The organism is Thiomonas sp. TH-17, from assembly GCF_057473305.1.
Genome location: NZ_JBYCKI010000032.1, coordinates 1 through 54740, shown reverse-complemented (window position 1 = coordinate 54740; position 54740 = coordinate 1). Strand labels below are relative to the sequence as shown.

Genomic DNA, 54740 nt, shown 5'->3' with positions numbered 1-54740 from the left:
GTTCAGACGGTCGGCGTGGAAGTATTCGAGGGTTTTGCGCAGGCGCTGCTTGTGGTTGGTTGCGGCGACGATCTGCAGATATTCGCGCAGCGGCAGCCGCGCCTCTTGCATCTGTCCGTCGGGCGCCTGGGCGATGATCTTGAAATGGTTGATGCCGCCAGCCAACCCGCCAGAGATGGCGAGCTTGATCTTCCATTGCGCGGTGTAGCCAGGCAGCACCGCGCGCACGGCCTCGTCGCGCCAGCGATAGCAGCCGATGGACTCCAGCGCGGGGGCGATGTTTTCCACCGTGTATTCGATGCCGAGCTGCTGTGCGACCTGCCCGCCCAGACTAGCGCTGCTGTCCGACGAATCTCGCTCGGGCATGAGCAGGCCGAATACCCGCTGCGGCCCGAGGGCGCGCACCGCCAGAGCCGCGCACACCGAGCTGTCAACGCCGCCGGAAAGGCCCAGCACCACGCCGCGCTTGTTGAAGCCGCGCAAGGTGTGGAGGAAAAAGTCGGCAATGCGGACGGTTTCAGCCTCGCAGTCGATGGCAAGAACGTCGGTAGTCAGCGCAGGGCGGGTCATGCTTTCAGGCCGCCTGTTTGCGTTGCACATAGGCGGCGATGGCGGCCACGCTGTCGAGGTTGTCGGGCACCATTTCGATGTCGGCGACCTGAATGCCCCAGTTCTCTTCGAGGAAGAGGATGAGTTCGAGCACGCCGGTGGAGTCGAGAATGTGCAGATCGAGCAGCGAGTCGGTGTCGCTGTAGCTCGTGTCGCGCGCGCCGAGCAGAAAGTTGCTGTCGATGTAGTCGCGAATTTTTTTCTGAATGTCAGACATGGGAATGAAGCCTCGGTAAGAGCGAAGGTGGAAAGTCGGCGGGTTCAGCGCAAGCCGGTTTTTTTTATTTTTCCGGTGTCGGTGCGGGGCAGGGCATCGACAAATTCAACATATTTGGGAGCCATGAAATTTTCGATGTGCGCCAGGCAGTGCTTGATCACTTCGCGCTCGGTGAGTGTGTAGCCCGGCTTGCAGACCACAAAGGCCTTGACCGCCTGGCCGAGTAGCGCGTCGTCCACGCCGATGACGGCGGCCTCAAACACGCCACCCAGCGCATGCAGCACGTTTTCGACTTCGCGCGGGCTGACTTTTTCGCCGCGGCTTTTGATGATGTCGTCGCGTCGCGCCACAAAATACAGCCAGCCTTCTTCGTCGGTGCGAAACAGGTCGCCCGAATACAGCACCATTTCACCGGGAATCGGCCCCGGCCGCAGGCGCTGCGCGGTTTGCTCGGGTTTGCGCCAGTAGCCGCGCATCACATGGCTGCCGCGGATGACCAGCTCGCCGGTGCTGCCGTTGGGCAGGCGGCGGCCTTCGTCATCCGCCAGCCAGACTTCTTCATTGGGCATGCCGCGCCCGACGCTGCCGGGGCGCACATCGAGCTGTTCGGGCGGCAGATAGGTCACCCGCTTGCACTCGGTCAGCCCGTACATGGAAAACAGCGTGGCCTGCGGAAACAGGGTGCGAATCTGCGCAATCTGCGTTTGTGGCAAGGCTGCCGCGGTGTTGGTGATCAACCGCAGCGCCGAGAGGTCGAACTCATGCAGCGCCTTGAGGTTGGTCAGCAGGGTGAACATGGTGGGCACGCCGGGAAACACCGTCACCCGTTCCTGCGCCATATTGGCCAACACCTTGACCGGAAAGGTGAACGAGCGCTCCAGCAGCACGGTGGCGCCCAGGCTGAAGGCCATGAGCACCTGATACAGCCCATAGTCGAAGGCCAGAGGCAGGGCGCAGACGATGATGTCGTCCTGCCGCAGCCCGAGATAACCGCGTACCGAGCGCAGCGCGGTGAGCATGTTGAGGTGCGTGAGCATCACCCCTTTGGCATCGCCGGTGGAGCCCGAGGTGTAGATGATGGCGGCCAGATCCTGGTCGATCAGATCGGGTTGCGTGGGCGAGCAGGCCGCGCCGGGCAGGGCGGCAGGGAAGGCGCATTCGCGTGGATCGGGCGTGCCGACGCCCGGCTTGCCCTGCGCGTACGCCGTGAGCATGTAGCAATGACGCACGCTGGGATTCAGCGCCAGAGCCGCGCGGCTAGTTTCGGCCAGTTCCTGCTGGGTGAACAAGGCGCAGGCTTCGGAATCGTTGAGGATATAGGCCAGCTTGTCGGCCTTGGTGAGGGTGTTGACCGGCATGAACACCGCACCGATCTTGAGCACGGCATACATGGCCGCGATCATTTCCACGCAGTTGTCGAGAAACAGCGCCACCCGCTCGCCGCGCTGCACTCCATGGGCTCGCAGTGCGGCGGCGATGCCCTCCACCTGGTCGGCCAATTCGCCATAGCGGGTCGTCACGCCCTCGCGCACGATGGCGCGATGTTCGGCAAAGTCGGCGGCGGTGGTCTCGAAAGTGTGGTGAAGCAGCATGAGCGTCCATTAAAAACGAGGTAACCCAGCATAAGGGCGGAGTGTGCTGAAGCGTCACCCCGCAATCGCACGGAAAGCGCCAGAATGTGATTTTTTTGGGAGGGCGTGGTGGCGCGAAAGCGACGGCGTCCCGCTATGCTTCAACCCAGATTGTTCATTAGGACACGGGATGATGGCGGGGCGGGTTGGGGATGGATTGGCCCCTGCGCGACAAGCCCGTAGCCCAAGCTATGGGCGCGAAGCGCGGGGGCAAAGACGCCCCAAAACCGACCGCCAGCAACCGTGTAGGGGCGAAGTCCCCGCCTAATGGACAATCTGGGTTAAATTTTCAATTCAGAGCACAAGCATGGGACTGGGGCTTTACATCATTGGCGACGAAATCCTGTCGGGAAAGCGGCAGGACAAACATTTCCCTCAGATCCTGGCTCTCCTCAAAGCGCGAGAGATGCGGTTGGACTGGGTGAGCTATCTGGGCGACGATCCCGCCCAGCTGACCGAGGCATTTGCCGCCAGTTTTCGGCGCGGCGATGTGGCGCTGAGTTGCGGCGGCATCGGCGCCACGCCAGACGATCACACCCGGCAGAGCGCCGCAGCTGCGCTGGGCCTGCCGCTGGAGTTGCACCCCGAAGCGAAGGCGCTGATTCAGCAGCGGGTCATCGAAGCCGGGCTGGGCGATGTGGACAGCCCCGCCAACCAGCAGCGCTTGCAGATGGGACTGTTTCCGCAGGGCAGCACCATCATTCCCAATCCTTACAACCGCATTCCGGGTTTTTCCATCCGGCAGCATTACTTCGTGCCGGGCTTTCCGGTCATGGCGTGGCCGATGCTCGAATGGGCGCTGGATGGTCCGCTGGCGCATCTGCACGGCCAGGGTCATCAAGTTGAAAGGGCCGTGATCGTGCGCCACGCGATGGAGTCTGACCTCACGCCCTTGATGGAAGACATCGAGCAGCGGTTTCCGGGCATCAAGGTTTTCAGCCTCCCCAGCGTCGATCACCCGGTCTGGGGGCGGCACATTGAACTCGGCGTGAAGGGCGGCTCGGCGGGCGTGAACGAGGCATTCGTCTATCTGCAAGCCCATCTGCCGGAAGGGAGTTGGGAAGATGCACCAAAATGAGCTTGTACGCACTTAAACGGGGCATTCAATTCTTCGGCACTATTCTGGTGCATTTTTCGCAGTCTTTAAGCCCCTCTTTCCCCCTGGCGGATTCGTTTACACCCTCTCGGGTCTCAAACGATCTGGGCACGCTTTCTGCTAGATTCCCGGCACTGCGCGGAGCATTGCAGCAAACGATGTCGAGTGGCGTCTTCATAACGACAGATGCCCACCCCAACGCATTTCAACCTGACAGGAGATTTTCATGAGCAAAACAGTCGCCGACGTGATGGGCCTGGTGAAAGAGCACGATGTCAAATTCGTGGATTTCCGTTTCACCGACACCCGCGGCAAAGAGCAGCACGTTACGGTGCCTGTCTCGCATTTCGATGAAGGCAAGTTCTCCGACGGGCACGCCTTCGACGGCTCGTCCATCGCCGGCTGGAAGGGTATTGAAGCCTCGGACATGTTGCTCATGCCCGACCCGAACACCGCCAATATCGATCCGTTCTACGAAGAAACCACGCTGCTGCTGAGCTGCGACGTGCTCGAACCCGGTGACGGCAAGCCCTACGACCGCGACCCGCGTTCCATCGCCAAAAAAGCCGAGGCCTACCTCAAGGCTTCGGGCATCGGCGATACCGCCTTCTTCGGCCCGGAACCCGAATTCTTCATCTTCGACCAGGTTCGCTGGAATGTGGACATGTCGGGCAGCTTCGTCAAGATCGACTCCAACGAAGCCGCCTGGGCGACCGGCGACAAGTTGGAAGGCGGCAATATGGGCCACCGCCCCGCGGTGAAGGGCGGCTACTTCCCGGTGCCCCCAGTCGACAGCCTGCAAGACATCCGCTCTGAAATGTGCCTGCTGCTCGAACAGATGGGCGTGCCGGTCGAAGTGCACCACCACGAAGTGGCCAACGCCGGCCAGTGCGAAATCGGCACCAAGTTCTCCACGCTGGTCGAGCGCGCCGACTGGACGCAGATCATGAAATACGTGGTGCATAACGTGGCTCACGCCTATGGCAAGACCGCGACCTTCATGCCCAAGCCCATCGTCGGCGACAACGGCAGCGGCATGCATGTGCACCAGTCCATCTGGAAAGACGGCAAGAACCTGTTCGCGGGCAATGGCTATGCCGGCCTTTCCGAGTTCGCGCTGTACTACATCGGCGGCATCATCAAGCACGCTCGTGCGCTCAATGCCATCACCAACCCCGGCACCAACTCGTACAAGCGTCTGGTGCCCGGCTTTGAAGCTCCGGTGATGCTGGCTTATTCCGCGCGCAATCGTTCGGCCTCCATCCGCGTGCCGTTCGTGCAGAGCGACAAGGCCCGCCGCATCGAAGTGCGTTTCCCCGACCCCACCGCCAACCCCTATCTGGCGTTCTCCGCCATGATGATGGCCGGCCTGGACGGCGTGGAAAACAAGATCCACCCGGGCGAAGCCGCGAGCAAGAACCTGTACGACCTGCCGCCGGAAGAAGAAGCCAAGATCCCGACCGTCTGCTCCAGCCTCGATCAGGCGCTGGACTATCTGGACAAAGACCGCGCCTTCCTGACCAAGGGCGGCGTGTTCAGCGACGACTTCATCAGCGCCTACATCGAGCTGAAGATGGAAGAGGTCACCCGCTTCCGCATGACCACGCACCCGGTCGAGTTCGATATGTATTACTCGCTGTAAGGTGGGATAGTCTTCAAAAGCGGCCTTCGGGCCGCTTTTTTTTGGCAATTCCGCCACGCCCTGTCGGCCGGGTGTGCGTCCCGCGCGTTGCCAGACTTACACTGACCGCTGATTTTTTGAATGCGCGCCACCATGACCTTGTTTGCCCGATTGACTGTCCGATTGACTTCCCGATCAAGCGTTCGTTACGCCGCGTTTGCCTTGCTCGCGTCCCTGGCGGGCGCCTCTGCCGCTGTGGCGCAGACCGACCCGCAGCGCGTTTACCGCTGCCCGGACAACTCCTACACCAACGATCTTTCCGAGGTGAAGGCGAAGAACTGCAAGTTGATCGACAACGCCAATGTGAGCATCCTCTCCAGTCCGGGCATGACGCCCAAGGTCATCGGATCGGGCAGCAAACCCAGCGGGCAAAATGCAGCGCCGAGCGGCAATCAGGCCGCGCGCGTTGCGCCTTCCACGCAGAAAGAGCGCGATCTTGAGGCGCGGCGCATTTTGGAGCAGGAGTTGCAGCAACAGCAGGCGCGGCTCGACCAGCAACTCAAGGCCTACAACAACGGCCAGCCCGATTACCTGCCCAGTGAGCGGCTGGTGGGCGGCGGAGTCAAGGGCGGCGAATACGCCCAGCGCGTGGCGCAGATGAAAGACCAGATCGCCATGACACAGGCCAATATTGCCGCCTTGCAACGCGAGTTGCAAAAGTACCCGCAATGAACGCCGCACCGGCCGGTCAGCCGGGCGCGACCGAGTATCCCGGCCTAGAGTGGCTGGCCTCGATGGCCGCCCTGGTGGACGCCGATGGCGCGATTCAATACGCCAATCCGGCGCTGGAAAATGGGCTGGGTGTATCCCGCCGACTTTTGAATGGGCAGAACCTGAGCCACTGGATGGACTGTCCCGCGCTTTGGCAGGAGTCTTTGCTCCAGGTGCGCGGCAATGAGTTCAGCAGCAAGCGCTTCGACTGCATGATGCGGTTGCGCGATTTGCGAGAGGCGGTGCAAGTGCAGTTGATCGTGGCGCGCACCGATCATCCTCAGGGACTGCTGCTCGCCGAGGTGGTGGAGATCAGCCAGCAGTCGCGTCTTGAGCGCGAGGAGCAGTGGCACAACCAGGCGCAGGCCAACAAAGAGCTGATCCGCAATCTGGCGCACGAGATCAAAAACCCGCTGGGCGGCATACGCGGCGCGGCGCAGTTGCTGCATGCCGAGCTGCCCTCTGCCGAATTGCAGGAGTACACCCAGGTCATCATTGCCGAGGCCGACCGGCTGCAAACCCTGGTGGATCGCCTGCTGGCGCCGCATCGAAAGCCGCATGTGGTGGGCGATGTGAACATTCACGAAGTGTGTGAGCATGTGCGCACCCTGCTGCAAGCCGAGTTTCCGCAGGGGTTGGAAGTCGAGCAGGATTACGACGCCAGCCTGCCCGAGTTTCGCGGCGACAAGGAGCAGCTCATTCAGGCGGTGCTCAACATCGCCCACAACGCGGCGCAGGCGTTGCAGGCGCGCATCGTGCAGGGCGATGCGCGCATCATCTTCCGTACCCGGGTGGCGCGACAGATGACGGTGGCCCGTCAGCGCTACAAGCTGGCACTGGTCTTGCATATCGTGGACAACGGCCCCGGGGTGCCTGTGGAACTGAAAGATCGCATCTTTTTTCCGCTGATCTCGGGCCGAGAAGGAGGGAGTGGACTGGGGCTCACCCTGGCCCAGACCTTCGTCCAGCAACATCAGGGAACCATCGAATGCGACAGCCAGCCCGGCCACACCGAATTCCGCATCACTCTTCCGCTGCCTTGACGCTTTGCAGACAGTGCTGCACGAGGGGCGCGCGATGAAACCGATCTGGGTGGTTGACGACGACGCCTCGATCCGCTTCGTACTGGAAAAGGCGCTGCAGAAGTCGGGCATGGAAGTGCGCAGTTTTTCCAATCCGCGCGACGTGCTCAGCGCCTTTGCGGAAGGCTGCCCGCAAGTGCTTATCAGCGACATCCGCATGCCGGGCGGCAACGGCATCGACTTGCTGCAACAAATCCGCCAATCGCATCCCGGCCTGCCCGTCATCATCATGACGGCCTACTCCGATCTCGATAGCGCGGTGGCCTCGCTGCAAGGCGGCGCGTTCGACTATCTGAGCAAGCCCTTCGACGTGGACAAAGCGGTCGAACTGATTCAGCGGGCCGTCGATGAAAGCCTGCGCGAAGAGCAGGCCGATGAAGCGCACAACGAAGCCCCCGAGCTGCTCGGTCAGGCCCCGGCCATGCAGGATGTGTTCCGCGCCATCGGGCGGCTGGCGCATTCGCAGGTCACCGTGCTGATCACGGGAGAGTCGGGTTCGGGCAAGGAGCTCGTCGCCCGCGCCCTGCACAAGCACAGCCCGCGCTCGGGCGGGCCGTTTGTCGCCATCAACACCGCGGCAATTCCGAAGGATCTGCTGGAAAGCGAGCTGTTCGGCCACGAGCGCGGCGCCTTCACTGGCGCGCAGACCATGCGGCGCGGCCGCTTCGAGCAGGCTGAAGGCGGCACGTTGTTCCTCGACGAAATCGGCGACATGCCGCTTGAACTGCAGACCCGCCTGCTGCGCGTGCTGTCCGATGGACACTATTACCGCGTGGGCGGGCACAGCGCGATCAAGTCGCATGTGCGGGTCATTGCCGCCACGCACCAGAACCTCGAACAACGTGTGGCCCAGGGCCAGTTCCGCGAGGATCTGTTTCACCGCCTCAACGTCATCCGCCTGCGCCTTCCGGCCTTGCGCGAACGCAGCGAAGACATCGCGCCGCTCACCAAACATTTCCTGCAGCGCAGCGCGCAGGAACTCGGCGTTGAGGCCAAGCGCATTTCCGCCGAGGCCCTGCGCGTGCTGCAGCAGTTCCCCTTTCCCGGCAATGTGCGGCAACTGGAGAACCTGTGTCAGTGGCTGACCGTCATGGCGCCGGCTCAGACCATTCAGGTCAAAGACCTGCCCGACGATGTGAGAGAGGAAGTGCGCTCTGCGCAAGCGCAGGTGCCTGCTGTGACGGCAACAGTGTCGGCCGAGATTCCCTTCATTGCGGCCTCAAACCCCGATTCAACGCCGATTCAGCCGTCAAACGAGGATTGGGAGCGCCGCGTCGAACAGGTGGCCCAGGGCTTGATCCGCAGCGGCGAGCCCGATGTCATGCACCATCTGACCCAGCGATTCGAACGCGCGGTCATTGCCGCCGCGCTGGCGCAAACCCACGGCCGTCGTATCGAAGCGGCGCAAAAACTGGGCATCGGCCGCAACACCATCACCCGAAAAATTCAGGAACTGGGGATGGAAGAATGAGCTGGGTCACACAACGGCAATCACCGGCGCGTGATCGCTGGGGCGCTCGTTCTTGCGCGGCGCCTTGTCGATGACGCAGCTCTGCAGTGAATCGCGCAAACCCTCGCTCACCAGAATGTGGTCGATGCGCAGGCCCTGATTTTTGCGGAAGGCCAGATTGCGGTAGTCCCACCAGCTCCAGCTCTTGGGCGGCTGTTCAAAGGCGCGGAAGGCATCGATCAGGCCGAGCCCGAGCAGCGCCTCAAAGTGACCGCGCTCTTCGGGCGTGCAGTGAATCTGCCCGGCCCAGGCGACCGGATCAAACACATCACGATCTTCCGGGGCAATGTTGAAGTCGCCCATCAGCGCCACTTTCGCATATCGCTGCAGTTCCGCAGCGACCCACGCCCGCAGCGCGTCGAGCCAACGCATTTTGTAGGCGAACTTGTCGCTATCCGGCGCCTGCCCATTGGGAAAATACGCGCCGATCACCCGCAGTTCGCCGAAGGTCGCGGCAATGACGCGCGCCTGCGCATCCTCGAAACCGGGAATGCCGCGCTGCACCTCCGCCGCTTCGTGGCGGCTGAGCAGCGCCACGCCGTTGTAGGTCGGCTGCCCGAGGCACACGCTGTGATAACCCGCGTTCAGCAGCTCGGCATGTGGGAACCGATCGTCGGTCAGCTTGGTTTCCTGCAGCGCCAGCACGTCGGGCGTCTGAGCCTGCAGCCAGTCGAGCACCTGTGGCAGGCGCACGGAGAGGGAGTTCACATTCCAGGTAGCGATTTTCATGGTCGTCGCGTTTTCAAACCGCCTATTCTGCCTGCGGCGCGCCAGCGGAAAACTTGCATCTGGATACATTCACTTTATTTGAGATGTTATAAAGTAACGACACATTCACTTCAGAGATTTCCCATGAAAGCCCGATCCTTCCTGCTTTACCTCGCTCTTTTGTTGCCGCTCTCGCTGCTGTTCGCCAGCGGGGCGCAGGCGGCGCCGATTTCCATCGTGGCGGCAGAAAGTACTTATGGCGTCATTGCGCAGGTCATCGGCGGCAATCAGGTGAAGGTGCACAGCATCATCAGCAATCCGAACGTCGATCCGCACAGCTTCGAGGCGACGCCGGCCGTGGCGCGCAAGGTGGCGAAGGCGCAGATCGCCATTCTCAACGGCATCGGCTACGACGAGTGGATGAGCAAAATGCTGGCCGCCAATCCGGCCCCGCAGCGGCAGGTGATTGTGGCCGCCGAACTCGACCCGGCGCTGATCATGGCGGACCGCAATCCCCATGTGTTCTACGATCCGCTGATCGCGCTCAAGGTGGCGGAAAAGCTCACGTCACTGCTGCAGCAAGCCGATCCGGCACATCGCCAAGTCTTTGCCACGAATCTGCAGCATTTCAAGGGGCAGTTGAACCGGCTGAACGAGGCTCAGGTCGCACTGAAAAAGCAACATCCGCAGCTCAAAGTCACGGCCACCGAGCCGGTGGTGGGCTATCTGCTGCGGCAACTGGGCTGGACCAGTCTGGGCGAGAAATTTCAATTCGACGTGATGAACGACACCGAGCCCTCTCCCGCCGAAGTGGCGCGCTACGAAGACAATCTGCGCCAGCACAAAGTGGCGCTGCTGTTCTACAACCGCCAGGTGACCGACCCGCTCACCGATCGCCTGCGCAAGATCGCGCTGGATTCCGGAGTGCCCGTGGTGGGGGTGGACGAATTCGTGCCGCCCAAGACCAGCTATGTGCAGTGGCAACTGCAAACCCTCGCGGCGATCGGGCGGGCGCTGGGCAAGTCGCATTGACCGTGTCGGCTGAACTTTCCGCGATGAACCTTTCGCCCGAATGGGCGGTGCAAGCACAGGGCCTGCGCTGCGCACTCGGGGGGCGCACCGTGCTCGAAGGGTTGGATCTGCACATCCGCCCCGGGCAGTTTGTCGGCGTGTTCGGCGCCAACGGTGCGGGCAAAACCACCTTGCTGCGCGCCTTGCTGGGTTTACAGCCGCTGGAGTCGGGGCGCTTGCGTTTGCTGGGGCAGGAGGGCGTGTCCGCGCGGGCTCACATCGGCTATGTCTCGCAGCGCGACCCGATTGGCGCCGACAGTTTTCTGCGGGTGCGCAGCTTTGTCGCCACGGCCTGGCAGGGCGAACGCTGGGGGCCAGGGCTCGGAGGTGCGCAGCAGCGCGCGCAGGCCGTTGATGCGGCGCTGAAAGCGATGGAAATGGAGCCGCTCGCCAAACGCGGCATGGACGCGCTATCCGGAGGGCAGCGGCAGCGGGCGCGCATCGCGCAGGCGCTGGTCAACCCGGTGCGCATGCTGCTGCTCGATGAACCGCTCTCCAACCTCGACCCCCAGGCGCAGCAGCGCATTCTGCAAACGGCCCGCCGGTTGTGTACCGAGCAGGGCATGACGGTGTTGATGACCGCGCACGACATCAATCCGCTGCTGCCGCACATGGATCAGGTGCTCTACCTCGCGGGCGGCCGGGGGCGGCTGGGCTCGGTTGATGAAGTGGTCAACGCACCAGCGCTGTCGGCGCTGTACGGTCTGCCGATGGCCGTGGCCCGCGACGGCGGCTATATGTTCATTCACCCCGCTGGCGGCTTCATGCCGGAGGAGGCCGCACATTGCGGGCACGATCACGGTCATGCGGGCGAAGGTGAGGGCGCATGATCCTCGGTCTTGAATACGGTTTCATGCGGCATGCACTGCTGGCGGGCAGCGCAATTGCGGTGTTGAGCGCCGCCGTGGGCTATTTCATCACCTTGAGGCGGCAGGCGTTTGCCGCGCATGCGCTGTCGCATGTCGGCTTCACCGGCGCGGCGGGGGCCATTCTGCTGGGTCTGAGTCCCTATCTCGGCCTGTTTGCCTTTACGCTGACCAGCGGCGTTGCCCTGGCGCTGACGGGCGGACGCATCCGCCAGCGCGACATTGGCATCGGCATGGTGCTCATGTTCGCCCTGGGGCTGGGCGTGCTGTTTCTCAATCTCTACACCGCCAACGCGCAGTCGGCGATGAGCATTCTGTTCGGCAGCATTGTGGGCATCACGGCGGCGCAGGCGGCATTGTCGCTGCTGGTGTGTGTGGCCGGTCTGGCGGGGCTGGCCGTGCTGTATCGCCCGCTGTGCTTCGCCAGTTTCAACCCCGAAGGCGCTCAGGCGAGGGGGGTGAATACCCGGCTGCTCGACCTGCTGTTCATCCTGCTGGTGGCGGCCACGGTGGCGATTGCCGTACCGGTGATCGGAGCCCTGCTGATTTTCGCTTTGCTCATCGGCCCCGCAGCCACGGCGCAGACTGTCAGCCGCAGCATTGCAGGCGGTGTCGGCCTGTCGGTGGCGCTCGGGCTGGCGGTGACCTGGGGCGGGCTGGCGGCGGCGTATTACATCGGCTATCCGGCCAGCACCTGGATTGCCTCGCTGAGCTTTGGCCTGTATTTGCTCGGCCATGCCTGGCGCGCTTGGCGGGGCGGCACGGGGTTGAGCTGATGCGCATGAAAAATGTCCGCTGTCAAGTCCCTTTTGAGGTCATGCAGCGGCGCAAAAGGTCTTATGGGGCAATAGGTTAGCCTAGATTCAGGCTGCGGCGCGCTCTTGCTGCATTTCTAGCTAGGTGCCACATAGGCGCTTTGCGGTGGCAAACGCAGGGGCGCCGCAGCGGGCAAGATCGCGTAGCCATCTTATGCCCCTGCTTGTCGCAATCCACCTCAAAGCGAAAGCGCAGCCCTCGGGCTGCGCTTTCATCGTGAGCGGATGCTGGATGCGCCCGCATCGTCAACCCGGCTTCGGCGGTGCGGCCTTGTTCCCACTTCCCTTCCTGAATCCCCGATCCCCCGCCATGAACGCCTCCAGCATGTGCGGGATCAGCGTCACCGCATCGACCGCCTCGCCATACGCCTGCGCGTGCAGCGCGGCGTAGGCATCGAGGTCAGCTTTCAGGCTGGCCGGGCAGGTGAAAGTCAGCTTCGTACTGCCGCTGGACGGTAGTGGGCCAAGACGGAGTTTTCGGGCGGTACTCATCGTGCACCTCCAAGCTGATAGAACATGGGTTGGTAAGGACGCAACACGAGGTCGCGCGCCACGATCACCCGAACCGGCAGGCCCGGCCGCGCCGTCAGCGTCGGCTGCACGTTCATGTTGCGCCGGGTCATCTCCTGCCCGACCTGATTGATGCTGTCCTGCGCGCTGTCACGCCCGGCGATCACGATGCGGTTGCCATCCTGCCGGTTCTCCGGCGCAGCCAGCTCGGCGCCCACGCCCAGCAGCGTCGTCAGCGCCGCGCCTGCGACGATGCGGCTCCAGTGGTAGTCCACACCGTCTTCCAGGCCGGAATAGCCGGCCGGATCGGTGCCCACGAGGTTGTCGAGCGTCAGCGAGGACGTGTCAGGCAGGATGACCCGGTTCCACACCACCTGAACCCGGCTCTGCCCATAGCTGACCTGGCTGTTGTATTTGCCCAGGATGCGTGACCCCTGCGGGATCAAAAGAAACTTGCCCGTGGCCGAGTCATAGACCGGCTCCGTCACCGTGGCGATCACGTCGCCCGGCAAGTCCGACTTGATACCTGTCACAAGCGCCCCCGCGATCACCGTCCCGGCCATGACCTGATACGACGAGGACGGCATTTTCAGATTCCCGGAATTGCGGGTTTCCGTAGAGCCGCCTTTCAGGAACGCCTCTTTCTGGTCTTGCCGGTTCTGCGTGGCGGTTGGGTCGGCAGGCTGGGCCGCCGTCGAGGCCGGCCCGGCGGCGAGCGGGTCGAAGCCCGCCAAGGCCGATGCTTGGCCAGCCGCAGCGACTTGCGCAGTCGCTGGCGCGGCGGTCTTGCCAGGCGTGCCCGAGCGGAAGAACACCGAGGAAGCTGCTGCCGCTTCAGCTTCCTTGCGCCGTGCATCCTCCGGGTCGTGGCCCGGCGGCGCGTAGGTGGGCGTCACGGGCTGCTGCGACTTCACGATGGCCGGGCCAAGGTCGCCCGGCAGCGGCGGCCCCAGCTCCGGCACCTTTGGCAGCTTGGAGTAATCCGAAGGCAAGCCATCCAGCCCTTCGGACTTCGACACGCGATCGACGTTGTACAGCTCGGTCTGCTCACCCGCGCGCCGGTGCGGCTGCAATGACCAGATCGTAGCCCCGAGCACGGCGACCGACAGGCCGCCGGTGAGCATGGCCAGCGTGCGCCGGTTCAGGCGCGTGACCGCGCGCGGCTGGGCGCGCAGCGCCACCGCCTCGGGCGCGACCTTGCCCGCTTGCGGCGCAAGGTCAGGGGAATCGTCCTGGCTCATGGTCAGTTCCTCCGCGTTCCGTCCGTGCGTTCGATCCGCACCACGTCGCCCTTGTCCCCGCCTAGGCGCAGTTCGGCGGCGCCGAACAGGCGATCAACGATGTAGTACGGCGAGCGGAAGCGGTAGTTCACCAGTTGTCCGTCGCCCTGCGCGCCAATCACGAACAGCGGCGGCAATTCGCCCTGGGCGATGCCCGGCGGAAACTGGATGTAGACCTTCTCGCCATCATCGAAAGCGCGCAGCGGCTTCCATGGCGGATTGCTGCCGCTGACCGCGTAGCGGAAACGGATCCTCTCCAGCGACAGGCCGCTATCGACCGGCGCGGCGGCGCTCGCTGCCTGCGCCTGGCGCTGCAAAGCCAGCATCCTGTCCTTGGGATATTCCCAGGACACCGATGCCATCCAGGTCTTCTCGGTCGAGGTCAGCTCCAGCAGGTACGTCCTGCGGCTGGTGGTGACGACGAGATTGGTCTTCAGGGCCGAGCGGATCGGCTTGACCATCACGTTGACGCGCAAGGCGTCGCCGCTGCCGCTGGACGTGTCGCCCACGATCCAGCGCACCGTGTCGCCAGCAGCGACAGTCACCAGTTCCTCGCCCGGCTGGAGCGCGATCACCGTCACGCGGCCCACGGCCGCATAGACCTGATATAGCGCGCCGTCCGTGAAGGGCCACACCTGGATTGCGTTGACGTAGCCCTCGCGCGTCGGCGCAATGCGCGCTTCGGCATTGGCGCGGGACACGCGCACGGTTTCATCGGCGGGTTCTGCGGCGGGCTTGGCATCCGGCACAGGCTTCATCTGAGCCGGCATCGGCAGCACTTGCGGCATGGCCACCACCTCCACCGGCGCAGGCGGCTCCGGTAGCGGCTGCGCCTGCACCGGCTCATCGAGCGAGATGGACGGCGGCGGCTTGCCCTGCGTGGCGCAGGCCGCCAGGGCCACAAGCGTCAGCACGGAAGCGTAAATACGGAAAGACAGGTTCATGGTTTTGCTCCTTCGGAAGAATCCAGTTCGCGGCTCCACGACAGGCCATTGACGTAAATGCCGAGAGGGTTCTTGCGCAGGCGTTCCTCGGTGCGTGGCGTCTGCTGCACGATGGAAATCACGGCGTTCCAGCGTTCAGTGCCTGCGGCGGCGCCGTTGACGTAGCGCCGTTCCGTCCAGCGCACGTTGAAAGACGTGTCGCTGGCACGGGTCACGCTGGCGATCTGCACCGTCACCGACTCCTTGCCGATGCGCGCGAACGGATCGTTCACGCGGGCGTAGTCGTTGAGCGCCACGGCGCCCTTGTCGGTGGTGTAGTCGTAGGCGTCGAGCCAGTTCTGGCGGACGACAATGGGGTCGATGGACAGCGAGCGCACCAGCGTCACGAAACGCGCGATGTGGTGCGCCGTCTGCGCATCGTTCGGCCGGTAAGGCGTGGCGGCTTCGCCCACGGTGCGCACCTGGCCCGCGTTGTCCACCTCCACCACATAGGGCGTCACGATGGACTGCGCCGAGCGCCACACCAGGCCGCCGGCCATCAGCAGCGCGAGCGTGAGGCACCCGAAGGCCATCAGCCGCCAGTTCCTCGCCTGCACGCGCGGCGAGCCTATACGGTCGTCCCACACCTGACCGGCAGCTTGGTACGGGGTGGCAGGCTGCGGCGTGTCGGCGTAGCGCACCTGCGGTCGTTTGAATTGCATGGGTGTTCTCCTTGAGGATCAGGAATCGGAATCGCGCAGGCTCGGCCCCTGGCTGGAGCTGCCGCCGTCGCCCCCGCGCAGCGTGTGGGCGGCTGTCGTCGCGGCGTGGGTGAGTTGCTGCCTGCGATGCAGGCGCTTGGCCCAGGCGGGTTGCTCGACGGGCGGAGATGAACCAGCAGCGTCAGGCCCGGCGGATGCAGCGCTGGATGCCTGCGCGTCGTCAGGCCCAAAAGCCGCCGCCATGCGCTCTTTCATCGAGCGCGCCCCGTCGGCAACCTTCTGCCCGGCCGCCCGCGCGCCAGTCTTGGCGACATTGCCTACGCCAGCGGCGGCACCCTTGAGGCCGCCACCGGCCGAAGCGGAGCCCGCCTGATATGCCGACCTGGCAATGCTGGCGGTTGATGTCATCGAGCGGGCGGCTGCGGGGGCCATGCGCGCTCCGGCCGTCACGGCACTACCGACGCCCGCAGCCGCGGCACCGACCGCCACAGCGGTTCCGGCTGCGCCGATGGCGGCACCAGCCATCGCGCCTGCGCCAAGCTGCGGCCCACCCGATACCAAGCCCGTCGCGATGCCCGGCCCAAAGATGCCCAGGGCCAGCATCGCGAGCGAGGCCAGCATGATGACCAATGCCCGGTCGATCGACGGCTCCGAGCCGGCCGGTATGTTGAACTCGGAGAACAGCCCTGAGCCGATGCCCACGATCACGGCAAGCACCAGCACCTTGATGCCCGACGACACCACGTTGCCCAAGACCTTCTCGGCCAGGAACGCTGTCTTGTTCCAGAGGGCGAACGGCACCAGCACGAAGCCCGCGAGCGTGGTCAGCTTGAACTCGATCAGCGTGACGAAGAGCTGCACCGCCAGCACGAAGAAGCTGACGATGACCACCATCCATGCGAAGAACAGCACGACGATGGGCATGATGTGGATGAACACCTCGGGGAAGCCCGCCATCTCCTTGATCTGCTCAAGAATGGGCGCCCCGGCGTCGATGCCCACCTTGGCGAGCCGTCCCGGCTGCAAGAAGTTGCCCAAGCTCAAGGTCGAGCCGCTGGCCGTCAGGCCCAGGCCCGCGAACGAGCGGAACACCGCGCTGGCGAGCATGTTGAAGTTGCCGATGATGTAGGCGAAGGCACCGACATAAAGCACCTTGCGGAGCAATTTGGAGATCACGTCCTCGCCCTGGCCGGAGGCATGGCCCATTGCCCAGAACAGCCCGGCGAGCGTCATGTCGATGACGATCAGCGTGGCCGTGAGGAACGCCACCTCGCCGTGCAACAGCCCAAACCCCGAGTCGATGTAGCGCGAGAAAACATCGAGGAAACGGTCGATGACCGAAACGTCGTTCATGGCCCGACCCCGTCAGCGGCTATAAAAATCGACGGTCTGAGGCGTGTACGGCGTGCCTCCACCCAAGAAGCGCCGGTTCACCTCGCGGCCCCGCTCCACAGCGGCGGCCTGCCGCGCCAGCTCTAGCGAAGCGGCACGATCCTGAGTGATGTTCAGGCGCTGTGTCTGGATGGACTGCTTGGCCTGCAAGGCCAGAAGCTGGTTGGTGGCTTGCATGGCCTGCAAAGCACCCACGGCCGATTGGCTCTTGCCCACGAGGTCGGCCAGCACGCTTTCGTCATCGCTCAGGTTCTGCGATGCCTGGGCCTGCATCTGCATGGTGGTCTGCAAGCCATTGAGCGTGTTCTTCCAGCGTTCCTGCGCGTCGCGGTACATCTGGTTGCCGCTCACCGTGGCGGCGTATTGCTCTGGATACAGGCGCTGGAACTCCCGATCCAGATTCGTCACGTCATAAGCCAGGCCTCGGGCCTGGGCGATCAGCCGCTGGGTGGTCGCCAGGTTGGCGCGTAACTGGCCGACCACGCTGGACGGCAGGCTGGCCAGGTTGCGCGCCTGGTTACGCAGCATCTGCGCCTCGTTCTCAAGCTGCTTGATCTGGTTGTAGATCTGCTCCAGCGTCTGGATGGCCGTCAGCGTGTTCTGGATCAGGTTCGTAGGGTCGATCACGACCCATTGCGCATGGGCAGTGGCGGTGCAAAGCATGGCCGCGACGGCGGCGGCGAGTAGACGCCTTTTCATGATGGGTTCTCCTGGAGGTGGGTGGACGGGAACGTGGAAAGCAGGTCGGCGGCCCAATGCAGGCCGCGATGGCGCAGCCACGCGGCTGCAAACGGGGTGACAGCGGATGAAGCGGCGAGCACCGCGTCGATGTCGCGCTGGTCTTGCGGTGTGGACGCACCCGCGAAGGCGAGCGCCGCCGGCCCCAAGTCGAGGTCGAACAGGCGGTTTCCGAGGCGGGATTGGTAGTAGTAGTCGCGCTTGGGCTGCCCGGTAGCGACGATCTCGATCTGGCGGCTGTTGAGGCCGAAGCCTTCGTAGATAGCTCGGATTTGCGGCTCGGTCGCCTGCGGGTTCGGCAGAAAGATGCGGCTCGCGCAGCTTTCGATGATCGCGGGCGCGATGCTCGAATCCTTGATGTCGGCCAGGCTCTGCGTGGCGAAGATGACGCTGACGTTCTTCTTGCGCAGCGTCTTGAGCCACTGGCGAATGCGCGCCGCAAACACCGGGTCATCGAGGAACAGCCACGCTTCATCGAGGATCAGCAGCGTGGGCGCACCGTCAAAGCGTTCATCGAAGCGCGCAAAGAGGTAATGCAGCACGGCCATGACGGCGGCCTTGCTGTGCATCAGCTCCTCCATCTCGAAGCACTGCACGTCGGCCATGCCCAGCCGATCATGGTCGGCGTCCAGCAGCTTGCCGTGCGCGCCACCCAACACATAGGGCGCGAGCGCCTGCCGCAGCGAGTTCGATTGCAGCAGCACCGACAGACCCGTCATCGTGCGCTGCTCCACGGGCGCACCAGCGAGACTGCCGAGCGCCGACCAGATGGCAACCTTCTCGTCGGGGCCGACCGCGACACCTTCGTGCCGCAAGCGCCCTTCGATCCATTCGGCCGCCCAGGTGCGGTAGCCCTCACGGTCGATGCGGGCCAGCGGCTGGAAAGCAATCTCGCCATCCATCCCGAGGTCGTAGTGCTCGCCGGCCAGGCCCAGGATCGTGGCGCGCATCGAGCGCCCCATGTCGAAGGCGAAGATGCGTGAGCCGCGATAACGCCGAAACTGCATCGCCAGCGTAGCGAGCAGGACGGACTTGCCCATGCCGGTCGGCCCGGCCACCAGCGTGTGGCCCACGTCGCCGATGTGCGTGACCAGCCGGAATGGCGTCGCGCCTTCGGTGCGGGTCACGATCAGCGGCGGGCCGTCGAGGTGGGAGTTTTTCTCCGGCCCGGCCCATACGGCGGACACCGGCATCAGGTGCGCCAAGTTCAGCGTCGAGACGATGGGCTGGCGGACGTTCGCGTAGGCGTGGCCGGGAATCGACGACAGCCACGCCTCCACCGCGTTCAAGGTCTCGGGGATCGTCACGAACCCACGCCCTTGAATCACCCGTTCCACCATGCGCAGCTTCTCGTCGGCCTTTGCCGGGTCGGCGTCGAGCACCGTCACCGTGGTGGTGACATACCCGAAGGCCACCTGGTCGCTGCCCAGCTCCTGCAACGCTGCGTCTGCATCGGCCGATTTGTTGCTGGCGTCGGTATCAACCAGCGGGGTTTCCTGCTGGAAGATGGTTTCGCGCAGCAGCGCGATGACGTTCTTGCGCTTGGCGAACCATTGGCGGCGCAGGCGGGAAAGTTCCTTTTCCGCATCGGCTTTGTCCATGCAGAGGAACCGGGTTGACCAGCGATAGCCAAAGCCGAGGCGGGTGAGGTCGTCCAGAATCCCCGGCCAGGTCGAGGTCGGGAAGCCCCGCACCGACACCACGCGCAGGTGCTGGTCGCCCAGCATGGGCGCCAGGCCGCCAACCAGTGCGGAATCCGTCAGCAGCGCGTCGATGTGGAATGGCACTTCGGGCACGCTGACGCGGTAGCGCCGCGTGGAGATGGTCGAGTGCAGATAGGTCAGCGTCTGGCCGTCATCGAGCCAGGCGATTTCCGGCATCACGCCATCGAGCAGGTCGAAGACGCGATCGGTTTCCGCCACGAAGGCCGTCAGGCGCTCGCGCCAGTCCACGCCTTCGGTGGGCCGGTTCTCGTACAGCATCCCCGCCGCGCGGGCGCGCGATTCCTCGGGCGGCAGGTACACCAGCGTCAGGTGGTAGCCGCTCTCGAAGTGGTTGCCCGAGTCCTCGAACGTAGCGCGGCGTTCCTCGTCCACCAGCCACGAAAGCGGCTCGGGAAACTCCGAGTGCGGATAGTCGGCGGCGGCGCGGCGCTCGGCCTCGATGAACAGCGCCCAGCCCGAACCGAGCCGGCGCAGCGCGTTGTTCAACCGCGCAGCCGTGGCGATCAGCTCGCCCTGCGTTGCGCTATCGAGGTCGGGGCCACGAAAGCGCGCCGTGCGCTGGAAACTGCCGTCCTTGTTCAGGACGACGCCCGGCGCAACCAGTCCAGCCCAAGGCAGCCAGTCGGCCAGCAGCGCGGGCCGCTGGCGGTATTCGGCAAGGTTCAGCATGGCATTCCCTCACACGTCCAGCAGCGGCCGGTGCTTGATGTGCCGCGCGAACACGGCCATGAACTGCGGATCGACTCGGGCACCCCACACCGCCAGCGAATGGCCGGCGATCCACAGCACCACGCCGGGAATCCACAGTTGCAGGCCCAGGCCCACGGCGGCGGCCAGCGTGCCGTTGGTGATGGCCACGGTGCGCGGAGCGCCGCCCATCAGGATCGGCTCGGTCAGAGACCGATGTAGCGGCACCTCGAAGCCGGGCATTCCATCGTGCGGGCCGTTCATACGACGGCCCCACCGGAGAAGCTGAAGAACGACAGGAAGAAGCTCGAAGCGGCGAACGCGATGGACAGGCCAAACACGATCTGGATCAGCTTGCGGAAGCCGCCCGAGGTATCGCCGAAGGCCAGCGCCAAGCCCGTGGCGATGATGATGATGACTGCGACGATGCGCGCCACCGGCCCCTGGATGGATTCGAGGATAGATTGCAGCGGTCCTTCCCAGGGCATCGAAGAACCGGCGGCCTGCGCAGTACCTGCGAGCAGCAGCATGAAGGCAGCGAGCATCAAGCCCTGAATGGCCGGGCGAGCCAAGCCATGCAGCCGTGCGGGCCGAGGAAGCGGATTTGCGGAAATACGGAAAGCATCAACGTGCGTCATGGAAGTTCTCCAGAGTGGTCAGGGGACGGGGAGGAAAGGTCGGACTGCGGCAGCAGCTCCGGGAATGGAGCCTCAAGCGCATCCGCCAGGTGGTAGCCCACGCCATCGAAGCCGATGACGCGGGCGATGCTCTCGATGCGGCGCTTGCGCCCGCGCCCAGCGATGTGGATGACCACATTGACCGCTTCCGCGATCAACGCACGGGGCGGGTTCACCGCCACTTCGAGGATCAGTTGCTCCAAACGCAGCAGCGCGCCCAGCGCGGAGCCGGCATGGATCGTGGCAATGCCGCCCGGATGGCCTGTACCCCACACCTTGATGAGATCCAGCGCTTCGGCGCCGCGTACCTCGCCGACGACCACGCGATCCGGGCGCAGGCGCATGGACGAACGCACCAACTCGGTCATGGACACGACGCCCTGGCGTGTGCGCAGCGGCACATGGTCGCGGGCCGCGCATTGCAGCTCCACAGTGTCTTCGAGCACCAGCACGCGGTCGCCCGTGGCGGCGATCTCCGCCAGTAGCGCATTGGCCAAGGTGGTCTTGCCGGTGCTCGTCCCACCTGCGATCAGGATGTTTTGGCGCTCGCGCACGGCGCGCACCAGCAGACCCGCCTGCGCGGCGGTCATCATTCCGTCCTCGATGTAGCGCGACAGCGGGATCACGCCAAAGGCGCGCTTGCGCAAGGCGAAGGCCGGCCCCGGTGCGGCGGGCGGCAAGATGCCCTCGAAGCGCTCGCCCGTCTCGGGCAGCTCCGCCGTCAGGAGCGGCTGACCGCGATGCACCTCGGCGCCGACGTGGGCCGCGACGAGGCGGATGATGCGTTCACCGTCCGCCTCGGACAGCTCCACACCCATCGGTGCGCGACCCGACGAAAGCCGGTCGATCCACAAGGTTCGATCCGGGTTCAGCATGACTTCCACTACGTCGGGGTCTTCCAGCGCGGCGGCGATCAGCGGCCCCATTGCCGTGCGCAGCATCTGGATGCGGCGATCCAGGGAAACGGCGGTGAAGGAAGGAACGGCGCTCATGACGCGCGCTCCTGCGCGTCGTCCATGCGTGCCGGGTCTGGATGCAGTTCTTCCACCACGTCCCGCACCAGACTGCGACCGCGCAGCAAATGCCGCCCGAGTTGTTCGACGAACTGCTCGAAGCGCGCCTTGCCCTGGGCGCGCGCTGCGTCCTGATGCGCTTCGGGCACGGGCGTGCTCACCGTGAGGAAGTAGCGGATGAACAGTGCCAGCGTCTCGATCTGGATGTTCAGGTCGCGCTCCATGCGCTCGGCGTGCCGTGACAAGCGATCCAGGCGCTTGGCAATTGCTGCTTCGCGCTGGTCGGCGGCATCGGGCGACAGCCACGATGCCAAGGCGGCAGCGACGATGCTGGACTTGGATACGCCTTTCTTGGCGGCCAGTTCGTCGAGCCGCTTGCCATGCTCAGGCTGGATGAACACGTTGAGGCGGTGTTGGGTCATAGGTCGATTCCGTCGTCAGGGTCGAGGGAAGCCAGCCGGGCCGTGCGCTGCATGGCCGGATCAAGCTGGCGCGGAAGGGGAAGCGGCAAGTCGTCGTCGTCATCGAGCAACCCGAGGTCGGCTGCGGGCGCGGCCAGCTCGGGGTCGTAGGCGACGGTTTCGGAGAGTTCAGGCTGACGGCGCGGGCCGCCTTCATCCGTGGAACCCAGGCCATCGGCGGATGCCGTGGCCGGTGCGGCGGGCACGGCGGGGATCGCCAGCCCGCTCCAGTCGTCCGGGCGTAGCGGCGGCGCGTCGGCGTACTGACCGCCTGCAAGCACAGGCGGCGGCAGCACGCGGCGCTTGAAATTGGCGTCCGCGTAGTAGCGCAGCTTCTTCGCCTTGATCGGTGCCACGCTGGACACCATCACCACGGCCTCGTCGGGCGGAAGCTGCATGACTTCACCCGGCGTCAGCAGCGGACGCGCGGTTTCCTGGCGCGACACCATCAGGTGGCCCAGCCACGGCGCAAGCCGGTGGCCCGCGTAGTTGCGCTGGGCGCGCAGCTCGGTGGCCGTACCCAGCGTCTCGGAGATCCGCTTGGCGGTGCGCTCGTCGTTCGTGGCGAACGTCACGCGCACATGGCAGTTGTCGAGGATGGAATGGTTCTGCCCATACGCCTTGTCGATCTGGTTGAGCGACTGCGCGATGAGAAAGCTGCGGATGCCGTAGCCCGCCATGAAGGCCAGCGCCGTCTCGAAGAAGTCCAGGCGCCCCAGCGCCGGAAACTCATCGAGCATCAGCAGCAGCTTGTGACGGCGCTCGATGCCATCGGAGCCATCGAGCGATTCGGTGAGGCGCCGGCCGATCTGGTTGAGGATCAGGCGAATGAGCGGCTTCGTGCGCGAAATGTCCGAAGGCGGCACCACCAGGTACAGCGACACCGGATGCTCGGCCGCGATCAGGTCGGCGATGCGCCAGTCGCAGCGCGATGTGACTTCGGCCACCGTGGGGTCACGGTACAGGCCGAGGAACGACATGGCGGTGCTCAACACGCCGGAACGCTCGTTGTCCGATTTGTTGAGCACTTCGCGCGCGGCCGACGCCACCACCGGGTGCGAGCGATCGCCCAGGTGCAGGGTCGTCATCATCCGGTGCAGCGTCAGCTCGAACGGGCAAGCCGGGTCAGACAGGAAGTTGGCGACGCCGCACAGCGTCTTGTCCTCGCCGGCATAGAGCACGTGCAGAATCGCGCCGACCAGCAGCGCATGGCTGGTCTTCTCCCAATGATTGCGTTTCTCTAACGCCCCTTCGGGATCGACCAGAATGTCGGCGATGTTCTGCACGTCGCGGACTTCATGCACGCCGCGCCGCACTTCCAGCAGCGGGTTGTAGGCCGCTGACTGGCTATCCGTCGGGTTGAACAGCAAGCAATGCGAAAAGCGCGAGCGCCAACCGGCGGTGATCTGCCAGTTCTCGCCTTTGATGTCGTGGATGACGGCCGAAGCTGGCCAGGAAAGCAGCGTCGGCACCACGAGGCCCACGCCCTTGCCCGAGCGCGTGGGCGCGAAGGTCAGGATGTGTTCCGGGCCTTCATGGCGCAGGTACTGGTGGTCGTGCTGGCCGAGGAACACGCCGGTCGGCTGCGTGAGGCCGGCCTTGCGAATGTCATCCGCGTTCGCCCAGCGGGCCGAGCCGTAGGTCGTGACCAGGCGCGATTGCCGCGAGCGCCAGATCGACATGCCGATGGCGACCACCACCGCCAGCAATCCGCTGCCGCCTGCGATGGCGCCGCCGGTGTCGAACACGCGCGGCGCATAGGCATCGAAGACGAACCACCACTCGAACAGCCGCCACGGGTGATAGACCGGCGTACCGAAGAAATCGAACCAGGGCGAGCCAAGGCGTAGCTGATAGCCCAGGGCGGCGGCTGTCCATTGCGTGGCGCTCCACACCCCAGCGATCACGATGCCGAACACCACGGCAATCTGACCGAACAGCACGTTCGTTCCCTGCATCATCCAGCCTCCGATCGCGGCACAGGCATGTGCCGCCCTCGTGAGGATCAGTGCCGCTGGGCGTGCCGGTCAAAGACCGTTATCGGCAGGTTGATGCCGCAAAAAGCATGGTTTCCGGCAGGGAAGAACTGGGGCGAAAGACCGCCACAACGGGCGCGCTGCTGCGCAGCGCGCAAAAAGGCGCAGGCACGCGCAGGTGCGTTGCGGCAAACCGACCATCAGAACTTCGGCGGTTCCTTCGGCGGCGTATAAGGCACCTTGCCGTCACCCAGGAAACGCCGGTTCGTCGCCTCGGCCACTCGGTTGCACAGCACGTCGCCCATCGTCGGACGATCCGTCTTGCACTGCTGGCGCAGTTCTCGCAAACGCACGGGGTCAGCAGCCAGTTCCTCCACGCTGGGCACGGCGGCGGGCTTGGACGGCTCAGACTTGCCGCAGGCGACCAGCAGAACTGCTAGCGACGACATAGCGATGATCTTGGATAGGTTCATGGCTTGAATCCTCCGAAGTGAAACGGGGCCAATGGCTAAGCGTCTCCCGGTCCCAGGGCTTCGACCCGCTCGATAAAGCGGGCTAGCGCCTGCGACGGCTCGGCGTCGCGGCGCAGCAGATAGGTGGTGAGCATGGGCGACTTTCCCGCGAGCGGTCGGCCTACCACGCCCGGCTCGCGGCTGGAAGCGATGTGCGCGGCGCCTGCGAGCCCCAGCGCCAGGCCGGCCGACACGAAAGTCATCATCACGTCGAACGTGGCGACGTACTGTTCGATCAAGGGCTCTCGGTCCTGCTTGCGCAGGATGCGGTCGATCTGCTTGGCATGGCCTTCGCAAACTGCCGGGTCGCCCAACACCAGGGGATGTTGCAGCACTTCATCCAGCGGCACCCGCCTGTGGGCCAGTAGTTCATGGCGCGCGGGCATGGCCACCATCAGCTCGTCCTCCCAGGCGGGTTCGATGATGATGCCGTCGCCCACCTCGTCGGCCATCGAGAAGCCCGCGTCGTATAGATCGTCACGCAGGCCGCTGAGTTGCTGGGCCAGCGGCACCTCGAACAGGCGGATCTCGATCTCCGGGTCTTCCTCGCGGCAGCGCGCCAGCAGCGCCGGCAGGCGCGAGGGGGTGATGCCGTCGGACAGCGCCACGCGCAACCGGCCGTGAAAGCCATTGGCTGCCGCCTTCACGCTCTCACGCGCCTGGTCCAGCGCCAGCAGCACGCGAGGCGCGTTCTCCATCAGCAGCTTGCCCGCCAGCGTCAGGCGCGTGCTGCGGCTGGTACGCACGAACAGTTGCGCGCCCAATTCCTCTTCCAATTCCCTGATGGCGCGCGACAGTGGTGACTGTTCGATATGCAACCGCTCCGCAGCGCGGGCGAAGTGAAGCTCTTCGGCAACGGCCAGAAAGTACCGGAGGTGACGCAATTCCATGAGTCGATGTCCCTGTAAAGCTTAAAGGAGTCTGTCGTGGTGCCGTAACGGCGTTCATCGTTTGTCCTTTCAAGCGGTTACGCCCTCATGTGCTGGCTCTGCCGTGACATCCTCTTCCTGCTCATCCGGGCGATGGGCCAGCCGGTACAGGATCGGCAACACCAGCAGCGTCAGCATGGTGGAAGACAAGATGCCGCCAATCACCACGGTGGCCAACGGCCGCTGTACTTCCGCGCCGGTGCCCGTAGCAATGGCCATCGGGATGAAGCCCAGCGATGCCACCAGGGCCGTCATCAGCACCGGCCGCAAGCGCGTCAGCGCGCCCTCGCGGATGGCTTCGTCCAGCGGCGTTCCAGCCTCACGCAGGCTGCGGATGTAGGAAATCATCACCAGGCCATTGAGCACGGCGACGCCCGACAGCGCGATGAAGCCGACGGCGGCGGAGATCGACAGGGGAATGTCGCGCAGCCACAGCGCCAGGATGCCGCCGGTCAGCGCGAACGGAATGCCGGTGAAGACCAGCAAGCCGTCCTTGACGTTGCCGAACATGGCGAACAGCAGCACGAAGACCAGCAGCAGCGACACCGGCACGACGATTTGCAAGCGCTGCGTAGCGGATTGCAGGTTCTCGAACGTGCCACCCCAACTCGTCCAATAGCCCGTGGGAATCTTGACCTGCGCCAGCGCGGCCTCGGCGTCGGCCACGAAGGAGCCCACGTCACGACCGCGCACGTTGGCGCTGACCACGATGCGGCGCTTGCCGTTTTCCCGGCTGACCTGGTTGGGGCCGGGCGCCAGCTCGAAGCTCGCCACCTCGGCCAGTTGGATGAAGTTGGTTCGGCCCTCGGCGCCACCCGTGCCACCCGTTGCGCGCGGCAGCGGAATCGGCAGGCGCTTCATGCTTTCCAGGTCGTTGCGCAACGATTCCGGCAGGCGAACCAGGATGTCGAAACGGCGGTCGCCTTCAAACAAGGTGCCGGCCTCGCGCCCGCCGATGGCCGTGGCCACCACGTCCTGGATGTCGGCTACGTTCAGCCCGTAGCGTGCGGCTTTCTGGCGGTCGATGTTCACGGTCAGCATGGGCAAGCCGGTGGTCTGCTCCACCTTGACCTCGGACGCGCCAGGAATCTTCTGCAACATGGATGAGACTTCCTCACCCGTCTTGTTCAAGACATCCATGTCGTCGCCAAAAATCTTCACTGCCACATCACTGCGCACTCCCGAGATGAGTTCGTTGAAGCGCAACTGGATCGGCTGCGAGAACTCATAGTTGTTCCCCGGCACCTTGCCCACGGTCTCCTGAATGGCCGCCAGCAATTCGTCGCGTGACTTGCGCGGCTCGGGCCACTCGGACAGGGGCTTGAGCATGATGTAGCCGTCGGAAATGTTCGGCGGCATCGGGTCGGAGGCGATTTCCGCCGTGCCAGTGCGCGCAAAAACGCGGTCGATCTCAGGGAATTTGGCCTTCAGCGTCGCTTCCAGTTGCTGCTGCATCGCCACCGATTGCGTCAGGCTGGTACCCGGAATGCGCAGGGCCTGGATGGCGAAGTCGCCCTCGTTCAGGCTGGGCACGAACTCGCTGCCCATGCGGGTGGCAATCAGGCCGCACAGCACAATCGCCACGGCGGCTGCCGCCAACACCACGGCCTTGGCCGCCATCACGCGATCCAGCAACGGGCCGTACCAGCGCTTGGCTTGCACCACCAAGAAGTTTTCCGTCTCGCTGACCCGATGGCCGATGAACAGGGCGACCGCCGCCGGAATGAAAGTCACCGACAGGATCATGGCCCCCACCAGCGCGGCCACCACGGTGAACGCCATCGGGTGGAACATCTTCCCTTCCACACCCGTCAGGGCAAAGATGGGCAGGTACACCACCATGATGATGAGCTGCCCGAACAGCAGCGCGCGGCGCGATTCCTTGGATGCCAGGAACACCTCGTGAAAGCGTTCCGCCCGCGTCAAGGGCCTGCCAAAGTGCGCCTGCGCATGGGCCAGACGGCGCACGCAGTTCTCGACGATCACCACCGCCCCGTCGATGATGATGCCGAAATCCAGCGCCCCCAGGCTCATCAGGTTGGCGCTCACCTTGTAATGCACCATGCCCGTGAAGGTGAACAGCATCGACAAGGGAATCACCGTCGCCGTGATGATGGCCGCACGGATGTTGCCCAGGAACAGAAACAGGATGACGATCACCAGGATCGCGCCTTCCAGCAGGTTCTTCTTCACCGTGGCGATGGCCTTGTCCACCAGCACGGTGCGGTCGTAGACCGTCACCGCGTGCACGCCCTCGGGCAGGCTGCGGTTGATCTCCACCATTTTCTTGTCCACGGCCTGCGACACCGTGCGACTGTTCTGGCCGATGAGCATGAAGACCGTGCCCAGCACCACTTCACGGCCGTTGTCCGTGGCGGCACCGGTGCGCAGTTCGCGCCCCATCCCAACGTCCGCCACGTCGCGCACGCGGATGGGCACCCCGCCCGCGCTGCTGAGGATGACGTTGCCGATGTCCTCCAGCGTCTTGACCTGCCCAGGCGCCCGGATCAGATACTGCTCGCCGCGCTTTTCGATGTAGCCCGCGCCCACGTTGCCGTTGTTGCGGTCCAGCGCCGTCACGATGTCTTGCAGGGTGACGCCCAACGAAGCCAGACGCGCGGGGATAGGCGCGATCTGGTATTCCTTGGCATAGCCGCCGATCGAGTTGATTTCCGTCACGCCGGGCACGTTGCGCAACTGCGGCTTGATGATCCAGTCCTGGATCTCGCGCAGGTCGGTGGCCGTGTAGGGTGTGCCGTTGGGCTTCTTCGCACCGTCCTTGGCCTCGACCGTCCACAGGTAAATTTCGCCCAGGCCGGTGGAAATCGGCCCCAGTGCAGGCGTGATGCCGGCGGGCAGTTTGTCGCGTGCCTCCTGGATGCGCTCATTGACCAACTGGCGCGCGAAGTAGATGTCGGTGCCGTCCTTGAAGATCACCGTCACTTGCGACAGACCATAGCGCGACAGGGAGCGGGTCTGCTCCAGGTTGGGCAGGCCCGCCATCACCGTTTCAATCGGGTACGTCACCCGTTGCTCGACCTCCAGCGGCGAATAGCCCGGCGCCTGCGTATTGATCTGCACCTGGACGTTGGTGATGTCCGGAACGGCGTCGATGGGCAGCTTCTGATAGCTGAATACGCCAATGGCGGCCATGCCGATGGCGGCCAGCAGCACCAGCCATCGGTGCTCGATGGCCGCGCGAATAAGTTTTTCAAACATGGACGTGGCTCCGGCATCAATGGGTGTGTTCGGCAGAGGCTTTGCCGAGTTCGGACTTCACGACGAAACTGCCTGCCGCCGCATACGCTGCCCCGGCTTGGAGCCCTTGCAGCACCTCGACGCGCTTGCCGTCGCTGCGGCCCAACTGCACGGGCTGGGCCACGAAGCCGTCATTCACCTTGACGAAGACGACGGGCTTGTCGCCCACGCTCTGTATCGCATCGCTGGCCACAGTGACGGGCACGTTGGCCTCGGATGCGGTCACTTCCACATTGACGAACAGGCCGGGACGCCACGCGCCCTGCGGATTGGCCAAGACCACGCGGGCCTTGGCCGTGCGGGTCTGCTCGCCGATCAACGCGCCCACGAAAGTGATGGTGCCTTGCGCGCTGGCATCGAAGGCCGTGGCCTTGATGTTGACTTTTTCGCCCACTCGGACGAGCGGCAAATCCTTGGCAGGCACGTTGATTTCCGCCCAGACCTGGCCCAGGTCAGACACAGTGAACACGGCAGCGTCTTCCTTGACGGCTTCGCCCTGGCTGAGGTGCTTTTCAATCACCACGCCATCGAAGGGTGCGCGCAACTCCAGGCGGTTCAGCCCGCCCGAAGACCCTGGGGCCAGGCCCACGGCAGACAGCTTCTGCTGCGCGTTGGCCACGGCGACCTGCGCCTCGTTCAATGCCTGCCCGGCTTGCAGGTAATCCTGCTCGGCGGAAATCTTCTGTTCCCACAGCCGCTTCTCGCGCTCGAAGGTGGTCTTGGCCAAAGCCAGCCGCTTTTGCGCCGTCTGCAATTCGCTGCGCTGCTCGGAGGCGGTCGGGCTGGTTATGACCGCCAGCACCTGTCCCTTCTTGACCGTTTGTCCCAAGCTGGCCTGCACGCTCTCGACCACGCCCGCCATGCGCGGGACGACATGCGAGGTGCGGTCTTCGTTCAGGCGGATCTCGCCCGGCAATTGCAGGGCAGACTTGATGCTTGCAGCCCCTGCGGTGTCGATGCCGATGGATGCCGCCTTGATTTGCGCATCGCTGAGTTCGACTTTCCCCTCTTCCTGGCTGAAGCTGAACCTGAAAGGCGCATTGGCCGTTTGTGCCACGATGTTGATCTCGAACGCATGGGGCTCCGGCACGGTCTCGCGACTCAGCAGACTGTCTTTGTCGGGCGCGAAATTGAGCGCCTGCTTCTCGCCGGTCAAACGCGAAACGGTGGCGCTGACCTTGGCGGCGCTGGCGGCCAGCGCCTTGCCCTTGTCGTACAGCCAGATGCGTAGGCGCGGCTCGCCGCCGTCTTCGGCGAGCAATGCCTCCAATCCGAAATCCCCTTCATTGAACAGCTTGCCGCCATGCGGCCCCTTGCCCGGCCCTTCATGGTGCTCGCCATCCGCATGGCCCTTGTCGTCCTCGTGCTGCGCATCGCTTGTCTTGCCATGATGCTCACCATCGCTGTGGGCCTTGGCTTCAACGTGGCTGCTGTGGCCCTCGCCTTCGGCGCTCTTGCCCGTCTTGCCGCCGAGGATGGCGCCGCCCAGTCCAACGCCCACAACGGCGATCACGGCGATGGCAATCCATTGCTTCTTGCCGACGTTCAGTTTGTTCGTGTCGAATTTCATGTTCATTCCTTGTTCGCGGGCGGGGTGGTCGTGGGTTCGGATGCGCCGATCACGCGATCCATGTCCGCCGCCGCGCGATGCGCTTCGGCCAGTGCCTTGAGGTATTGGGATTGGGCGGCGAAGTAGGTGCGCTGTGCGTCCAGCACTTCCAGGAAATTGAACTTTCCGTAGCCAAAACCCACGGTGGCCGCGTCATAGGCGCTCTTGGCCCCAGGCAGTACCTCGCGCTGCAACACGTCGATCTCGCCGCGAACCAACGTCAGCCGTTCGCGGGCTTGCAGCACTTCCGTGCTCAGGCGCAGGTTCAACGCCTGGAGTTCGTCCCGCGCCTTGTCTTCACGCTTCAACGCTTCCAGCAAGTTGCCCTGATTGCGGTCAAACAAAGGCAGCGGCACGGAAACGCCGAGCATCAACTGATTGCGCGCAAGCTCGTTCGGGCGCTTCACGCCCAGGCTGACCGTGACATCTGGCGTTTGCTTGCTCCGCTCCACGTCAGCCAATGACCTGCGGCGTTCAACTTCCAACTGCGCCCGGCGCAATGCCGACGAGGCCGACAGGCGCTGCTGGATGTCATCCAGCGAAGGGACGACCGGGAGATCATCCACACTGCCCGACACCTGGGTGAACTGTGGCGGGCTGGCCCCCAGCAAGCTGGCCAGCCGTGCGCGGGCGCTGCGCTGTTCGCTTTGGGCCTGCGCCAGTTCAACCCGCACGCCGGCCTCGGCCACCCGGGCCTTGGTTTCCTCGACCGGAGAGACCTTGCCCGCCATCACGCGCTTGGCAACGGCGTCCGTCGCTTTCCTGGCCAAGTCAACGCTGTCCTGGGCCAAGGCCGTGCGATCCTGGGCTGCCAGCGCATCGAAGAAGGCGGCGACCACGGCGGCGCGAATTTCGACGCGACGCGCGTTCAACTCCTCGACCGCAACGTCACGCCCACGCTCTGCCGCCGTGATGCGGGCAGCGCGCTTGCCGCCCAATTCGATGGGCAGGTTGATCTGAGCGCTTTGGGTGCGGGTTTGCGTGCGCTGGTCTTCAAGCGCATACGCCAGTTCGGGGTTGCGGCGCGCTTGCGCCTGAAGCACCTGGCCTTGCACGGCCTCGACTTCCCGCTGAGCGACGGTCAGGTCAAGATTGGCTTCCAAAGCCAGCGCGATGGCTTTTTGCAGGCTCAGTGGAGCCGTTGCTTCAGTCTGCGCCCCGCTTTGGGCATTGCCCGGCAGCGCTGGCAGCGGCTGGGCGAAAGCCAGCCCTGCCGTGAACGCAAGGAGCAAGCCTGCCGCCGTTGCCCTTGCGTTGTGATTGTGAATACCCTTCAACATCCGATTCTCCAGTGACTTGAAATACACGAGGGAATCGGCGGGGGGCGATCCAGATGATCGCCAGCAACGTCGTCACATCAGCCGCACGAAGCCGGCTGGATACCGTAGCGCGCCATGCGCGACGGCAGGGGTGAGGACGAAGAGAAAGGAACGCGCTCCCCGCCGATCAGGCGAGGGCACGCCACCGAGGGCGCTCTAAACGTTCGGGTGGAGGCGCGGCAAGGCTCTCCGGGTGGTACGCCGTATCCAGGGACGGGCTGATCGACGACGCCAGCTTGACATCCCCTGACAAGACCGAGAAGCACCCGGCATGACAGGACGGGCAATCAGGATCGCCGCCCAGGGTCTTGGCCGGATCAGGGCTGGCGTCCTTGCCGTCGGCCGCCTTGTGCTGGTGCGCATGGTGGCCGAAGTGCTTGGCCGCAGCCCCGGTTTCATGCTGGCAATAACTGGCCACAGCCGCCCAACTGAATTGGAGCGGCAAGAACACCAGCAAGACGATAGCCAGCCATTTGCGCATAGGGGTAACAGTGTAGCAGCTACAGGCTTCAATCCGCCATTCCTCGCTGCTTGGGTTTGTTTCAGAGTCCTCTGCGCGTAGCGTGCCTCCTCGCGGGTTCATCCAGAATGAAATAAGGACCGCTTCTATATTCGAATAGCTGTGGTCGCTTGACGCAACGAAGCGACACGAGGGGCACGGCAGCGCAGGGTATTGGCAGCAGTGTCAACCGCCGGAATACATTTCGAGCCGCGCACGCCGCGCTTCTGGTGATTCGCTGCGCATCTCATCGACAACCTGTTGGCGCGTCTTCGGTGCTGCGGAACTCTTGATGGGCACCGGCAGTCCACGTTGCATCAGCGTGAGCGTACCGTCCTTGCGGGCTGCCTCGACCTCGGCCAGCACCTGGGCACGGGTCTTGGTACTCTTGAAATGATCGGGGTGATACGTGAAGCCCTGCTCATTGGACGCGGGGTGCCAGAGCGAATCGGCCTGGGCCGCCATGGGCAGTGCCGTGGCCAGGATAATGGCTTTCATGGCGACAAGATGGGTCAGTTTCATTGCATGGTCCTTTCCAGTGTGATTTGCAGAAAATCGATATGCCCGAAGGCATGAGCACAATGTAAGAACCGGCACCGAACGGGAGTAAAACGTGCAGATGACAATTTGGACAGGTTGCGAGAGACCGCAGCAGGAACGCTGCGCATGAAGCTGCTGATCGTGGAAGACGAAGCCAAGCTCGCGGACTATCTTCGCAAGGGACTCTCTGAAGAAGGCTATGTGATCGATGTGGCTGCCAACGGCATCGATGGCCTCCACATGGCCTCTGACGGCCACTACGACCTGATCGTTCTCGACACCATGCTGCCGGGCATCGATGGCTTCGGCTTGCTGGCTGCACTGCGGCAGAGCAAGCAGACGCCGGTGATCATGTTGACGGCCCGCCATCGCATCGAGGATCGCGTACGCGGGCTGAAGGCAGGAGCGGACGACTACCTCGTTAAGCCGTTCGCCTTTTCCGAACTGGTGGCACGCATCGAGGTGCTGCTGCGCCGCACCGCCGGTACTGCGCCCGCGCCTGATGCGCTGGTGCTGTGCCTGGGGGACTTGCATATGGACCTGGCGAGGCGGCGCGCTACTCGGGCCGGCCAGCGCATCGATCTGTCCGCAAAGGAGTTCCAACTGCTGACGCTGCTCTTGCGCCGCAAGGGCGAGGTTCTGTCACGTACCGAAATCGCGGAGCAAGTATGGGACGTGAACTTCGATCACGGTACCAACGTGATCGACGTCGCTGTGCGTCGCCTTCGGAGCAAGCTCGACCTGCCCTTCGAGCGCCCACTGCTGCACACCGTCCGTGGCATGGGCTACGTACTCGAAGATCGGCAGTCGTGAGACCCAGGCGTGCCGGATCGCTGGGACGGCGGCTTGCCCGTTGGCTCGCACTTCTCACCCTGGTCGGGCTGGCCTTAACCTGCCTGGGCATTTACACCGTCACCGCGCTGAGCTTCAAGGAGCGGCAGATGGACACGCTGCGGCAACAGCAGACCCAGGTGAACCATCTTATTGCCGAGGCAGCAGAGTTAGACAGCGGCACGCTCGCACACAAGCTCGACGATGGCATGGTCGGCCGACAGGACATGAAATTGATCCTGACCCGTGCCGACGGCAGCGTCATCTATGCCAGCGCCGGCATTCCAGTGCATCACCGCGTGATCGACATGCGATTCGAGGCTACGACCGGCATCCCCCCCATCCAGGCGGTGCTGAGTCTTGATGTCAGCGAGGACGATCGTGTGCTAGAACGCCTAGCCCGCACGCTCGTCGCCGCCGCACTCGCTGGCGCAGTGGTGATTGCTGCTGGCGGATTTACGCTGGTGCAAATCGGGCTGCGTCCCGTGCGCGACCTCTCGGCTCAGATCCAGGCACTGGAGGCCGATACTCTGCACCGGCTTCTGGATGGCTCCGCTCAACCCGACGAACTGGCTCCGCTGGTGGCTCACGTCAACGAGTTGCTGAAGCGTCTGCACAAAGCCTACGAACAACTGGAAGCCTTCAATGCTGACGTTGCGCATGAACTGTTCACGCCGTTGGCGACGTTGATGGGGGGCACTGAAGTTGCTTTGCGCAAAGCACGCGATGCCGACACGTTGCGAGACGTGTTGGGCTCGCACCTCGAAGATCTCCAGCGCATGTCGATGATCGTGCAGGACATGCTCTTTCTGTCGCAAGCCGACCGTGGGGCTGAGGCCCGCCGCGAGCACGTCGCCAGCATGGCAGGCGTTGCGCGCACGGTGGTGGAATTGCACGAGGCAGCCATTGAGGAAGCCGGGCTGAAAGTTCGTATCAATGGTGATGCCACTGGCTTGGCCGACGTGCGCCTATTGCAGCGCGCATTGTCCAACCTGATCGGCAACGCAACCCGGCACGCGCATCCGCACAGCACCGTTGTCGTGCAAATCGACCGGCTGGACGGCGAGATCGCCCTGCGGGTGGTGAACGAGGGGCAGACGATTTCAGCCGAGCATTTGCCCAATCTGTTCAACCGCTTCTACCGGGCAGATGCAGCGCGGTCGGATGCCGCCCGCAATCATGGACTGGGCTTGGCCATCGTGGCTGCCATCGCCCGCATGCACGGAGGGCGGACGATGGTCGATTCGAGCAACGGCATCACGTCTATCGGGCTCATGGTGCCCACCCCGCGCGCGCAATAGTCAACGGATCGGGCACCACCAACAGACTGGCTCCACTAGCCAATTACTTCTTCCAGCAGGAGAAGCGCCAGAAAGCCGACAAAGAACATCGCCGTCACCCAGGGGCGATCTGGCGTTTCGTGTGCTTCGATCAGCAGTTCTTCGGTCACGAGGTAGAGCAACGCAATCAGACCAAACGCGAAGAAGCCAGTCAGAAGAGGGTTGGGCAACAGCGCCACCGGCGCTCCAAGCAAGGCCCCGATCGGCAGCAAGAGCACGAGCGCGGCCGTGATCCAGACGACCCTGGCACGGGAGCGAACGCTCTCGCCGAGTTCCGTGGCCACTGTCAATCCCAGGAACAGAACCTCGATGGTCAGGGCGATGGTCAGAAGCAAGCCGACCTTTGGGCCAGCCGCAAACCCGATACCAAGCACCAAGCCATCAATCAGGATGTCGATGCCGATCACGGTCAGGAGACCGGCCGGCCCCTTCGCCAACGCTTCCAGATGCTTCACCAGCAGCATGGTGGCGACGCCGATTCCGCCGCCGATCATCGTCGCCCAAGGCGAGGCCCGGTGCATGATGTCGGGCAAGATTTCGCCGGCCGCCGCCGCGAACACGACGCCAGCGGCGAAATGCTGAATCGCGCTGACCAGTGTTGGCCCCGGCCGCACGTTCACCGCGACCGCAGCTCCGATGATGGCGGCCGCTGCCGGGATCAAGGTGTAGATCCAGGCCGAGATCACCATGACTTAAGTTACCGCGTTGCCGCACTGAGCACAGAATTTCGCGCCGATCGGAATGACGCTACTGCACTTCGTGCACGACGCTGGCACCAGCGATGTCCCGCACTGGCCGCAAAAGCGAGCGCCGTTCGGATTGATCGCTTTGCATTGCGGGCAGGTGATGCCACTGACCGAAGGCGCTGGATTGTGCCCCCAGTCGTGGCTGCTGGGGCTACCGTGGCCGCGGCTATTGCCATGCCCGTGGGAACTGCCATGCCCCCCGCCATGCCCGCCAAAAATTCGATCCAGAATTCCCATTTTCAACACTCCATATTCAGTTTTACTGACCCGCCCGCTGCCTGAGCAGCCTCAGCCCGTTGAAGACCACCAGCAGGCTCGCCCCCATGTCGGCGAACACGGCCATCCACATGGAGGCATCGTCGAAGATGGCCAGCAGCAAGAACACCAACTTGATGCCCAGCGCGAGCGCGATGTTCTGCCACAGCACGGCGTGGGTGCGCTTGGATAGCCGGATCGTTTCGGGCAGGCGGCGCAGGTCGTCGTTCATGACCACCACGTCGGCGGCTTCCATCGCCGTGTGGGTGCCCGCGCCGCCCATAGCGAAGCCGATGTCAGCCTTCGCCAGCGCGGGGGCATCGTTGATGCCGTCGCCGGTCATCGCCGTGACGCCCAGGCGCTGCTGAAGCTCGCCGATGGCGCGCAGCTTGTCTTCGGGCAGCAGGTTGCCGCGCACCTCGGCGATGCCCGCCTGGGCGCCGACGGTTTGCGCCGTCGCTAGGTTGTCCCCCGTCAGCATCACCGGCGTCACACCCAGCGCCTTCAGGTCGGCCACGGCCTGCGCCGACGAGGGTTTGATCGTGTCAGCCACCGCGCAGATGGCCATGACCCGTTCGCTGCTGGCCAGCAGCGTGACGGTACGGCCCGCTTGTTCATGCACTGCGAGGCGGGCTTCGAGTTCAGCCGAGCATTGCCCGCGCTCTTCGATCCAGCGGTGGTTGGCCAGCACATAGGTATGGCCGTCGATCACCCCCTGCACGCCGCGCCCGGCAACGGCCTGAAATTCGTCCACCTCTTGCGCGGCGGATGACACGCCGTCCGCGATGGCTTTGGACACCGGGTGATCCGACCGCGCCGCGAGGCTCTTGGCCAGCCCCTCCAGGACTTGCTGACCGAGTCCTGCGTCCACGGGCTCGAAGGCCACCAGCTTGGGCTTGCCTTCGGTGATGGTGCCGGTCTTGTCCAGCGCCACGGCCTTGATCTTGCGCGCCTCTTCCAGGTACACACCGCCTTTGATCAGGATGCCCCGCCGCGCCCCGGCGGCCAAACCGCTGACGACGGTGACGGGCGTGGAAATCACCAAGGCGCAGGGGCAGGCAATGACCAGCAGCACCAGAGCCTTATAGGCGGCCTGCATCCAGGTCAGCCCCATGAGCCACGGAGCCAACAGCGCAACGGCAACGGCCAGGACAAACACCGCAGGCGTGTAGATGGCGGCAAAGCGATCCACGAAACGCTGGGTGGGCGCGCGGGAGGACTGGGCCTGCTCAACGGCGTGGATGATGCGCGCCAGCGTGCTGTCGGAAGCAGGCGCCGTAACACGGATTTCCAGCGCCGCAGCCTGATTGATGGTGCCGGCGAAGACTTCATCGCCAGGGCTCTTGTCCACCGGCAGGCTTTCGCCGGTCACGGGGGATTGGTCAATGGCGCTCTGGCCCAAGGTCACGATGCCATCCAGAGGAAGGCGCTCGCCGGGGCGAATACGCACCGTCGCGCCCACAGTGACTTCCTTGACGCCGATGCGTGCCCAACTGCCGTCGTCTTGACGCACTTCGGCCTGCTCCGGCGCGAGCGCCAGCAAGCTCTTGATGGCACCGCGCGCCCGATCCACGGCGCGCGCCTCGATGGCTTCCGCAATGGCATACAAGGCCATCACCATCGCCGCTTCGGGCCACTGGCCGATCAGAAAAGCGCCGGTCACGGCCACGGTCATCAGGGCATTGATGTTCAAGCGGCCCTGTCGCAGCGCGGCCAGTCCCTTGCCGTAAACCGAGAAACCCGACAGCGCGATGGCCGCCGCAGCCAGTGCCATTCCCAGCGCCTTGACTGGCACGCTGTCTGGGAAGGCGAATGCCAAGCCTTCGGCCGCCACGGCGAGCCCCAAGGCGCCCAGCGACTTGCCCCAGGTCGTCCAGAAGCCCGTTGGCGAGGCAACCGCAGCGGCAGCAGCCGACGACCCGGTATCGCCAAGAGGTTCCGGCTTGAAGCCTGCCTTGCGGATCGCGTCCACCGCCTGCTGCAAGACAGGATCATCGGCGGCAATGGCCAGCTCGCGGTCGCCCAGATTGAATTGCAGGCTACGAATTCCCGCCATGCCGTCCAACGCCCGGCGGATTTCCGACTCCTCCGAGGCACAGTCCATGTTTGCAATGCGGAAGCGCTGGGCATTCTTCGCGCCGAGGGGTTCTGGCTTGAAACCCGCTTTGCGGATCGCTTCCAGGGCTTGGGGCAGCGCGTGGTCATCGGCGGCAATGGCAAGCTCTCGATCCCCTAGGTTGAATCGCAGGCCGCGAATCCCCGCCATGCCTTCCAGCGCCCGGCGGATTTCCGACTCCTCCGAGGCGCAGTCCATGTTTGCTATGCGAAAGCGCTGCGGCTCGACAGTCGTTGCATCAGACGGTGTTGGCTCGGGCACCGCAGGCACTGTTGCACAGCTACTCCCGCAGCAAGCAGCGTCGGCGTGTTGGCGTTGGTGGGCAGGGTTCATGAAATTCTCCTTTTCAGGCAAATTGGAAACCCTATACCCACTACAGAGTCAAGCGCCTACAATGAGCCTTGGAGAAAAACTCGCGACCGCTCAAGATGAAGCTATGAAAATCGGCGAACTGGCTAAGGCCGCACATACCCAGGTAGAGACGATCCGGTACTACGAGCGTGAAGGCTTGCTACCAGAAACGGCCCGTACAGATGGCAACTACCGCATGTACGCAGAAGAACACGTTGACCGACTGTCCTTCATCCGGCACTGCCGGGGTTTGGACATGACACTGGATGAAATCCGGGTTCTATTGCGCTTCAAGGATGCTCCGCACGAGAACTGCGCCCAGGTGAATGACCTGCTCGACGAGCACATCGACCATGTGGCTACCCGCATCAAGGAATTGAAAGCGTTGGAACGACAGCTCAAGACCTTGCGGGAAAGCTGCCGGGAATCCCAGCAGGCCAGCCAGTGCGGCATCTTGACCGAACTGTCCTCAGCATCGCGCCAGGTGCACGAGCCAGCAACGCGCAGGGGTCATGTTCATGGGGCACATAGCCTCAAGTGACTAGCTCAAAGAAACTCCAAGCCGACGCCCGATTTCCCATGAGGCCGCTCCGCCACGCACCGTCGCCGCAAGCTGCTGCCCCAGTCGCTGCTCGATCACTGGCTTCCACGGCACCAAGCTGAAGCCCATGCCGTCGTCCAGCATCGCGTACCGACCGCTGGCGAGCATGACGCTGCGCCGGTAGATACCGGCCACGCGCTGCCCGTCGGCCACCGGGCGATGCTCCAGGCCGGTGTCGGCCGCAATGTCTTTGGCGGCCTGTGCCAGTTCCCGATCGCGTAGTGTGCCCAGTAGGTTGCGCGCGAGGATCACGCGCTGCCCGCGCCGCTCGGCCAGTCCCTGTTCCGCCAGGAAGTCGGCGCGCTGCTGCATTGCCTGCTTGGCCTCGCCGCCAAAGCCCAGGTCGCCCAGGCCCGAGCCGCCGCCGATCAGTTGCTGGTCGAGCCAGGTGACCCCGATCACGCGCGCCTGCCGCTCGATGGGCAGGTGCGATTTCAGCTCCACGGCTACGCCGCCCAGGCGCTGCGCGTCGTACTGGCGGCCCTGCTCGGGCAGGTCGTCCGGCACCTTCCATAGCCCCTCGGCCACGCGCTCCACGATGCCAGTCCGGCGCAGAGCTTCGAGCCGGCGGACGTGGGCCGCGACGACTTCCTGTGGATCACGGCCCGGCGCGGCCTGACCCTGCGCGATGGCAAGGTGGTGGTCGGTGCGGTACAGGCCATCGCTCGCCAGTGCGGCGATGTTCTTGTCGGCCGCGCGCACGTCGGCCGATCCCTTCACCTCCACCACGGCGCCGGCCGGATAGTTCGCCAGCTCGTCGCGGGCGTTGAGCGCGACGTAGTGGGCCTTGCCGTCCACGCCGTCGATGACCAGATAGCCCCGGTCGCGCAGCTCGTCGGCCAGCCCCTTCGCGGCCACGCGGCCGACAATGGTGCGACCATCGTCGCCAGGCTCGAATACCGCCAGCTCGCGCGGCTCGCCCCGCATGGCCCGCTGCATGGTGCGGATGATGTCGCCGCGCTCGCCCAGGGCGCGCAGGGTCTTTTCGGCATCGGCATGAATGGCCCAGGTTCCGGGCTGCGTCTCGTCGGCCAGGCCCAGGCGCTGCAAGCGTTGCAGGCGGCCGATCAGCAGCAGGCACTGGCGTTGCAACCTCGACTCGTTGAGCCGTTCGACATGCACCAGGCCATCGTCGCCCAGCTCGCGCTTGAGCGTGCGATCCAGGTTCGTCCACCGCTCCTGATCCACCTCGCGCCGCAAGGTCTGCTGGATCTCCAGCTCGGTGCGCGGCCCCAGCCATTCGGTCGCCAGTTCGGCGGCGCGATGGCGGAAGCCGTCGGCGATGTAGTCGCCGGCGATGATGAGGTCTTTGCCGGTGTCGGCGCGCCCGCGCACGACGATGTGCGTGTGTGGGTTGTCGGTGTTCCAGTGATCGACCGCCACCCATTCCAGCCGCGTACCCAAGTCAGCTTCCATGCGGCCCATCAGGTGCCGCGTGTAGGTGCGCAGGTCTTCCAGCTCGGCGCCATCCTCGGGCGAGAGGATGAAGCGGAAATGATGCCGGTCATCGGCGCAGCGTTCCTTGAAGGCGTCGAGGTCGGCGGTATCGGTCTGCGGCCCGTAGGCTTGGCCCGGCTCGCCATCGCGGCCCACGCCGTCGCGCTCGATGTAGCGCAGGTGCTTGGCGAGCGACTGCGGGCTGGCCCGCTGCTGATTGACCAGCAGCGTCTTGATGGCCACGCGCCGCGACATGGGCGTGAGCTTCGCCCCCGCGAAGCGCGCTGCCGTGTGGCCGCGTCCCAGGCGCGAGCCGGGCCGCTGGCCGGCGCGCTGTCCGCTGCCGCTGGCGCCAGGACGGCGCACCGAGGACTTGCCGCTGCTGGCCTTGCCTGCCTGCTTGAGCACCTTGGAGACGAAGCCCTGGCCCCGGTTCTTCGGGGCACTGGGGCGGATGCGGAAATCATCGTCGCGGCGGTCGGTCATGGCTGCGCTCCCTGCAAGCTCTGGCGTGTCCGGTCGTGCGAAGCACGCGGACATGCCTGCATTGGCGCGGGCTTCGCGCCCCACGCGGCACGGCGGCGAAGCCGCTCCGTGCCGCGCCACCCCCACGTGCAGACTGGCTTTGCGGGCCGACAGGTGCCGCACCCTTTTGTCTTGCCTTCCGCCTTTGCCCCTCGCTGGCGCTCCGGGCAGCGGCGGCCCGGTGGCGCTGCTGCGCGAGCAACCAGCGCGCCGGCGAACGCGGACACGGCCGCAAGCCGGGCGCGTTCGAGGCAAGACGCCTGCACATGGGAAGACAGCGCGAAGTGCAGCGCGGATGCGCTCGCACTGCACGCGCGACGACACGCGGAAAGCCACTGGATCGGTACGGATAGCACGATGAGATGCACGGCGACGTGCAGCGAGTCGGCGGCCATCATGGGCGGGATTCCAGCCAGACCGGATGCGCGACGCCGATCACGGCGGATGCGCTGACCGGCCCGAAATACCGGCTGTCGAACGATGCCGGGTTGGTCACACTGAGCAGGAACAATTCGCCGGGTTCAAGGCGGCGGCATTGCTGCCAGGATGGCAGCGGCCGGCCCCAGCGGTCAGCAGGCAGCACGGCGGCCGAAGGCACGCCGTCGATGCGGACGACGCGGCCAGTGATGCACACCTCCTGCGGCGCGACGGCGCCCACGCGCTTGAGCAGCGGCACGCGCGCCGGCAGGTAGCCGCGCCGCGCGGCCAGCGCGGCGGCGTCTGGCGGCAGCGTGGTCAGGACGATGCTGTCCACGGACAAAGGACGTGGCAGCGAGGCGGCACCGCGGCCCTGCGGATCGACGCGATACCAACCGACCGCCACGCTGTCGGACGGGTTGTAGATCAGGCGCGGCAGCGGATGCACGAAGGACGCCCAGGCCAGCGCAGCGAGGCCGCAGGCGGACAGGCCCGCCAGTACGAGGCGAGCGCGTAGGCGTGAGCGAGGACGCGGCGCGGTGTCGGCAGTGGAAACGGCGGTCATGGCAGCGCCCTCCCGATGAGCCAGGCCGCGTGCCGCTCGGCGGTGTATTCGGGCAGCGGCAAGCGCGCAGCGAGCCGGTTGGCGAGCGTGCGCCAGTACGCGGGCGAGACAGCGGCGGGTGCGATGCCCAGCGCCTCGATGGCGTCGATGCGCTCCAGCGCGGCGCGCACCTGCTTCTCGCCCTCGACGTGCAGCAGCAGGCGTGCGCTCGGCTGCACGCCGGGGATGCGCTGCGCCGCGTCCAGTGGTGTGCAAGCCTGCATCACCATGAGCTGCCAGCGGATCGTGCCGTAGTCGTTGGCCTGCCAGCGGATGCGGCACAGCATGGCGCCCGGCAGGAACACCGCGTAGCGCCGCCAGTGATCGAGCTGGTGCGTGCGCGCAGGTTCGCCGAAGCGCAGATAGAGCTTGAAGCGCGGTTCGATGTAGGCCAGCGCCACCCGCGTCAGCGGTGCGGTGGCAGGCTGGCCGGAAGGCGGCGTTGCGAGCGCAGCCGTGGCCGCGCCAGCGGCAGGCAAAGCGGATGCGGTCATGGTGTGTTCTCCCTGCGATGTTCTGGAAACTCCCGCTCCAGCAGCGCGCGCAGCAGATCGGCCACCGTCACGCCTTGCGTGAAGGCCGATACCTTGATGCGCGCCCGCATGGCGGGCGTGATGTCAAGGGTCAGGCGCGCGGTGTAGAGGTCGCCCTTGCCCAGCGCATCGGCGTCGCCCTGGCGAATCCACGCCTCGGCGTGTGGATTCGCGGGCGGACGCGCGCCGATGCCGACGCGCTTTGCCGTGCGCTTGCTGTTCGGTGGCGGCTTCGCTGTCATGACGGCCACCGCAGCAGTTCGTCCACCAGCGCGGTGATTTCGCGCGCGGCGGCGCTGTCCGGCGCCGTCTCGCGTGCCAGCCGGCCAGCGGCCACGCTGTCGGCGAAGACGATGCGTTGGCGCACTTCTGAGCGCAGCGCAGGAAGCGGCTGCTCGGCCAGCGCGCCGCGCGCCTCCCGTCCAATGACGGTGGTACTGACGCGCCGGTTGATGACGAAGGCCGCGCGCAGCACAGGCCGGAAGACTTGCGCTTCCCGAATCAGCGCCACCATTTCGGCACTGGCCCACAAGTCGTAGGGGCTCGGCTGCACCGGGATCAGCACGCGCTCGGCCGCCAGCAGTGCGGAGCGCGCCAAGGCGGCGATGCGCGGCGGGCCGTCGATGACGACGTGATCGGCTCGCCTGGCGAGTTCGGGCGCTTCCTGATGCAACGTTTCGCGGGCGAGGCCCACGGCGCTGAACAGCCTTGGCAAACCTTGCTGGCTGCGGCGCTGCGTCCAGTCCAGCGCAGAGCCTTGCGGGTCGGCATCCAGCAGCACGACATGCTGGCCGCGCATCGCCAGCTCGCCGGCGATGTGCGTGGCGAGCGTGGTCTTGCCGACGCCGCCTTTCTGATTGAGCAGAGCAACGATCATGGCCTGGCCCTCCGTGTTGGAAAGCCGGGCTGTTGCTGCTGCGCTTGTGGCCGCGTGGTGGTTGTCCACCGAGGCACGGCGCTTCTACTACCAGTTAGATGTTTTAAGTTAGGGAAGTTAAGGGAGGCCGAAACCCGCGCCGTTATTGGCTTTGCGGCCGATCCGTACTCCTGATAGCACGAGAGCCGTACTCCCGATAGCACGATACCTCGTACTCCTGATAGCACGCGCCCGTCCACAAGCTGCGCACCGTTTATCCCCGTGCCGTGAACGGCACGGGCCGGAAGGTCAGCAGCTCGGCGCCGTTGTCCGGCATCCGCTCGATGTCCAGGACGTAGCCGGGCAGCGACTGCCGCGCGACCAGCGCGCGCAGGTCGTAGGCGAAGTCCGAGAAGCGCGTGGCGCTGCCCGATTTCCGATACAGGTGCCGGAAGTCGAATTGCCAGCCGCCCGGCTGGCGCCCGCCGTGCTTGCGCACCAGCCGGTAGAGCCATCGCTCGATGCCGCCGGTCAGCCGGAAATACGCCGGGTCGATGGTCAGCACCAGGGCGGCATCCATGACGCCGGCATAGAACCAGTCCGGCAAGATCAGCTCCAGCCCCAAAGGCGTGCCCTTGGCATCGGCCAGTTCCTTCCACTCGTTGATCCACGAGAAGCGATGCAGGCGCCGCCCGGTCGTCTCGCGGATAGACGTGGCTACCGTGGTCGATTGCAGGCGATCCAGCGCGGCCTTGAGGCGCTGGTAGTCGCGCAGCGACGTGCCGCGCCCGATGAAGCGCAGGATCTCGTAGGGCGTGGCCTGCATCAGCCGCGACGGGCGCAGGCCCGCGTCGCGTGCTTCCACGATCTGCGAAGCCGCCCATATCAGCACGTCGGCGTCCCAAATGGTGGCGATGCCATGCTCCTGCGTGCCTTCCACGCGGATCGTCACGTTCCCCGCCCGAAAGTCGATCGGCGCAACGCGCCGCGACTTCGCCAGCGAGAAGAACGGAAAGGCCATCAAATCCTGGCTGTCGCGCGGCGCCATGTCGCCCGGCAAGGCGCGAAACAGATCGAGCTGTTCGCGCTCTGGCACGGGCCGCTGCCGGGACGGCAGCGCAGGGTTGGACATGGCGAAGGCCACCCGCGCGCCAGCGATCAGCGCGCACGGCTGTCCGCCGAGTGCTGCTCGGCGTATTCGGGATCGGATGTGCTCTCGAAGCTGCGCTCGGAAGCCCAGGCATCGAGGTCGGCCACGGCGTACATCACGCGGCGGCCGAATTTGCGGAACTTGGGGCCGCCACCCAGCACGCGCTGCTTTTCCAGCGTGCGCGGCGACAGCCGCAGGTAGTCGGCGGCTTCGTCGTTGGTGAGATAACGCTGCGGTTGCGCAGCAGGATTCATGGGAGCGGCGGCAGGTCGCAAGGGAGCGGGACGCATGGCGTGAACCTCCATAGCTTTCAAAGCTCCGGTCACACAGCGCAACCGGATGGAGGCAGTCTCAGAAAACGAAGCGCTCCTGCTCAGGGTCGTTTTGCGTCCCCTTCAAAACGTCCCTTCTCAAGCGACGGCAGTTGTGCTAGTTGGCGGTAGCCGCCGCGCATCAACGCATTGCCACGCCGCACCAAACGGCGCACGCGGGCGCGCAAATCGCCATCGGCGTGCCAGTCGGCGGCCACGGCATCGGCACCGAACAGACCTTCGGCCACGTCGCGCAAGGACGCACCCGCCAGGGTCGCGTCGAGCGCCTGCAAGGTGTGCAGTTCCAGCAGCGCGGCAGGTGTCGGCCTACGTCTGGCATCGGCCAGTGCCGCGCCGAACACATGACCGCGAGCAGGCGCGGCAGCGCCGCCGCGGTGGGCATAGGCGACAGCCATGCCGTCTTCCAGTCCAGGCGCGAGCGCGAAGCGCAGGCAATGGCCGGGGCTGCGTGCGGTGAGCGCCAGCCCCTTGCCATCGTGGAGCAGTTGCTTATGGCCGGGGATACGCCAGAACGCGAAGGATTCGGTATCCACGGGCGGATCGGCATCGGGGTAGAGCTGCACCACGGCAGCGTGGCCGGGCTGCCAGGCCGGATGCGCGTCGCGCGCATCCAGGGCCGGGTCTTCCAGCAGGCGCAGGCCCCAGCGATGCGCCGCGTCCTGTGCTGCCTGTGACCGGCGACGATGGCGCAGCCAATCGAGCCGGTAGTCGGGGTGCCTGCGCAGGTACTCCCAGGCGAGCGCAAGGCTGTCCAGATGCAGCACGTACAGATACGCGGCAGTCGGATACCAAGACTCGGCGGCGCGATCGGCCATGACGCAACCTCCTGGGAACAGGAATCGCCGCCACGGCCGGGCTACGCGCTACATCGCCATCGTCAGAACGTCATGGGTAAAAATTGTGGCTCGGGTTGTCAAGACCAATTGGCTCCGATGCGTTGCGGTTTCCGTCTCAATGTGGCAGTGGCAGCGCCCCGACCGTGGGACGCCGTACAGGCCAGCCTGCCGCAGCCCAGGCCGGACATCATGACTGTTTCGATCAGATTTGCCGGGGTATGCCGCAAGAGTGCCGATTAAGACCTATCCGGCATGACACCAGACTGAGAAAGCCACAGTAGGCCGTATTCAGTCCGGGATGGCCCCGTCGCGCTCGGCCAGCCGGGTGTATTCCGACAGCGTGCGCGTGGGGCGGAAATAGAGGTCGCGTAGCACGGGCTGCTGGTGCGGCCCGACGATGCCGGCAAGTTCGGACAGCTTGACGGTGCCCTGCGCGGGCATCCCGATTCCCAGGTCGATGAGTCCCCAGGCGGTATCGCCATCGGCGGGATCGAGCGCGGCCAGCAGCCAGGTCACATGCGCGTCAGGGGTGAACAGCCGCACCACGGGCACCGGGTCGATTGCCCGGCCAGCGGCGCGGGCCTCGCCGTTGGCGAGCAGTTGCGCGCGCTCGGGAACGGTGGCGAGTGGCTGGGGCATGGTCGGCAATCCCACAAATCCAATGATGCACGGATGCGGTTTCACGCCCAAGCGCAGAACCGCCAAACCGGATTTGCGCCTTCGTGCGCAAGCACGGATGCGCTTACGTTGCTTTGCTGGAACTCGCCGATGCGGATTTCCGTAAAGGCACAAAAACGTAGAACACCAAATGAACACTATAGATTGTAGCCCTATAGGGTGCAATGGGCTGTCATCTTGGTTTTTTGAGGGAAACCATAGGTGGCGGCTGGGAACTCATTGGCGAAGGCGTTGAAGATCGTTAGAAAGGCGCGTGGCTTGAGCCAGGAAGCCTTCTCTGACGTGTCCAGCCGCACCTATATGAGCACCCTCGAACGCGACCTGAAAAGCCCGACCCTGAACAAGCTGGCCGAGCTGTGCGAGGTGATGGAGATCCACACGCTCACGTTGCTGACGCTGGCCTACGCGGGCGACAGCCCGCGCAAGGCCGACGAGTTGCTGGCGCAAGTGCGCCGGGAGCTGGAGGCGGTGTTGAAGGAGCGCGACGCGGCGAAGCCGCGCGCCTGATGCGATTGGGGTGCTGGCCGGGCCGATCCGGCGCAGCCGGTTCGGCGGCATCGAGGGGCGCCAAGCATCGCGCGGCGGGGATAGCCCGCAGGGCTTTCCCCTGGAGTGCAAGCGCCAGCGCGCAGCGCCGCAGGCGCGACGGCGTGAGGGATTGAAGCCGAATGGCCGTGACGGCTTGCCGGCATGGGGCGCAGCCCGCAAAGCCCGGCGGCGCTTGCAGCGCCGACACGCCATCCTGTGCTTGCGACTCCACGGGCTGCGAGCCGTCCACCGATGAATGCCGACCCTGGTGAACATGCCAAGAGGCACCCGCTGCCGAACCCTGTGCGTGCGGTGCTGCGATGAGCAGCACAGCGCCCCGCCGCAAAGGGCGGGGCGCTGTGGGCGGCCGTCAGGCCGCCTTGGGCTTGTTGCGCGACCAGATCAGGTCGTGCGTGCCGTCCTCGTTCTCGATCAGGCGGGCATAGACCGTTGCCGGGAATGAAGGATCGTCCAGGGTCACGGACACGTAGGGACGTCCGGCCTCGCTGGTTTTCTTCCACGCCGCGCCGATGTCGTGGCCAGCCGCTTGCAGGCGGAAATCGGGGGCGCTCTCGTTGTTGCCCTTGTCGTTGGGAACCAGCTTGACCTTGACGTTGAGCGTCAGGGTGCGGAGCTGGCCGTTGTAGCCGTCTTTGTCTGCGGTGAAGGTGCCGATGTTGGCCATGATGATTTCTCCTTTCGGGTTGAACAAGGTCGCGCCAGTGCGTCCTTGTTGTGATCCGTCCGGCGGGGGATGGGCTGGCCGCACCGCCGAGCACAGCGAGGGGGTCGCAACACCGTGGAGAACCTGGAAGCGAAAAGAATTTGTCCCGCGAGGAATGCGCGCAGCGCAGGGGAAATTGTTTTCGCTGGAAGGTTGCGGCCATGAAGCCCAAGGCGCAGCCGCGCCACCGCCAGGATTCACAACAAGACAAGGACGCACAGGCCGCCCGCTCCCGAATGGAGACAGGGCCGACTCGGCATCCCCGCGTGACGGCTTCACCGGCTTGCGCCCTGACGCGGGCCAGGTCAACGCCCCAACGACAAGGCCAGAGCGCCCCAGCCGCAGCTCGCGGCACATGCTTGAGGCGTGGTGTGGAAGCTCCATCAGGCGAGGTCTGGCGGTGTGTCGGTGAACCGACCTTCGTGACACACAGGCAACGAATCGCCAGCGTCGAGGACGGCACGCTTTTGCACAACTTGCCGCAGCAAGCCGGGGCGTAGCCCCACAAGCCCCGCCCATTGCGGCGGGGCGCAGCCTTCCTCGCAAGCGAAGCGCGCAGCGCCGCAGGCGCGAAGGCGTGAGGGATTGAAGCCGAATGGCCGTGATTCGGCACGAAGCACGGGGCGCAGCCCGAAAGCCCGGCGGCGCACCGCGCCGACACGCCCAGGCCGTTCTATATTTTCAGGAAGGAATCCAAGAGAAGCTCATGACCCTCCAGCTACGACACGAAACGCCTGACGACATGGCCGCCATCGAGGCCGTCACGGTCGCCGCCTTCGCCGAAGCAGCGCACACCAGCCACACCGAACAATTCATCGTGTGCGCACTGCGCGCTGCCAACGAACTGACGCTTTCCATCGTGGCCGAAGAACACGGCCAGGTTGTCGGCCATGTGGCCCTGTCGCCCGTGACCATCACCGACGGCCACGGCCACCAAGCCGCAGGCTGGTACGGCCTGGGGCCGATCTCCGTCCTGCCGCAAAGGCAGGGGCACGGCATCGGCTCGCGCCTGATGGAACAGGCGCTGTCTGAACTGCGGGCCATGCAGGCCGCTGGTTGCGTGCTGCTGGGCGATCCCGCGTACTACGGGCGCTTTGGCTTTCAGGCCCATGCGGGCCTGCAACTGCCGGGCGTGCCGCCCGGCTACTTCATGGCGCTGGCCCTGCATGGGCCAGTGCCCGAAGGCATCGCGCGCTACAGCGATGCTTTCAACGCCGCCGCCTGAGCCAGTGCGAAGGCGGCGGCGTTCTGAATCGGCTGCTGGCCTTGAACACCGGGCGCGGCCACTGCCGCGCCCGGATTTTGCGTTTCACCGCGCCCAGGACGGAACGGCCTGGGCGCGGTGCTGAACGCGGTTATTCCTTTGTCTCGATGAGCCACCACACGGCACGCGGCAAGGCGCGGCCCGTGATGGGGTGAACGTCGGTGAGGTCGGCGTGGGCCATCCAGCCCGAGGGCGGGCGGTAGCCGCGCACGTCGCCATCGCCGTGCCAGCGGCGGGCGCGTACCGTGCCAGGGGCGTAGATCGCCGCCATGCGCGGGCGGTTGGTGGTGGTGCGGGTCATTGGGGGCTTCTCCTTGCAGCGAAGCGCCCCGGTCGAGGCCGGGGCGCTTGCCTTCGGCACGGGTCAAGCGGCCAGCGCCTCGGCGGGTTCATCCACCATTGCCTCGGCATCCTCCGGGGCGTCCTGCTCTGGGCCTGCTGCCTGCGTTGCATCCTGCGAGCCTGCGGCCTTGAAGATGGCAGGCATCCAGTCCGTGCCATCGGCCAGCCGCTCCGCTTCGCTGGCAATGTCGGCCTTCTTCAACTTCGCCAGCCGGGCGACGGATTCCGGGGCAAACGCGCCCACGGCATCCAGAATCACGGCCTTGGAAACGTGCTTGAAGTAGCCTTCTGCGGTCGGCTTCCACCATGCGGCCATGTCGAGGCCCACGGCCTGCGCCAGTTCCTCGCCGGGCTGGTGCGCCGTGGCGCGAGGCGTCACCACGTCCACCGTGGAAGCCACGCACACGGCCAGCAGCCGCACCAGTTCGTCTTGCGGCTTCGCCAGCAGCGCGGCGAACAGTTCAGCGCTGTCCTCCGGCAAGGCTTCGCCTGCCACCTGTTGCAGTTGGCGCAGCGCCACGGCGGCAGGCGATTCCGGCCAGTCCGGGGCCATACCTTCCAGCCGGTCTTGCACTTTGAGGCTCACGCCCAGCGGCAGATCGTGGCCATAGTGGCGTTCCTGCGAAACGGTCTGCACCATGCCATGCACCACAGCGGCCAGCGCAGCTTGCGGGTGCCGTGCGACTTCGATTTGCAGCGCGGCGGTGCGGTGCGCGCTCAGGCGCTGCGCCAGCCGGTCGGATATGGCGGCGGTCATGGGCTGCCTGTCGTCGTCTCCGTCCTCGCCTTCGTCGTCGTTCTCGGCTTCGCCTTCGCTGCCGAAACCTTGGCGCAGCCGTTCCAGCGTGCGCAGCGCCTTGGCCTCGGCCTCGCGCATCAGGCCACGATGAATGACGGCTTCGCCGTTGCGGTCGATGGTGACGATGGCACCGGCTGCGGCCTTCACGTTCGCGCCGTAGTCCTGCAAGCCATCTTCCAGCGCCTGCAACTGCTCGCCCACGGTTTCGCCTTCCTCCTGCAAGGCGTCGGCCTTGTCCTCGTCGTCGGCGTCCAGTGCGGCATCGACGGCTTCGGCCAGTTCGTGCATCTTGGTTTGCAGCTTCTCGATGCGGGCGGCTTCGCGCTTGTTCGGCTCGCGCCATTCCCTCGGCGCACGCTGGAAGGCGTGCAGGTCGGCATGGGTCACGCCCGGCGTGGCATCCACCCATGCCCAGCCTTCGGCCTTCACCTCGGCGGCGATGCCTGCCAGCTTGTCTTGTGCCAGCCGTTCCAGCAGCGCGGCATCGGTCAGATACACGCCCGCGTCACCTTCCGCGAACAAGTCGCGGCGGATGCCGCCGCCTGCGGCCTCGTAGGTGTCCAGTCCGACGAAGCGCACCAGCGGATGCCGGTAGGCGTCGATCTCGCGCTCGGTGAGGCGTTCGCGCAGGTTGGACGGGTGACGCTGCCACGTTGGCGCATCGTAGAACGCGCCTTCCTGCGCGGCGTGGTCGTCGGTGATGGCAAGGGCCATCAACTGGTCAAGGCTCACGGCATCGGCGCGATAGTCGGCCATCAATCGCGGCGAGACGTTCGCCAGCTTCAAGCGGCGCTGCACCACCAGCGGCGTGACGCTGAAATCCGCTGCAATGTCCTCGATGGGTCGGCCTTCGGCCACCAGCGCGGCGAATGCCTCGAACTGGTCTGCGGGGTGCATGGCTTCGCGCTGCACGTTCTCGGTGAGGCTGGCCGTGCGGGCGGTGCCATCGGCCACCAGCAAGCAAGGCACCTCCCATTCCTTGCTGATGCGGTGTTTCTTCGCCAGCAGCTTCAACGCGGCGAGGCGACGGCCACCGGCGACCACTTCGTAATGCTCGCCATCGGCGGATGCAATGACGATCAGGTTTTGCAGCAGACCCACGCGCTGGATGGATGCGGCCAGTTCGGGGATGGACATGCGCGGGGTCTTGCGCACGTTGCGGCCCGTGGGGCGCAGCACCAGCCGCGACAGCGGAACCAGAATCAGGTTCTTGGTCGGGTCGGCAGCTTCCAGCGCGGGGGCTTGGATGGCGCGGGCTTCGGTTTGGGTGATGGCGTTCATGGTGATAACTCCTTGCGGTTAGGAAATGCAGCAGCGAAGAAAGCGGCAAGGGCTGCTGCCTGCCCCTGCCGCGTGGGGATTCAGGCTTTCAACTGGCGCAGGCCATCGGCCAGCATCCAGAGGGCACGGTTCAGGCGCACATCGGAATCAATCCCCTGCACCGGGCGGGTCTGCTGGCGGCGTCCGTTGGCGTTGCGGCCATGCAATCCGCCTTTGGTCAGGTTTTCTTGGGTGCGGTTGAACACGCTCCACAAGTCCGGGCGGCGGTCGTCGAACCGGCGCGGCATCAAGATTTGCGATTCGGTGATGGGCGCGGGCTTGTTGTCGGCGGGGTCGTACTTGAGGGCCAGCGCAGAACGGGCGAACACTTCGGCTTCGCCTTCATCCAGCGCGATCGCGCGCATGGCATCGCGGGATTCCTTCACGCGCTCGAAGCCGCTCAACACCTCGAAAGCGCCTTCGATGACGGAACCGGCCACGTCGCCTTTGTGGGGTACGCGCACGTCCGCCACGGTGTCGCCGCACACAAGGCCATTGCTGCAAACGAAGCGGAACATTCCGGCCAGCATCTGATAGCTGCTCGTGCCGTCGTGCGAGTTCAGCAGCACGATTTCGTTAGCCTCCGCGCCGTTGATCTGGCTGGCGTGGCGCAGGCGCAGCATGTGTTTGGTGTGTTCGCGCTTGCCTTCGTCACGCACGCGGGTTTGCGTCACCATGAAAGGCTGGAAGCCTTCTTTGCGAAGCTCGGTCAGTACGGCGGCGGTGGGGATATAGGCGTACCGCTGCGAACGGCTTTCGTGCGGGGCATCCGCGAAGATGGACGGGGCCACCCTGCGAATCTGGTCATCGGACAGCGGGTAATCGCTGCGCAGCGAGGGGGAACGGGAAGCGAAACGGGATGCGAGTTGCATGTCTTTCTCCTGAACAAAAAAGGCTGTTGAAGAAAACCGCACACCGGATTCCAAGATTCGGAGCCCAGCCTTTCGGCTGTTCGGTGCGGTCGGCACGAGGAACCCGGTTGGCCCTGTTGCCACCGTCTTTCCTGAGTTCATCGCCCGCGACGGTCAGGAGCGCGCGAACGGGTGCCGTCAAGGAGACAAGCGCAGGGTTGGTGCGGCCCGCAGGCGCAGCCGAGGACACGGCCCTGCGCGCCTTGACGGCACCAGGGCGCGGGCTACAGTCGCGGTGAAGGTGATGGAGTCAGGGGAGACGGCTGGACATGGCAACGGCCATCCCTGTGTGCCGAACCGCACGGCAAGCGAAGCGCGCAGGCCCGAAGCTGGAAGCCGGGCCGGAGGCGTCAGCCGAGCGGAGCGAGGGAACGATGGAAGCCCGTCAGGGGCGAGACGCCGCAGGCGGCTTGATGCGCTACGCGCACGACAGCGCGACCGGCCATCTCCCAGGTGGCCGGGGACGCCCAGGTTTCAGCGAGGAATGCTCAACAGAGCCACGCCGAACCGACGCCCAAGGGGCTGCGGATCAGTGATTACAGATGCCGTCTGATCGAGCCAGCAGAGCCACCTTGAGTCCCTTTTCCTACAACCATTACCCGGGAGCACGGAGAGCACAGCGAGCACAGGGAGCAACGGGAGGACACGGAGTACCGAGAAATCAAAACAAAGCATTGATTTGAAAGAGATTTTCTGAAAATTCCGTGCGGAATCATGCAATCTTATCGAGTCAAATAGGGCTATACAACTTATTTGACTGCTACTTGATGCCAAGAAACTCAAGCCAATCTGCGTGATGTACAGCGTATTCAATCATTGAAGTTGCGTGGATTCGAGCGTCCAATCGGTCTATCGAAATTACTCGAAGGACTGACATGGCAACGCAGAAGCAATCGCGGAACCGGCGGCTCAACATGGCCGAGCGCGCCAAGCAGCAGATGGACATCCAGTTCCCCGGCCACCCGGACGCACTGCTCTGGCATCGCAAGCTGAACGATGGCTACTCAACGATCCCCCGCACACTGCCGCTGGCGATGCAGGCCATCGACGCTCGATCCAAGGGCCAGCCTGCGGGGCACACGCTGTTGTGCCTGTGGATTCGCGCGCCTGACCACCCTTTTCTCACAATTGAGGCCCCGGCCACCTTTGCCGCGGAAACGGGCTTCGATGGTGAGCGTGCGGTCGATACCTGGCGCCGTCGTATGCGCACGCTGCGCGATCTCGGGTTCATCGAGGCGAAGAAGGGGCCTACCGGTGACTTCCACTACGTATTGCTGCTCAACCCCAACGTAGGCATCGAAAAGCTATGGCGTGCGGACAAAGTACAGACGGTTCTCTATGGACGCTTCCGGGATCGCTTGATCGACATCGGCGCGCAGAGCGACATCACAGACTATGACGACTACCTGGAGGATCGCAAGAAGGCCGAAGCGAAGGTCGCGACGAAAGCTCCGAAGGCTGCCAAGCGCCCTGCCGCTTCTGCGGACGCATCGACCAAGACGGCCAGTGCCTCCGCAACGCCCAAGCCAAAGACTCGTTCAAGGGTGAAGGAGGAACGATGATGCCCCGGATCAAAGACCCTCCAGAAGAAAACAGCCTGCTCGGCCGATGGGCTCGATGGACGGCTGCACCGTACTGCGAATTCAAGGACGACCGCGCCCGATTGCTTGCCTTGGTTGCGCGAGATGTACGCAAGGTGGCCATCGTGATCGTGCTCGCAATCACGGGCGAGGCGGTGCCGTGGCATGGATGGGCAGCCCTTTTTCTAGGATGAGTCCGACGCGTCGCCCAATGCTGCTGGCCAGTTGATCCGGCACAGCCTTGTCGGCAGTATTCAGGAGCGCCAAGCCTGCGCGGCGGGGATAGCCCGGGCTTTCCCCTGGAGGACGCGCGTGCGTACTTCGGATATTCGTGAACAGGCAGTCCACTTCTACCTGACCATCTGCAAATCTGTCATGTGTAAGGGGGGGGAAGGCGTGATCCGACCGATCCGAACCGGAAACCGATCCTCCCAGCCTCTCATTTCATCGCAATCCAGAGATGGCGAATATCGATATGTGAGAGTCCCCTGGCCCTGGTGTGTTGCGAGCGATACATGGTGAGGCCGGCTTTTGCGGCAGCAGACTCATTGCGGATCAGGTCCTGCAACGACCAGCCTGCGTGCTCCGAGCCATCCAATTCAGTGATCCACGCATTCAAGCGGTCGAACCAGATCTGCGGTGTCTCAGCCTGGACGTAGGCAATGATGGCAGCACGGGAGTGCGCCGCCCCGTGATCCCCGGCCTTGAAACGCTGGATGCCACCCGTTGTCGCCTTGCGGTTTATCACGTACTCGCGCTCATCCCGATTCTTGTCCTTCGGCGTTGGCAACCGCTTGCACTCTGCGCATTTCAGTGATCGTGGACGCCTGTTTCAGTCTGATCGTGGACGGCGTTTCAGCGTGATCGTGGACGCGCCGGGGTGCGCGCAAGCGATGGG

General features: G+C 64.9%; 55 protein-coding genes (1 of these 55 running past the window's edge). 15 read left to right on the top strand and 40 right to left on the bottom strand.

The window, feature by feature from the left end; all coding sequences use genetic code 11:
* The 3 genes in view from nadE to AC2VLV_RS02505 are tightly spaced (at most 44 nt apart) and all read right to left on the bottom strand, a layout consistent with a single transcriptional unit that may run on beyond the window.
* Nucleotides 1–570: the 5' portion of an NAD(+) synthase gene (gene nadE / locus AC2VLV_RS02515; RefSeq protein ID WP_486988474.1), read on the bottom strand. 429 nt of this gene lie to the left of the window's left edge; only the first 570 of its 999 coding nucleotides appear in the window; its start codon is at nucleotides 568–570; its stop codon lies beyond the left edge, outside the window.
* Nucleotides 571–574: 4 nt separating this feature from the next.
* On the bottom strand, nucleotides 575–826 hold the full coding sequence (locus AC2VLV_RS02510) for an acyl carrier protein (RefSeq protein ID WP_013123069.1): 252 nt from the start codon (nucleotides 824–826) through the stop codon (nucleotides 575–577).
* Nucleotides 827–870: 44 nt separating this feature from the next.
* Nucleotides 871–2418, bottom strand: coding sequence for a class I adenylate-forming enzyme family protein (locus AC2VLV_RS02505; RefSeq protein ID WP_486988473.1), 1548 nt, complete (start codon nucleotides 2416–2418; stop codon nucleotides 871–873).
* 346 nt (nucleotides 2419–2764) lie between these two features.
* Between AC2VLV_RS02505 and AC2VLV_RS02500 the strand changes: the two genes are divergently transcribed.
* The 5 genes from AC2VLV_RS02500 (at nucleotide 2765) to ntrC (ending at nucleotide 8498) form a co-directional block, all read left to right on the top strand.
* On the top strand, nucleotides 2765–3535 hold the full coding sequence (locus AC2VLV_RS02500) for a competence/damage-inducible protein A (protein ID WP_486988472.1): 771 nt from the start codon (nucleotides 2765–2767) through the stop codon (nucleotides 3533–3535).
* Between the two features lie 244 nt (nucleotides 3536–3779).
* Nucleotides 3780–5195 carry a type I glutamate--ammonia ligase gene (gene glnA, locus AC2VLV_RS02495; protein WP_486988471.1) on the top strand — a complete coding sequence of 472 codons (1416 nt, stop codon included), beginning with the start codon at nucleotides 3780–3782 and terminating at the stop codon, nucleotides 5193–5195.
* A 132-nt stretch (nucleotides 5196–5327) separates the two neighbouring features.
* On the top strand, nucleotides 5328–5906 hold the full coding sequence (locus AC2VLV_RS02490) for a hypothetical protein (protein ID WP_486988470.1): 579 nt from the start codon (nucleotides 5328–5330) through the stop codon (nucleotides 5904–5906).
* Nucleotides 5903–6988 (top strand): nitrogen regulation protein NR(II), encoded by a 1086-nt coding sequence (glnL, locus tag AC2VLV_RS02485; protein ID WP_486988469.1) that lies wholly within the window; start codon nucleotides 5903–5905, stop codon nucleotides 6986–6988. Before AC2VLV_RS02490 ends, glnL begins: the two co-directional genes overlap by 4 nt.
* 34 nt (nucleotides 6989–7022) lie before the next feature.
* Nucleotides 7023–8498 (top strand): nitrogen regulation protein NR(I), encoded by a 1476-nt coding sequence (gene ntrC / locus AC2VLV_RS02480; protein ID WP_486988468.1) that lies wholly within the window; start codon nucleotides 7023–7025, stop codon nucleotides 8496–8498.
* A gap of 6 nt (nucleotides 8499–8504) precedes the next feature.
* Here the strand turns inward: ntrC and AC2VLV_RS02475 are convergent, their stop codons facing one another.
* On the bottom strand, nucleotides 8505–9266 hold the full coding sequence (locus AC2VLV_RS02475) for an exodeoxyribonuclease III (RefSeq protein WP_486988467.1): 762 nt from the start codon (nucleotides 9264–9266) through the stop codon (nucleotides 8505–8507).
* Between the two features lie 123 nt (nucleotides 9267–9389).
* On the opposite strand from AC2VLV_RS02475, the gene AC2VLV_RS02470 reads away from it, so the two are divergent.
* The 3 genes from AC2VLV_RS02470 to AC2VLV_RS02460 are packed head-to-tail and all read left to right on the top strand — an operon-like array spanning nucleotide 9390 to nucleotide 11958.
* Nucleotides 9390–10277 carry a metal ABC transporter solute-binding protein, Zn/Mn family gene (locus AC2VLV_RS02470; protein ID WP_486988466.1) on the top strand — a complete coding sequence of 296 codons (888 nt, stop codon included), beginning with the start codon at nucleotides 9390–9392 and terminating at the stop codon, nucleotides 10275–10277.
* Between the two features lie 23 nt (nucleotides 10278–10300).
* Nucleotides 10301–11146 (top strand): metal ABC transporter ATP-binding protein, encoded by an 846-nt coding sequence (locus tag AC2VLV_RS02465; protein ID WP_486988465.1) that lies wholly within the window; start codon nucleotides 10301–10303, stop codon nucleotides 11144–11146.
* A complete protein-coding gene (locus AC2VLV_RS02460; RefSeq protein WP_486988464.1) occupies nucleotides 11143–11958 on the top strand; it encodes a metal ABC transporter permease in 816 nt (271 codons plus the stop codon). The genes AC2VLV_RS02465 and AC2VLV_RS02460 overlap by 4 nt, the downstream gene beginning before the upstream one ends.
* A 285-nt stretch (nucleotides 11959–12243) precedes the next feature.
* Here the strand turns inward: AC2VLV_RS02460 and AC2VLV_RS02455 are convergent, their stop codons facing one another.
* The 19 genes from AC2VLV_RS02455 to AC2VLV_RS02365 form a co-directional block, all read right to left on the bottom strand.
* Nucleotides 12244–12489 (bottom strand): DUF2274 domain-containing protein, encoded by a 246-nt coding sequence (locus AC2VLV_RS02455; RefSeq protein WP_059401149.1) that lies wholly within the window; start codon nucleotides 12487–12489, stop codon nucleotides 12244–12246.
* Complete coding sequence (locus AC2VLV_RS02450; protein WP_059401150.1) at nucleotides 12486–13748, bottom strand: TraB/TrbI/VirB10 family type IV secretion system protein; 1263 nt, start codon at nucleotides 13746–13748, stop codon at nucleotides 12486–12488. Before AC2VLV_RS02450 ends, AC2VLV_RS02455 begins: the two co-directional genes overlap by 4 nt.
* 2 nt (nucleotides 13749–13750) lie before the next feature.
* Nucleotides 13751–14731: a P-type conjugative transfer protein TrbG gene (trbG, locus tag AC2VLV_RS02445; RefSeq protein WP_059401151.1), complete on the bottom strand. Its 981-nt coding sequence runs from the start codon at nucleotides 14729–14731 to the stop codon at nucleotides 13751–13753.
* Complete coding sequence (gene trbF / locus AC2VLV_RS02440; protein WP_486988463.1) at nucleotides 14728–15432, bottom strand: conjugal transfer protein TrbF; 705 nt, start codon at nucleotides 15430–15432, stop codon at nucleotides 14728–14730. The genes trbG and trbF overlap by 4 nt, the downstream gene beginning before the upstream one ends.
* A gap of 18 nt (nucleotides 15433–15450) precedes the next feature.
* Nucleotides 15451–16785 (bottom strand): P-type conjugative transfer protein TrbL, encoded by a 1335-nt coding sequence (gene trbL, locus AC2VLV_RS02435; RefSeq protein WP_013517133.1) that lies wholly within the window; start codon nucleotides 16783–16785, stop codon nucleotides 15451–15453.
* Nucleotides 16786–16797: 12 nt separating this feature from the next.
* A complete protein-coding gene (gene trbJ / locus AC2VLV_RS02430; protein ID WP_013517134.1) occupies nucleotides 16798–17523 on the bottom strand; it encodes a P-type conjugative transfer protein TrbJ in 726 nt (241 codons plus the stop codon).
* The gene (trbE, locus tag AC2VLV_RS02425) at nucleotides 17520–19955 is read right to left on the bottom strand and encodes a conjugal transfer protein TrbE (protein ID WP_059894160.1); all 2436 of its coding nucleotides are present in this window, start codon (nucleotides 19953–19955) and stop codon (nucleotides 17520–17522) included. Before trbE ends, trbJ begins: the two co-directional genes overlap by 4 nt.
* A gap of 9 nt (nucleotides 19956–19964) precedes the next feature.
* A complete protein-coding gene (locus AC2VLV_RS02420; protein WP_013517136.1) occupies nucleotides 19965–20237 on the bottom strand; it encodes a VirB3 family type IV secretion system protein in 273 nt (90 codons plus the stop codon).
* A complete protein-coding gene (locus AC2VLV_RS02415; protein ID WP_013517137.1) occupies nucleotides 20234–20611 on the bottom strand; it encodes a TrbC/VirB2 family type IV secretion system protein in 378 nt (125 codons plus the stop codon). The genes AC2VLV_RS02420 and AC2VLV_RS02415 overlap by 4 nt, the downstream gene beginning before the upstream one ends.
* Complete coding sequence (trbB, locus tag AC2VLV_RS02410) at nucleotides 20608–21642, bottom strand: P-type conjugative transfer ATPase TrbB (RefSeq protein WP_013517138.1); 1035 nt, start codon at nucleotides 21640–21642, stop codon at nucleotides 20608–20610. Before trbB ends, AC2VLV_RS02415 begins: the two co-directional genes overlap by 4 nt.
* Nucleotides 21639–22085 (bottom strand): CopG family transcriptional regulator, encoded by a 447-nt coding sequence (locus AC2VLV_RS02405; RefSeq protein ID WP_013517139.1) that lies wholly within the window; start codon nucleotides 22083–22085, stop codon nucleotides 21639–21641. The genes trbB and AC2VLV_RS02405 overlap by 4 nt, the downstream gene beginning before the upstream one ends.
* Entirely contained in the window at nucleotides 22082–24082 is a 2001-nt protein-coding gene (locus AC2VLV_RS02400; protein WP_041715981.1) for a conjugal transfer protein TraG, read from the bottom strand. Before AC2VLV_RS02400 ends, AC2VLV_RS02405 begins: the two co-directional genes overlap by 4 nt.
* Before the next feature lie 218 nt (nucleotides 24083–24300).
* Nucleotides 24301–24573, bottom strand: a complete 273-nt coding sequence (locus AC2VLV_RS02395) for an EexN family lipoprotein (protein ID WP_009523287.1) — start codon at nucleotides 24571–24573, stop codon at nucleotides 24301–24303.
* A gap of 35 nt (nucleotides 24574–24608) precedes the next feature.
* On the bottom strand, nucleotides 24609–25502 hold the full coding sequence (locus AC2VLV_RS02390) for a LysR family transcriptional regulator (protein ID WP_013517141.1): 894 nt from the start codon (nucleotides 25500–25502) through the stop codon (nucleotides 24609–24611).
* A gap of 69 nt (nucleotides 25503–25571) precedes the next feature.
* Nucleotides 25572–28760 carry a CusA/CzcA family heavy metal efflux RND transporter gene (locus AC2VLV_RS02385; protein WP_486988462.1) on the bottom strand — a complete coding sequence of 1063 codons (3189 nt, stop codon included), beginning with the start codon at nucleotides 28758–28760 and terminating at the stop codon, nucleotides 25572–25574.
* Between the two features lie 16 nt (nucleotides 28761–28776).
* On the bottom strand, nucleotides 28777–30369 hold the full coding sequence (locus AC2VLV_RS02380) for an efflux RND transporter periplasmic adaptor subunit (protein ID WP_304511170.1): 1593 nt from the start codon (nucleotides 30367–30369) through the stop codon (nucleotides 28777–28779).
* A gap of 2 nt (nucleotides 30370–30371) precedes the next feature.
* Entirely contained in the window at nucleotides 30372–31688 is a 1317-nt protein-coding gene (locus AC2VLV_RS02375; protein ID WP_196995286.1) for a TolC family protein, read from the bottom strand.
* A gap of 166 nt (nucleotides 31689–31854) precedes the next feature.
* Nucleotides 31855–32208: a hypothetical protein gene (locus AC2VLV_RS02370; RefSeq protein WP_059401156.1), complete on the bottom strand. Its 354-nt coding sequence runs from the start codon at nucleotides 32206–32208 to the stop codon at nucleotides 31855–31857.
* Nucleotides 32209–32412: 204 nt separating this feature from the next.
* On the bottom strand, nucleotides 32413–32748 hold the full coding sequence (locus tag AC2VLV_RS02365; protein WP_059401157.1) for a DUF4148 domain-containing protein: 336 nt from the start codon (nucleotides 32746–32748) through the stop codon (nucleotides 32413–32415).
* A gap of 144 nt (nucleotides 32749–32892) precedes the next feature.
* Here AC2VLV_RS02365 and AC2VLV_RS02360 point away from each other — a divergent pair, with 144 nt between their 5' ends.
* Together AC2VLV_RS02360 and AC2VLV_RS02355 are read left to right on the top strand one after the other, a co-directional pair.
* Nucleotides 32893–33579 (top strand): heavy metal response regulator transcription factor, encoded by a 687-nt coding sequence (locus tag AC2VLV_RS02360; RefSeq protein WP_196995285.1) that lies wholly within the window; start codon nucleotides 32893–32895, stop codon nucleotides 33577–33579.
* 128 nt (nucleotides 33580–33707) lie between these two features.
* Nucleotides 33708–34898 carry a heavy metal sensor histidine kinase gene (locus AC2VLV_RS02355; protein ID WP_013517148.1) on the top strand — a complete coding sequence of 397 codons (1191 nt, stop codon included), beginning with the start codon at nucleotides 33708–33710 and terminating at the stop codon, nucleotides 34896–34898.
* A 35-nt stretch (nucleotides 34899–34933) separates the two neighbouring features.
* On the opposite strand, the gene AC2VLV_RS02350 is transcribed toward AC2VLV_RS02355, so the two are convergent.
* The 3 genes from AC2VLV_RS02350 to AC2VLV_RS02340 are packed head-to-tail and all read right to left on the bottom strand — an operon-like array spanning nucleotide 34934 to nucleotide 38387.
* Nucleotides 34934–35626, bottom strand: coding sequence for a ZIP family metal transporter (locus AC2VLV_RS02350; protein WP_009523279.1), 693 nt, complete (start codon nucleotides 35624–35626; stop codon nucleotides 34934–34936).
* A 3-nt stretch (nucleotides 35627–35629) separates the two neighbouring features.
* Nucleotides 35630–35920, bottom strand: coding sequence for a double zinc ribbon domain-containing protein (locus AC2VLV_RS02345; protein WP_013517149.1), 291 nt, complete (start codon nucleotides 35918–35920; stop codon nucleotides 35630–35632).
* Nucleotides 35921–35942: 22 nt separating this feature from the next.
* The gene (locus tag AC2VLV_RS02340; RefSeq protein WP_082136884.1) at nucleotides 35943–38387 is read right to left on the bottom strand and encodes a heavy metal translocating P-type ATPase; all 2445 of its coding nucleotides are present in this window, start codon (nucleotides 38385–38387) and stop codon (nucleotides 35943–35945) included.
* A 103-nt stretch (nucleotides 38388–38490) separates the two neighbouring features.
* On the opposite strand from AC2VLV_RS02340, the gene cadR reads away from it, so the two are divergent.
* Nucleotides 38491–38946 (top strand): Cd(II)/Pb(II)-responsive transcriptional regulator, encoded by a 456-nt coding sequence (cadR, locus tag AC2VLV_RS02335; protein WP_013517151.1) that lies wholly within the window; start codon nucleotides 38491–38493, stop codon nucleotides 38944–38946.
* Here the strand turns inward: cadR and AC2VLV_RS02330 are convergent, their stop codons facing one another.
* The 9 genes from AC2VLV_RS02330 to AC2VLV_RS02290 form a co-directional block, all read right to left on the bottom strand.
* On the bottom strand, nucleotides 38947–40929 hold the full coding sequence (locus AC2VLV_RS02330) for a relaxase/mobilization nuclease domain-containing protein (RefSeq protein WP_059401159.1): 1983 nt from the start codon (nucleotides 40927–40929) through the stop codon (nucleotides 38947–38949).
* 433 nt (nucleotides 40930–41362) lie between these two features.
* Nucleotides 41363–41950, bottom strand: a complete 588-nt coding sequence (locus AC2VLV_RS02325; protein WP_059401160.1) for a S26 family signal peptidase — start codon at nucleotides 41948–41950, stop codon at nucleotides 41363–41365.
* Nucleotides 41947–42483 carry a DUF2840 domain-containing protein gene (locus AC2VLV_RS02320; RefSeq protein WP_486988461.1) on the bottom strand — a complete coding sequence of 179 codons (537 nt, stop codon included), beginning with the start codon at nucleotides 42481–42483 and terminating at the stop codon, nucleotides 41947–41949. Before AC2VLV_RS02320 ends, AC2VLV_RS02325 begins: the two co-directional genes overlap by 4 nt.
* Nucleotides 42480–42764 carry a chromosome partitioning protein ParB gene (locus tag AC2VLV_RS02315; RefSeq protein ID WP_103018175.1) on the bottom strand — a complete coding sequence of 95 codons (285 nt, stop codon included), beginning with the start codon at nucleotides 42762–42764 and terminating at the stop codon, nucleotides 42480–42482. Before AC2VLV_RS02315 ends, AC2VLV_RS02320 begins: the two co-directional genes overlap by 4 nt.
* A complete protein-coding gene (gene parA / locus AC2VLV_RS02310; RefSeq protein WP_103018174.1) occupies nucleotides 42761–43399 on the bottom strand; it encodes a ParA family partition ATPase in 639 nt (212 codons plus the stop codon). Before parA ends, AC2VLV_RS02315 begins: the two co-directional genes overlap by 4 nt.
* A gap of 253 nt (nucleotides 43400–43652) precedes the next feature.
* Entirely contained in the window at nucleotides 43653–44510 is an 858-nt protein-coding gene (locus AC2VLV_RS02305; RefSeq protein WP_486988460.1) for a replication initiator protein A, read from the bottom strand.
* A gap of 26 nt (nucleotides 44511–44536) precedes the next feature.
* On the bottom strand, nucleotides 44537–44818 hold the full coding sequence (locus tag AC2VLV_RS02300) for a helix-turn-helix transcriptional regulator (protein WP_009517015.1): 282 nt from the start codon (nucleotides 44816–44818) through the stop codon (nucleotides 44537–44539).
* A gap of 83 nt (nucleotides 44819–44901) precedes the next feature.
* Nucleotides 44902–45675, bottom strand: coding sequence for a DUF2285 domain-containing protein (locus tag AC2VLV_RS02295; RefSeq protein ID WP_486988459.1), 774 nt, complete (start codon nucleotides 45673–45675; stop codon nucleotides 44902–44904).
* Nucleotides 45676–45984: 309 nt separating this feature from the next.
* On the bottom strand, nucleotides 45985–46335 hold the full coding sequence (locus AC2VLV_RS02290; RefSeq protein ID WP_059401163.1) for a DUF2958 domain-containing protein: 351 nt from the start codon (nucleotides 46333–46335) through the stop codon (nucleotides 45985–45987).
* Between the two features lie 240 nt (nucleotides 46336–46575).
* Between AC2VLV_RS02290 and AC2VLV_RS02285 the strand changes: the two genes are divergently transcribed.
* The gene (locus AC2VLV_RS02285) at nucleotides 46576–46881 is read left to right on the top strand and encodes a helix-turn-helix domain-containing protein (protein WP_486988458.1); all 306 of its coding nucleotides are present in this window, start codon (nucleotides 46576–46578) and stop codon (nucleotides 46879–46881) included.
* A gap of 391 nt (nucleotides 46882–47272) precedes the next feature.
* Here AC2VLV_RS02285 and AC2VLV_RS02280 read toward each other — a convergent pair whose 3' ends face one another.
* Nucleotides 47273–47587, bottom strand: a complete 315-nt coding sequence (locus AC2VLV_RS02280) for a DUF736 domain-containing protein (protein WP_486988457.1) — start codon at nucleotides 47585–47587, stop codon at nucleotides 47273–47275.
* A gap of 745 nt (nucleotides 47588–48332) precedes the next feature.
* On the opposite strand from AC2VLV_RS02280, the gene AC2VLV_RS02275 reads away from it, so the two are divergent.
* Nucleotides 48333–48851 carry a GNAT family N-acetyltransferase gene (locus tag AC2VLV_RS02275; RefSeq protein WP_168727719.1) on the top strand — a complete coding sequence of 173 codons (519 nt, stop codon included), beginning with the start codon at nucleotides 48333–48335 and terminating at the stop codon, nucleotides 48849–48851.
* A gap of 130 nt (nucleotides 48852–48981) precedes the next feature.
* Here the strand turns inward: AC2VLV_RS02275 and AC2VLV_RS02270 are convergent, their stop codons facing one another.
* The 3 genes from AC2VLV_RS02270 to AC2VLV_RS02260 form a co-directional block, all read right to left on the bottom strand.
* Complete coding sequence (locus AC2VLV_RS02270) at nucleotides 48982–49191, bottom strand: hypothetical protein (RefSeq protein ID WP_059401166.1); 210 nt, start codon at nucleotides 49189–49191, stop codon at nucleotides 48982–48984.
* Between the two features lie 63 nt (nucleotides 49192–49254).
* Nucleotides 49255–51312, bottom strand: a complete 2058-nt coding sequence (locus AC2VLV_RS02265) for a ParB/RepB/Spo0J family partition protein (protein ID WP_486988456.1) — start codon at nucleotides 51310–51312, stop codon at nucleotides 49255–49257.
* Nucleotides 51313–51392: 80 nt separating this feature from the next.
* Entirely contained in the window at nucleotides 51393–52223 is an 831-nt protein-coding gene (locus AC2VLV_RS02260) for a DUF932 domain-containing protein (RefSeq protein WP_168727718.1), read from the bottom strand.
* Between the two features lie 914 nt (nucleotides 52224–53137).
* Here AC2VLV_RS02260 and AC2VLV_RS02255 point away from each other — a divergent pair.
* Together AC2VLV_RS02255 and AC2VLV_RS02250 are read left to right on the top strand one after the other, a co-directional pair.
* The gene (locus AC2VLV_RS02255; protein WP_059401169.1) at nucleotides 53138–53824 is read left to right on the top strand and encodes a hypothetical protein; all 687 of its coding nucleotides are present in this window, start codon (nucleotides 53138–53140) and stop codon (nucleotides 53822–53824) included.
* On the top strand, nucleotides 53824–54036 hold the full coding sequence (locus AC2VLV_RS02250) for a hypothetical protein (RefSeq protein ID WP_172739508.1): 213 nt from the start codon (nucleotides 53824–53826) through the stop codon (nucleotides 54034–54036). The genes AC2VLV_RS02255 and AC2VLV_RS02250 overlap by 1 nt, the downstream gene beginning before the upstream one ends.
* Before the next feature lie 245 nt (nucleotides 54037–54281).
* Here AC2VLV_RS02250 and AC2VLV_RS02245 read toward each other — a convergent pair whose 3' ends face one another.
* On the bottom strand, nucleotides 54282–54632 hold the full coding sequence (locus AC2VLV_RS02245) for a hypothetical protein (RefSeq protein ID WP_486988455.1): 351 nt from the start codon (nucleotides 54630–54632) through the stop codon (nucleotides 54282–54284).
* Nucleotides 54633–54740 lie beyond the last annotated feature (108 nt).

Bases quoted from the DNA above. Each gene is read 5' to 3' on its own strand.
- AC2VLV_RS02360 (WP_196995285.1), top strand. From the start codon at position 32,893: ATGAAGCTGCTGATCGTGGAAGACGAAGCCAAGCTCGCGGACTATCTT.
- AC2VLV_RS02450 (WP_059401150.1), bottom strand. From the start codon at position 13,748: ATGAGCCAGGACGATTCCCCTGACCTTGCGCCGCAAGCGGGCAAGGTC.
- AC2VLV_RS02490 (WP_486988470.1), top strand. From the start codon at position 5,328: ATGACCTTGTTTGCCCGATTGACTGTCCGATTGACTTCCCGATCAAGC.
- AC2VLV_RS02385 (WP_486988462.1), bottom strand. From the start codon at position 28,760: ATGTTTGAAAAACTTATTCGCGCGGCCATCGAGCACCGATGGCTGGTG.
- AC2VLV_RS02270 (WP_059401166.1), bottom strand. From the start codon at position 49,191: ATGACCCGCACCACCACCAACCGCCCGCGCATGGCGGCGATCTACGCC.
- AC2VLV_RS02290 (WP_059401163.1), bottom strand. From the start codon at position 46,335: ATGCCCCAGCCACTCGCCACCGTTCCCGAGCGCGCGCAACTGCTCGCC.
- cadR (WP_013517151.1), top strand. From the start codon at position 38,491: ATGAAAATCGGCGAACTGGCTAAGGCCGCACATACCCAGGTAGAGACG.
- AC2VLV_RS02345 (WP_013517149.1), bottom strand. From the start codon at position 35,920: ATGGGAATTCTGGATCGAATTTTTGGCGGGCATGGCGGGGGGCATGGC.
- AC2VLV_RS02350 (WP_009523279.1), bottom strand. From the start codon at position 35,626: ATGGTGATCTCGGCCTGGATCTACACCTTGATCCCGGCAGCGGCCGCC.
- AC2VLV_RS02415 (WP_013517137.1), bottom strand. From the start codon at position 20,611: ATGACGCACGTTGATGCTTTCCGTATTTCCGCAAATCCGCTTCCTCGG.
- AC2VLV_RS02390 (WP_013517141.1), bottom strand. From the start codon at position 25,502: ATGGAATTGCGTCACCTCCGGTACTTTCTGGCCGTTGCCGAAGAGCTT.
- AC2VLV_RS02470 (WP_486988466.1), top strand. From the start codon at position 9,390: ATGAAAGCCCGATCCTTCCTGCTTTACCTCGCTCTTTTGTTGCCGCTC.
- AC2VLV_RS02330 (WP_059401159.1), bottom strand. From the start codon at position 40,929: ATGACCGACCGCCGCGACGATGATTTCCGCATCCGCCCCAGTGCCCCG.
- AC2VLV_RS02505 (WP_486988473.1), bottom strand. From the start codon at position 2,418: ATGCTGCTTCACCACACTTTCGAGACCACCGCCGCCGACTTTGCCGAA.
- AC2VLV_RS02300 (WP_009517015.1), bottom strand. From the start codon at position 44,818: ATGCGTCCCGCTCCCTTGCGACCTGCCGCCGCTCCCATGAATCCTGCT.
- AC2VLV_RS02260 (WP_168727718.1), bottom strand. From the start codon at position 52,223: ATGCAACTCGCATCCCGTTTCGCTTCCCGTTCCCCCTCGCTGCGCAGC.
- AC2VLV_RS02340 (WP_082136884.1), bottom strand. From the start codon at position 38,387: ATGAACCCTGCCCACCAACGCCAACACGCCGACGCTGCTTGCTGCGGG.
- trbG (WP_059401151.1), bottom strand. From the start codon at position 14,731: ATGAACCTGTCTTTCCGTATTTACGCTTCCGTGCTGACGCTTGTGGCC.
- trbB (WP_013517138.1), bottom strand. From the start codon at position 21,642: ATGAGCGCCGTTCCTTCCTTCACCGCCGTTTCCCTGGATCGCCGCATC.
- trbE (WP_059894160.1), bottom strand. From the start codon at position 19,955: ATGCTGAACCTTGCCGAATACCGCCAGCGGCCCGCGCTGCTGGCCGAC.
- AC2VLV_RS02365 (WP_059401157.1), bottom strand. From the start codon at position 32,748: ATGAAACTGACCCATCTTGTCGCCATGAAAGCCATTATCCTGGCCACG.
- AC2VLV_RS02305 (WP_486988460.1), bottom strand. From the start codon at position 44,510: ATGTCCAACCCTGCGCTGCCGTCCCGGCAGCGGCCCGTGCCAGAGCGC.
- glnL (WP_486988469.1), top strand. From the start codon at position 5,903: ATGAACGCCGCACCGGCCGGTCAGCCGGGCGCGACCGAGTATCCCGGC.
- AC2VLV_RS02280 (WP_486988457.1), bottom strand. From the start codon at position 47,587: ATGGCCAACATCGGCACCTTCACCGCAGACAAAGACGGCTACAACGGC.
- AC2VLV_RS02315 (WP_103018175.1), bottom strand. From the start codon at position 42,764: ATGACAGCGAAGCCGCCACCGAACAGCAAGCGCACGGCAAAGCGCGTC.
- parA (WP_103018174.1), bottom strand. From the start codon at position 43,399: ATGATCGTTGCTCTGCTCAATCAGAAAGGCGGCGTCGGCAAGACCACG.
- AC2VLV_RS02475 (WP_486988467.1), bottom strand. From the start codon at position 9,266: ATGAAAATCGCTACCTGGAATGTGAACTCCCTCTCCGTGCGCCTGCCA.
- AC2VLV_RS02295 (WP_486988459.1), bottom strand. From the start codon at position 45,675: ATGGCCGATCGCGCCGCCGAGTCTTGGTATCCGACTGCCGCGTATCTG.
- AC2VLV_RS02455 (WP_059401149.1), bottom strand. From the start codon at position 12,489: ATGAGTACCGCCCGAAAACTCCGTCTTGGCCCACTACCGTCCAGCGGC.
- AC2VLV_RS02380 (WP_304511170.1), bottom strand. From the start codon at position 30,369: ATGAAATTCGACACGAACAAACTGAACGTCGGCAAGAAGCAATGGATT.
- trbF (WP_486988463.1), bottom strand. From the start codon at position 15,432: ATGCAATTCAAACGACCGCAGGTGCGCTACGCCGACACGCCGCAGCCT.
- AC2VLV_RS02250 (WP_172739508.1), top strand. From the start codon at position 53,824: ATGCCCCGGATCAAAGACCCTCCAGAAGAAAACAGCCTGCTCGGCCGA.
- AC2VLV_RS02510 (WP_013123069.1), bottom strand. From the start codon at position 826: ATGTCTGACATTCAGAAAAAAATTCGCGACTACATCGACAGCAACTTT.
- AC2VLV_RS02325 (WP_059401160.1), bottom strand. From the start codon at position 41,950: ATGACCGCCGTTTCCACTGCCGACACCGCGCCGCGTCCTCGCTCACGC.
- AC2VLV_RS02420 (WP_013517136.1), bottom strand. From the start codon at position 20,237: ATGAACGGCCCGCACGATGGAATGCCCGGCTTCGAGGTGCCGCTACAT.
- AC2VLV_RS02275 (WP_168727719.1), top strand. From the start codon at position 48,333: ATGACCCTCCAGCTACGACACGAAACGCCTGACGACATGGCCGCCATC.
- AC2VLV_RS02500 (WP_486988472.1), top strand. From the start codon at position 2,765: ATGGGACTGGGGCTTTACATCATTGGCGACGAAATCCTGTCGGGAAAG.
- glnA (WP_486988471.1), top strand. From the start codon at position 3,780: ATGAGCAAAACAGTCGCCGACGTGATGGGCCTGGTGAAAGAGCACGAT.
- AC2VLV_RS02265 (WP_486988456.1), bottom strand. From the start codon at position 51,312: ATGAACGCCATCACCCAAACCGAAGCCCGCGCCATCCAAGCCCCCGCG.
- AC2VLV_RS02375 (WP_196995286.1), bottom strand. From the start codon at position 31,688: ATGTTGAAGGGTATTCACAATCACAACGCAAGGGCAACGGCGGCAGGC.
- trbL (WP_013517133.1), bottom strand. From the start codon at position 16,785: ATGAACGACGTTTCGGTCATCGACCGTTTCCTCGATGTTTTCTCGCGC.
- AC2VLV_RS02465 (WP_486988465.1), top strand. From the start codon at position 10,301: ATGAACCTTTCGCCCGAATGGGCGGTGCAAGCACAGGGCCTGCGCTGC.
- AC2VLV_RS02395 (WP_009523287.1), bottom strand. From the start codon at position 24,573: ATGAACCTATCCAAGATCATCGCTATGTCGTCGCTAGCAGTTCTGCTG.
- AC2VLV_RS02460 (WP_486988464.1), top strand. From the start codon at position 11,143: ATGATCCTCGGTCTTGAATACGGTTTCATGCGGCATGCACTGCTGGCG.
- AC2VLV_RS02255 (WP_059401169.1), top strand. From the start codon at position 53,138: ATGGCAACGCAGAAGCAATCGCGGAACCGGCGGCTCAACATGGCCGAG.
- ntrC (WP_486988468.1), top strand. From the start codon at position 7,023: ATGAAACCGATCTGGGTGGTTGACGACGACGCCTCGATCCGCTTCGTA.
- AC2VLV_RS02355 (WP_013517148.1), top strand. From the start codon at position 33,708: ATGGACACGCTGCGGCAACAGCAGACCCAGGTGAACCATCTTATTGCC.
- AC2VLV_RS02370 (WP_059401156.1), bottom strand. From the start codon at position 32,208: ATGCGCAAATGGCTGGCTATCGTCTTGCTGGTGTTCTTGCCGCTCCAA.
- trbJ (WP_013517134.1), bottom strand. From the start codon at position 17,523: ATGAAAAGGCGTCTACTCGCCGCCGCCGTCGCGGCCATGCTTTGCACC.
- AC2VLV_RS02405 (WP_013517139.1), bottom strand. From the start codon at position 22,085: ATGACCCAACACCGCCTCAACGTGTTCATCCAGCCTGAGCATGGCAAG.
- AC2VLV_RS02320 (WP_486988461.1), bottom strand. From the start codon at position 42,483: ATGACCGCATCCGCTTTGCCTGCCGCTGGCGCGGCCACGGCTGCGCTC.
- AC2VLV_RS02400 (WP_041715981.1), bottom strand. From the start codon at position 24,082: ATGCAGGGAACGAACGTGCTGTTCGGTCAGATTGCCGTGGTGTTCGGC.